The sequence below is a fragment of the Sphingomonas flavalba genome, assembly GCF_047553045.1.
GTDB classification, from domain to species: Bacteria; Pseudomonadota; Alphaproteobacteria; order Sphingomonadales; family Sphingomonadaceae; genus Sphingomonas_L; species Sphingomonas_L flavalba_A.
The window spans coordinates 2,676,318-2,732,256 of sequence record NZ_CP180208.1; the positions used below are offsets into that span (position 1 = coordinate 2,676,318).

At 67.6% G+C, this 55,939-nt stretch carries 52 protein-coding genes, 1 tRNA gene and 2 pseudogenes (2 of these 55 only partly in view); 26 read left to right on the top strand and 29 right to left on the bottom strand.

Translation table 11 applies throughout. The features are described 5' to 3' along the window. Positions 1-868, bottom strand: the 5' portion of a protein-coding gene (locus tag ACMT1E_RS12795; protein ID WP_414900706.1) for a phosphoserine transaminase. The gene continues 314 nt to the left of window position 1, outside the view; the window shows 868 of its 1,182 coding nt (coding positions 1-868); its start codon is at positions 866-868; the stop codon falls past the left edge of the window. Between the two features lie 157 nt (positions 869-1,025). Here ACMT1E_RS12795 and ACMT1E_RS12800 point away from each other — a divergent pair, with 157 nt between their 5' ends. Then, positions 1,026-1,295 carry a DUF1294 domain-containing protein gene (locus ACMT1E_RS12800; protein ID WP_414900707.1) on the top strand — a complete coding sequence of 90 codons (270 nt, stop codon included), beginning with the start codon at positions 1,026-1,028 and terminating at the stop codon, positions 1,293-1,295. On the opposite strand, the gene ACMT1E_RS12805 is transcribed toward ACMT1E_RS12800, so the two are convergent. Further along, on the bottom strand, positions 1,272-2,183 hold the full coding sequence (locus tag ACMT1E_RS12805) for a DMT family transporter (RefSeq protein WP_414900708.1): 912 nt from the start codon (positions 2,181-2,183) through the stop codon (positions 1,272-1,274). The two genes, ACMT1E_RS12800 and ACMT1E_RS12805, sit on opposite strands and share 24 nt — an antisense overlap. 197 nt (positions 2,184-2,380) lie before the next feature. Here ACMT1E_RS12805 and ACMT1E_RS12810 point away from each other — a divergent pair, with 197 nt between their 5' ends. Both ACMT1E_RS12810 and ACMT1E_RS12815 read left to right on the top strand, forming a co-directional pair. Then, on the top strand, positions 2,381-3,028 hold the full coding sequence (locus ACMT1E_RS12810) for an extensin family protein (protein ID WP_414900709.1): 648 nt from the start codon (positions 2,381-2,383) through the stop codon (positions 3,026-3,028). 55 nt (positions 3,029-3,083) lie between these two features. Beyond that, positions 3,084-3,977, top strand: coding sequence for a TIGR00730 family Rossman fold protein (locus ACMT1E_RS12815; protein ID WP_414900710.1), 894 nt, complete (start codon positions 3,084-3,086; stop codon positions 3,975-3,977). Between the two features lie 13 nt (positions 3,978-3,990). Here the strand turns inward: ACMT1E_RS12815 and ACMT1E_RS12820 are convergent, their stop codons facing one another. The 5 genes from ACMT1E_RS12820 to ACMT1E_RS12840 all read right to left on the bottom strand — a co-directional run bounded on the left by ACMT1E_RS12820 (position 3,991) and on the right by ACMT1E_RS12840 (position 10,311). Then, positions 3,991-5,004, bottom strand: a complete 1,014-nt coding sequence (locus ACMT1E_RS12820; protein WP_414900712.1) for an Ldh family oxidoreductase — start codon at positions 5,002-5,004, stop codon at positions 3,991-3,993. Between the two features lie 85 nt (positions 5,005-5,089). Further along, positions 5,090-6,163 (bottom strand): GTP cyclohydrolase II, encoded by a 1,074-nt coding sequence (gene ribA, locus ACMT1E_RS12825; protein WP_414900713.1) that lies wholly within the window; start codon positions 6,161-6,163, stop codon positions 5,090-5,092. Continuing rightward, positions 6,160-6,954, bottom strand: a complete 795-nt coding sequence (locus ACMT1E_RS12830) for an exodeoxyribonuclease III (RefSeq protein ID WP_414900715.1) — start codon at positions 6,952-6,954, stop codon at positions 6,160-6,162. Before ACMT1E_RS12830 ends, ribA begins: the two co-directional genes overlap by 4 nt. A gap of 313 nt (positions 6,955-7,267) precedes the next feature. Next, positions 7,268-7,906, bottom strand: coding sequence for a LolA family protein (locus ACMT1E_RS12835; RefSeq protein ID WP_414900717.1), 639 nt, complete (start codon positions 7,904-7,906; stop codon positions 7,268-7,270). A 77-nt stretch (positions 7,907-7,983) separates the two neighbouring features. Then, positions 7,984-10,311, bottom strand: coding sequence for a DNA translocase FtsK 4TM domain-containing protein (locus ACMT1E_RS12840; RefSeq protein ID WP_414900719.1), 2,328 nt, complete (start codon positions 10,309-10,311; stop codon positions 7,984-7,986). 109 nt (positions 10,312-10,420) lie between these two features. On the opposite strand from ACMT1E_RS12840, the gene ACMT1E_RS12845 reads away from it, so the two are divergent. After that, a complete protein-coding gene (locus tag ACMT1E_RS12845) occupies positions 10,421-11,626 on the top strand; it encodes an FAD-dependent monooxygenase (protein ID WP_414900720.1) in 1,206 nt (401 codons plus the stop codon). A gap of 131 nt (positions 11,627-11,757) precedes the next feature. Here ACMT1E_RS12845 and ACMT1E_RS12850 read toward each other — a convergent pair whose 3' ends face one another. From ACMT1E_RS12850 to ACMT1E_RS12860, 3 genes are read right to left on the bottom strand one after another with little or no spacing between them, the layout of a single operon-like run. Beyond that, on the bottom strand, positions 11,758-11,958 hold the full coding sequence (locus tag ACMT1E_RS12850) for a Trm112 family protein (protein WP_414900721.1): 201 nt from the start codon (positions 11,956-11,958) through the stop codon (positions 11,758-11,760). Further along, positions 11,955-12,578, bottom strand: coding sequence for an LON peptidase substrate-binding domain-containing protein (locus ACMT1E_RS12855; RefSeq protein WP_414903425.1), 624 nt, complete (start codon positions 12,576-12,578; stop codon positions 11,955-11,957). The genes ACMT1E_RS12850 and ACMT1E_RS12855 overlap by 4 nt, the downstream gene beginning before the upstream one ends. Continuing rightward, on the bottom strand, positions 12,578-13,477 hold the full coding sequence (locus tag ACMT1E_RS12860; protein WP_414903427.1) for a tetratricopeptide repeat protein: 900 nt from the start codon (positions 13,475-13,477) through the stop codon (positions 12,578-12,580). The genes ACMT1E_RS12855 and ACMT1E_RS12860 overlap by 1 nt, the downstream gene beginning before the upstream one ends. Positions 13,478-13,663: 186 nt before the next feature. On the opposite strand from ACMT1E_RS12860, the gene ACMT1E_RS12865 reads away from it, so the two are divergent. Then, a tRNA-Gly gene (locus ACMT1E_RS12865) sits at positions 13,664-13,738 on the top strand. A 159-nt stretch (positions 13,739-13,897) separates the two neighbouring features. On the opposite strand, the gene ACMT1E_RS12870 is transcribed toward ACMT1E_RS12865, so the two are convergent. From ACMT1E_RS12870 to hemC, 3 genes are read right to left on the bottom strand one after another with little or no spacing between them, the layout of a single operon-like run. Then, a complete protein-coding gene (locus ACMT1E_RS12870; protein WP_414900722.1) occupies positions 13,898-14,743 on the bottom strand; it encodes a hypothetical protein in 846 nt (281 codons plus the stop codon). Positions 14,744-14,790: 47 nt separating this feature from the next. Next, entirely contained in the window at positions 14,791-15,453 is a 663-nt protein-coding gene (locus ACMT1E_RS12875) for a uroporphyrinogen-III synthase (RefSeq protein ID WP_414900723.1), read from the bottom strand. Further along, on the bottom strand, positions 15,450-16,361 hold the full coding sequence (gene hemC, locus ACMT1E_RS12880; RefSeq protein WP_414900724.1) for a hydroxymethylbilane synthase: 912 nt from the start codon (positions 16,359-16,361) through the stop codon (positions 15,450-15,452). The genes ACMT1E_RS12875 and hemC overlap by 4 nt, the downstream gene beginning before the upstream one ends. A 67-nt stretch (positions 16,362-16,428) precedes the next feature. On the opposite strand from hemC, the gene tsaD reads away from it, so the two are divergent. After that, a complete protein-coding gene (tsaD, locus tag ACMT1E_RS12885) occupies positions 16,429-17,463 on the top strand; it encodes a tRNA (adenosine(37)-N6)-threonylcarbamoyltransferase complex transferase subunit TsaD (RefSeq protein ID WP_414900725.1) in 1,035 nt (344 codons plus the stop codon). Further along, positions 17,460-18,437 carry an NAD(P)H-dependent glycerol-3-phosphate dehydrogenase gene (locus tag ACMT1E_RS12890; RefSeq protein ID WP_414900726.1) on the top strand — a complete coding sequence of 326 codons (978 nt, stop codon included), beginning with the start codon at positions 17,460-17,462 and terminating at the stop codon, positions 18,435-18,437. The genes tsaD and ACMT1E_RS12890 overlap by 4 nt, the downstream gene beginning before the upstream one ends. 6 nt (positions 18,438-18,443) lie before the next feature. On the opposite strand, the gene ACMT1E_RS12895 is transcribed toward ACMT1E_RS12890, so the two are convergent. Both ACMT1E_RS12895 and ACMT1E_RS12900 read right to left on the bottom strand, forming a co-directional pair. Further along, positions 18,444-20,252 carry an AsmA family protein gene (locus tag ACMT1E_RS12895; protein ID WP_414900727.1) on the bottom strand — a complete coding sequence of 603 codons (1,809 nt, stop codon included), beginning with the start codon at positions 20,250-20,252 and terminating at the stop codon, positions 18,444-18,446. Positions 20,253-20,306: 54 nt separating this feature from the next. Further along, positions 20,307-20,465, bottom strand: a complete 159-nt coding sequence (locus tag ACMT1E_RS12900) for a DUF1674 domain-containing protein (protein ID WP_414900728.1) — start codon at positions 20,463-20,465, stop codon at positions 20,307-20,309. A gap of 91 nt (positions 20,466-20,556) precedes the next feature. Between ACMT1E_RS12900 and htpX the strand changes: the two genes are divergently transcribed. Genes htpX through ACMT1E_RS12920 form a run of 4 tightly spaced genes read left to right on the top strand, consistent with a single transcriptional unit; the run spans position 20,557 to position 25,203 of the window. Continuing rightward, positions 20,557-21,498, top strand: a complete 942-nt coding sequence (htpX, locus tag ACMT1E_RS12905) for a zinc metalloprotease HtpX (protein WP_414900730.1) — start codon at positions 20,557-20,559, stop codon at positions 21,496-21,498. Further along, positions 21,495-22,751 carry an RsmB/NOP family class I SAM-dependent RNA methyltransferase gene (locus ACMT1E_RS12910; RefSeq protein ID WP_414900732.1) on the top strand — a complete coding sequence of 419 codons (1,257 nt, stop codon included), beginning with the start codon at positions 21,495-21,497 and terminating at the stop codon, positions 22,749-22,751. Before htpX ends, ACMT1E_RS12910 begins: the two co-directional genes overlap by 4 nt. 56 nt (positions 22,752-22,807) lie before the next feature. Further along, on the top strand, positions 22,808-23,470 hold the full coding sequence (gene rpe, locus ACMT1E_RS12915; protein ID WP_414900733.1) for a ribulose-phosphate 3-epimerase: 663 nt from the start codon (positions 22,808-22,810) through the stop codon (positions 23,468-23,470). Then, positions 23,467-25,203 (top strand): heparinase II/III family protein, encoded by a 1,737-nt coding sequence (locus tag ACMT1E_RS12920; RefSeq protein ID WP_414900734.1) that lies wholly within the window; start codon positions 23,467-23,469, stop codon positions 25,201-25,203. Before rpe ends, ACMT1E_RS12920 begins: the two co-directional genes overlap by 4 nt. 75 nt (positions 25,204-25,278) lie before the next feature. Here ACMT1E_RS12920 and tldD read toward each other — a convergent pair whose 3' ends face one another. Both tldD and ACMT1E_RS12930 read right to left on the bottom strand, forming a co-directional pair. Then, the gene (gene tldD, locus ACMT1E_RS12925; protein ID WP_414900736.1) at positions 25,279-26,703 is read right to left on the bottom strand and encodes a metalloprotease TldD; all 1,425 of its coding nucleotides are present in this window, start codon (positions 26,701-26,703) and stop codon (positions 25,279-25,281) included. An 18-nt stretch (positions 26,704-26,721) separates the two neighbouring features. After that, a complete protein-coding gene (locus tag ACMT1E_RS12930) occupies positions 26,722-26,922 on the bottom strand; it encodes a zinc-finger domain-containing protein (RefSeq protein ID WP_414900738.1) in 201 nt (66 codons plus the stop codon). 89 nt (positions 26,923-27,011) lie between these two features. On the opposite strand from ACMT1E_RS12930, the gene ACMT1E_RS12935 reads away from it, so the two are divergent. Both ACMT1E_RS12935 and nadB read left to right on the top strand, forming a co-directional pair. After that, positions 27,012-27,938 (top strand): ABC transporter ATP-binding protein, encoded by a 927-nt coding sequence (locus ACMT1E_RS12935; RefSeq protein ID WP_414900739.1) that lies wholly within the window; start codon positions 27,012-27,014, stop codon positions 27,936-27,938. A gap of 23 nt (positions 27,939-27,961) precedes the next feature. After that, positions 27,962-29,548, top strand: a complete 1,587-nt coding sequence (nadB, locus tag ACMT1E_RS12940) for an L-aspartate oxidase (RefSeq protein ID WP_414900741.1) — start codon at positions 27,962-27,964, stop codon at positions 29,546-29,548. A 6-nt stretch (positions 29,549-29,554) separates the two neighbouring features. Here the strand turns inward: nadB and ACMT1E_RS12945 are convergent, their stop codons facing one another. Then, positions 29,555-30,376, bottom strand: coding sequence for an alpha/beta fold hydrolase (locus tag ACMT1E_RS12945; protein ID WP_414900742.1), 822 nt, complete (start codon positions 30,374-30,376; stop codon positions 29,555-29,557). Positions 30,377-30,456: 80 nt separating this feature from the next. Between ACMT1E_RS12945 and polA the strand changes: the two genes are divergently transcribed. Beyond that, a complete protein-coding gene (polA, locus tag ACMT1E_RS12950; protein WP_414900744.1) occupies positions 30,457-33,216 on the top strand; it encodes a DNA polymerase I in 2,760 nt (919 codons plus the stop codon). Between the two features lie 54 nt (positions 33,217-33,270). On the opposite strand, the gene ACMT1E_RS12955 is transcribed toward polA, so the two are convergent. Next, positions 33,271-34,059, bottom strand: a complete 789-nt coding sequence (locus ACMT1E_RS12955; protein ID WP_414900746.1) for an energy transducer TonB — start codon at positions 34,057-34,059, stop codon at positions 33,271-33,273. 143 nt (positions 34,060-34,202) lie between these two features. Between ACMT1E_RS12955 and ACMT1E_RS12960 the strand changes: the two genes are divergently transcribed. Continuing rightward, on the top strand, positions 34,203-35,738 hold the full coding sequence (locus ACMT1E_RS12960; RefSeq protein ID WP_414900747.1) for a lipopolysaccharide biosynthesis protein: 1,536 nt from the start codon (positions 34,203-34,205) through the stop codon (positions 35,736-35,738). Here the strand turns inward: ACMT1E_RS12960 and purH are convergent. The 3 genes from purH to ACMT1E_RS12975 all read right to left on the bottom strand — a co-directional run bounded on the left by purH (position 35,710) and on the right by ACMT1E_RS12975 (position 40,109). Continuing rightward, positions 35,710-37,299, bottom strand: coding sequence for a bifunctional phosphoribosylaminoimidazolecarboxamide formyltransferase/IMP cyclohydrolase (gene purH / locus ACMT1E_RS12965; protein WP_414900749.1), 1,590 nt, complete (start codon positions 37,297-37,299; stop codon positions 35,710-35,712). The genes ACMT1E_RS12960 and purH overlap by 29 nt on opposite strands. Before the next feature lie 66 nt (positions 37,300-37,365). Continuing rightward, positions 37,366-39,039 carry a gamma-glutamyltransferase gene (gene ggt, locus ACMT1E_RS12970; protein ID WP_414903429.1) on the bottom strand — a complete coding sequence of 558 codons (1,674 nt, stop codon included), beginning with the start codon at positions 39,037-39,039 and terminating at the stop codon, positions 37,366-37,368. Positions 39,040-39,089: 50 nt separating this feature from the next. Further along, positions 39,090-40,109 carry a quinone-dependent dihydroorotate dehydrogenase gene (locus ACMT1E_RS12975; protein ID WP_414900750.1) on the bottom strand — a complete coding sequence of 340 codons (1,020 nt, stop codon included), beginning with the start codon at positions 40,107-40,109 and terminating at the stop codon, positions 39,090-39,092. Positions 40,110-40,349: 240 nt separating this feature from the next. On the opposite strand from ACMT1E_RS12975, the gene ACMT1E_RS12980 reads away from it, so the two are divergent. The 8 genes from ACMT1E_RS12980 (at position 40,350) to ACMT1E_RS13015 (ending at position 47,295) form a co-directional block, all read left to right on the top strand. Further along, positions 40,350-41,198: a helix-turn-helix domain-containing protein gene (locus tag ACMT1E_RS12980; RefSeq protein ID WP_414900752.1), complete on the top strand. Its 849-nt coding sequence runs from the start codon at positions 40,350-40,352 to the stop codon at positions 41,196-41,198. A gap of 104 nt (positions 41,199-41,302) precedes the next feature. Then, positions 41,303-41,710 carry an RrF2 family transcriptional regulator gene (locus ACMT1E_RS12985; protein WP_414900753.1) on the top strand — a complete coding sequence of 136 codons (408 nt, stop codon included), beginning with the start codon at positions 41,303-41,305 and terminating at the stop codon, positions 41,708-41,710. After that, positions 41,710-43,179, top strand: a complete 1,470-nt coding sequence (gene sufB / locus ACMT1E_RS12990) for a Fe-S cluster assembly protein SufB (protein WP_414900755.1) — start codon at positions 41,710-41,712, stop codon at positions 43,177-43,179. The genes ACMT1E_RS12985 and sufB overlap by 1 nt, the downstream gene beginning before the upstream one ends. A gap of 242 nt (positions 43,180-43,421) precedes the next feature. Continuing rightward, positions 43,422-44,165 (top strand): Fe-S cluster assembly ATPase SufC, encoded by a 744-nt coding sequence (gene sufC, locus ACMT1E_RS12995; protein ID WP_414900756.1) that lies wholly within the window; start codon positions 43,422-43,424, stop codon positions 44,163-44,165. Next, positions 44,162-45,232: a SufB/SufD family protein gene (locus ACMT1E_RS13000; RefSeq protein WP_414900757.1), complete on the top strand. Its 1,071-nt coding sequence runs from the start codon at positions 44,162-44,164 to the stop codon at positions 45,230-45,232. Before sufC ends, ACMT1E_RS13000 begins: the two co-directional genes overlap by 4 nt. Beyond that, the gene (locus ACMT1E_RS13005) at positions 45,232-46,449 is read left to right on the top strand and encodes a cysteine desulfurase (RefSeq protein WP_414900758.1); all 1,218 of its coding nucleotides are present in this window, start codon (positions 45,232-45,234) and stop codon (positions 46,447-46,449) included. The genes ACMT1E_RS13000 and ACMT1E_RS13005 overlap by 1 nt, the downstream gene beginning before the upstream one ends. Continuing rightward, on the top strand, positions 46,446-46,913 hold the full coding sequence (locus ACMT1E_RS13010; protein ID WP_414900760.1) for an SUF system Fe-S cluster assembly protein: 468 nt from the start codon (positions 46,446-46,448) through the stop codon (positions 46,911-46,913). The genes ACMT1E_RS13005 and ACMT1E_RS13010 overlap by 4 nt, the downstream gene beginning before the upstream one ends. A 28-nt stretch (positions 46,914-46,941) precedes the next feature. Further along, a complete protein-coding gene (locus ACMT1E_RS13015) occupies positions 46,942-47,295 on the top strand; it encodes a HesB/IscA family protein (RefSeq protein ID WP_414900761.1) in 354 nt (117 codons plus the stop codon). Between the two features lie 88 nt (positions 47,296-47,383). Here ACMT1E_RS13015 and ACMT1E_RS13020 read toward each other — a convergent pair whose 3' ends face one another. Then, positions 47,384-47,716 carry a GIY-YIG nuclease family protein gene (locus ACMT1E_RS13020; protein WP_414900762.1) on the bottom strand — a complete coding sequence of 111 codons (333 nt, stop codon included), beginning with the start codon at positions 47,714-47,716 and terminating at the stop codon, positions 47,384-47,386. A 2-nt stretch (positions 47,717-47,718) separates the two neighbouring features. After that, positions 47,719-47,943 (bottom strand): hypothetical protein, encoded by a 225-nt coding sequence (locus ACMT1E_RS13025; protein ID WP_414900763.1) that lies wholly within the window; start codon positions 47,941-47,943, stop codon positions 47,719-47,721. 60 nt (positions 47,944-48,003) lie between these two features. On the opposite strand from ACMT1E_RS13025, the gene ACMT1E_RS13030 reads away from it, so the two are divergent. Next, positions 48,004-48,909, top strand: coding sequence for an IS1595 family transposase (locus ACMT1E_RS13030; protein ID WP_414900765.1), 906 nt, complete (start codon positions 48,004-48,006; stop codon positions 48,907-48,909). A gap of 111 nt (positions 48,910-49,020) precedes the next feature. Here ACMT1E_RS13030 and ACMT1E_RS13035 read toward each other — a convergent pair whose 3' ends face one another. Continuing rightward, a complete protein-coding gene (locus ACMT1E_RS13035) occupies positions 49,021-49,785 on the bottom strand; it encodes a hypothetical protein (RefSeq protein ID WP_414900766.1) in 765 nt (254 codons plus the stop codon). Here ACMT1E_RS13035 and ACMT1E_RS13040 point away from each other — a divergent pair. After that, on the top strand, positions 49,763-50,167 hold the full coding sequence (locus ACMT1E_RS13040; protein ID WP_414900767.1) for a hypothetical protein: 405 nt from the start codon (positions 49,763-49,765) through the stop codon (positions 50,165-50,167). The genes ACMT1E_RS13035 and ACMT1E_RS13040 overlap by 23 nt on opposite strands. A gap of 137 nt (positions 50,168-50,304) precedes the next feature. Here ACMT1E_RS13040 and ACMT1E_RS13045 read toward each other — a convergent pair whose 3' ends face one another. From ACMT1E_RS13045 to ACMT1E_RS13055, 3 genes and pseudogenes are all read right to left on the bottom strand, one after another. Next, positions 50,305-50,988, bottom strand: a complete 684-nt coding sequence (locus ACMT1E_RS13045; RefSeq protein WP_414900768.1) for a DGQHR domain-containing protein — start codon at positions 50,986-50,988, stop codon at positions 50,305-50,307. A 1,081-nt stretch (positions 50,989-52,069) separates the two neighbouring features. Then, the gene (locus ACMT1E_RS13050) at positions 52,070-53,503 is read right to left on the bottom strand and encodes a hypothetical protein (RefSeq protein ID WP_414900769.1); all 1,434 of its coding nucleotides are present in this window, start codon (positions 53,501-53,503) and stop codon (positions 52,070-52,072) included. 49 nt (positions 53,504-53,552) lie between these two features. Beyond that, positions 53,553-54,230, bottom strand: a pseudogene (locus tag ACMT1E_RS13055) (IS3-like element ISSpma1 family transposase); the annotation flags it as partial. 55 nt (positions 54,231-54,285) lie between these two features. Here ACMT1E_RS13055 and ACMT1E_RS13060 point away from each other — a divergent pair. After that, a protein-coding gene (locus ACMT1E_RS13060) for an IS3-like element ISSpma1 family transposase (protein ID WP_145923348.1) occupies positions 54,286-55,463 on the top strand; the annotation gives its coding sequence in 2 pieces (ribosomal slippage) (positions 54,286-54,550 and positions 54,550-55,463; 1,179 coding nt in all). Positions 55,464-55,497: 34 nt separating this feature from the next. Here the strand turns inward: ACMT1E_RS13060 and ACMT1E_RS13065 are convergent. Continuing rightward, positions 55,498-55,939: pseudogene (locus ACMT1E_RS13065) on the bottom strand (IS3-like element ISSpma1 family transposase); its annotated part runs 31 nt beyond the window's last position; the annotation flags it as partial.

Below are 55,939 nucleotides of genomic sequence, written 5' to 3' on the forward strand. Positions count from 1 at the left end.
CGGCGGCGTTGGCGTTGCTGCGCGCGACCAGCGCCCCCAGCCCGCCAAGCTGCTTCGCCCATTCGAGCGCGAAGATGTAATCCTCCACCGCCAGCATCGACGGGGTGTTGATCGTTTCGCCGGCGAACAGCCCCTCGATCAGCTTGCCGCCCTTGGTCATGCGGAAGATCTTGGGCAGCGGCCAGGCCGGGGTGTAGCTTTCCAGCCGTTCGACCGCGCGCGGGCCGAGGATGAGCACGCCGTGGCCGCCCTCCCCGCCCAGCACCTTCTGCCAGCTGTAGGTGACGACATCCAGCTTGTCCCACGGCAGGTCCATCGCGAACACCGCGCTGGTCGAATCGGCGAAGGTCAGGCCGCCGCGATCGTCGTTGATCCAGCCGTCGGGGACGCGCACGCCGGAGGTGGTGCCGTTCCAGGTGAACAGCACATCGTGATCCTGATCGATCGCCGCGAGATCCGGCAGTTCGCCATAGGGCGCGCGCAGCACCGTCGGGTCGATCTTCAGCTGCTTGACTGCGTCGGTGACCCAGCCTTCACCGAAGCTTTCCCACGCCGCGACCGTCACCGGCCGCGCGCCGAGCAGCGACCACATCGCCATTTCGACAGCACCGGTATCCGACGCCGGCACGATCGCGATGCGGTGGCCGGCGGGTACGCGCAGGATTTCCCGCGTCAGGTCGATCGCATAGGCGAGGCGGCTTTTGCCCAGCTTCGAGCGGTGGGAGCGGCCGAGCGATCCTGTCGCCAGCCGTTCCGGCGCCCAGCCCGGCGGCTTCGCGCACGGCCCGGACGAGAAATGGGGGCGGACGGGTTTTGTGGTGGGGCGTTCGATACGCGCGGGGATGCCCGCGGCGGGGGTCTTCGTCATGTAGTCTCTCCTTGCAGAGAGCACGCGCCGCGTTGGGACGGCGTGGCCCGCCGCCGGCCCTAGCGGCGACGGCGGCGCTGTCAAGGGACGTTCGCGCCGGGCGACGACGACGCGGCGCGATAACGACCACGCAAGCATTTGAAGATATGCGCGTTTGATGCCGCTACCGACGCTCATCGGCCTTGTCGCCGCGATCAACGCCTGGACGATGCTGCGCTTCTGGCAGGACAAGCGCCGCGCCGAAGCCGGCAACCGTCGCATCCCGGAGTCGGCCCTGCTGACACTGGCCGCGCTGGGCGGCACGCCGGGCGCCTACCTCGCCCGGCGCATGTTCCGCCACAAGACCCGCAAACAGCCATTTTCGGATCGGCTGCACCTGATCGCGGTGGTCCAGGCCGGATTGCTAATCGGCCTGTTTGTTCTCTGAGCGTGCCACCGCGCCGGTGACGATGCCGACGAGGATCAGCACCATGCCGGCGGCGTGGAAAGGGCGCAGCGCTTCATCCAGCAGCGAAGCCGCGATGAAGGCACCGAACAACGGCATCAGACTGATCGCCTGCCCGGCCCGGCCCGCGCCGATCGCCGCGACCGTCGCATTGTAGAGAAAATAGGCGACCAGCGACGGCAGGATCGCGACATAGGTGAAGGCGGCGAGCGTATCCGCGCGCAGCGGCGGGAAGCCGCCGACGCGCCATTCCCCGATCGCCGGCGGCAGCATGGCCAGCGCGCCGATCGCGAAGGTGACGGCGATGAAGCTGGACGGGTGCACCGCCGGGCGGGTGCGCAGCAAGCTGGTGTACAGGCCCCAGACGACCACCGCCGCCAGGATCAGCAAGTCGCCGGTGCCGAAGTCGAGACGCATCAGCACCTGCAGGTCGGCGCGGCAGACGATCAGCACCACCCCGGCGGTCGACAGCGCCACCCCGGCAATCGCCTGCCAGCCGGAGCGGGTGCGGAACAGCAGATAGTCGAACAGCAGAACCAGCCCCGGAATCGCCGCCTGGATCAGCATGGCGTTGGTCGCGGTGGTGAAACGCAGGCCGTAATAGAGCAGCGCGTTGAACGTGGCGATGCCGAGCAGGCCGAGCAGAAGCACCCGCCGCCATGCCCGGCGCAGCACCGCGCGATCGGCAACGACATGGCGCAGGGCGAATGGCGCGACGACGAGCAGTGCCCCGCCCCAGCGGACCAGCGCCAGCGTGAACGGCGGAATATCGTCCCTGACCGCGCGGCCGACGATGGCATTGCCCGCCCAGAACAGCATGACCAGCGCCAGCATGGCGTAGGCGCGCAGATCGGTTCGGGTGATCGTCATGGCGTTTCCTGGGGAAGGGAGCGGGCCGGGGCCGCGTCCAGTCCCTTAGGCGGTCCGCCGGTGAAAGGGAATCGACGCGCCCGACTCCGTTTCGGCACGGTTCGTCGCAAGGCGGCGCACCCGGCCTTCGTTCCGCGTGCGGAAGCGGCGATCATCGGCGGGTGAGCATCGGGCAAAGCGGACGGATCGGGATTGGCGTGGCGGTTGTCGCTGCGCTGACGCTTGCCGCCTGTTCCGGCGACCGGGGCCGCCGATCGTCAGCGCGCAAGCCGACACCCGCCGCGCAGTTGATGCCGGGCATCACATCCGCCCCGATCCGCCAGTGCCTCGGCAGGCTGGCGGAGCAGGGCGTCGATTTCCAGCCGCTGCCCGACCGCGATTTCGGCGGCGGCTGCCTGGCCTATGGATCAGTCAAGCTGCTCGACGTCGGCACGCCGACCACCAATCTGGGCGCGATGACCTGCCCGCTCGCCAGCGCGTTTTCCGGCTGGGTACGGTTCGGCGTCGTGCCGGCGTCCCGCGCCTGGCTGGGCAGCGAGGTGGTCAAGGTGGAAACGTTCGGCACCTATAACTGCCGGACGATCAACGGCATCGGCGCGACCGGCCGCCTGTCCGAACATGCGCGGTCGAACGCCGTCGACGTCGCCGCCTTCATTCTGGCCGACGGGCGGCGGATCAGCGTCAAAACCGACTACCGTTCCGCCGATCCGGGGGTGCGCGGCTTCATCAAGGCGGTGCACCAGTCGGCGTGCAAGCGTTTCGCGACCGTGCTCAGCCCCGATTACAACGCCGCCCATAACGACCATTTCCACCTCGACATGGGGCGCGGGCCGTTTTGCCGCTGAGCGCCGGCGGGGCGCCGTGCTTGAACCGGCACCCAAACGCGCTATCAGCCTAGCAATGACCGATAATAGCGAAACCATCGTCCCGTCGCGGCTGTTCCCGCGCGCGCGCCAGTCGGCGGACAGTACCGCCAAGACCGTCGTCCATACCCCGCAGACCGAACATCCCGCCTATCGGCTGGCGTTTCAGGACACCGAATTCCTGCTGCGCGAGGATTTGCGACCGGTGCGGTTCCAGCTGGAACTGCTGAAGCCCGACCTGCTGCTCGACGAGGCGCGGATCGCCTCCACCCTGGTGATCTACGGTTCCGCCCGCATCCCGGAACCGGCCAAGGCCGATGCGCTGCTCGCCGCCGCGACCGACACACGCGGCCGCGCGATTGCCGAGCGGCTGGTCGCCAAGGCCAAATATTACGATGTCGCGCGCGAGCTGGCGCGGCTGGCCAGCCGCTGCCCGCGCGATGCCGAGGGGCGGCGCCACTTCGTCGTCTGTTCCGGCGGCGGCCCGTCGATCATGGAAGCGGCGAACCGCGGCGCGGTCGACGCCGGCGCCGAGACGATCGGCCTCAACATCGTCCTGCCGCACGAGCAGGCGCCGAACCAGTATGTCACCCCGTCGCTCAGCTTCCAGTTCCACTATTTCGCGCTGCGCAAGATGCATTTCCTGCTGCGCGCGCGGGCGATCGCGGTGTTCCCCGGCGGGTTCGGCACGTTCGACGAGATGTTCGAGGCGCTGACCCTGATCCAGACCGGCAAGATTTCTCGCCTGCCGATTTTGATGTTCGGGCGCGCATTCTGGAACAAGGTCGTCGATTTCGAGGCGCTGGCCGACGAAGGGGTCATTGCCCACAAGGACCTGGCGCTGATGAACTGGGTCGAGACCGCCGACGAGGCGTGGGCGATCATCCGCGAATTCTGGGGCCGGTCGGCCGAAGACTGCCCCTGCGACTGACGCGGCGGCCGGGTCAGCCGGCCAGCGCCGCGATGCGGTCGTGGAGCGCGCGCGGCACGGCGACGCCATCGGCCAGGCTCCGCGCCCGCGCGGCATAGCGGCGCTGGGACGGCAGGCGGGCACCCTGCGCGGCGAAGCCGGCAAACAGCGCCTCCGCCCGCGCAACGCCCGGCGCGGCGTCACCGCCGGCCATGACCGCCGGGTCGAAGGCGAGGATCAGCTCGCCATGACAGGGGGCGAGTTTCAGCCCTTCGTCCCACGCCATCGATTCGACGCTGGTGCGCTCACCGATCAACGCGCCGGCAAGCAGCTCCACCATCGTCGCCAATGCGGAACCCTTGTGGCCGCCGAAGGTGAGCATCGCGCCATCGAGCGCGGCCTGCGCGTCGGTGGTCGGCGCGCCGTTCCGGTCGACGCCCCAGCCTTCCGGGATCGCCCGCCCTTCGTTGCGGTAGTGGGCAAGGTCGCTGCGGGCGACGGCGCTGGTCGCGAAGTCAAAGACATAAGGGTGCCCGTCCGGGCGCGGCCAGCCGAAGGCGATCGGGTTGGTGCCGAGCAGTCCGCGGTTGCCGCCGGCCGGCGCGACCCAGGCATGGCTGGGGGTCAGCGCCAGCCCGGCGAGGCCCTCCGCCGCCAGCGCCTCCACCTCCGGCCACAGCGCCGAGAAGTGGAAGCAGTTGGTGACGACCAGCGCCGCGACGCCGCCGTGCCGCGCCTTGTCGGCCAGCAGTGGCAGGCCGCGTTCGAAGGCGAGCGGCGCATAGCCGTAGCCGGCATCGACCCGGACCAGCGCCGGCGTCTCGTCGCGCACGTCCGGCACCGCCGCCACCGCCAGCCGGCCCGACCGCACCGTCTCTACGCAGCCGGGCAGGCGGTGCAGGCCGTGGTTGGAGCAGCCGTCGCGCTCGGCGGCGGCGATCACCCGCGCCACCGCCTCCGCCTGCGGCGCGGCCAGCCCGGCGGTCTCCAACACCCGGCACGCCAGGGCGAACACCGCATCGACCGACAGAATGACAGGACCGTCCACGACCAACCCCTGATAGTATACGATTTAGCCTTCGTAGCCGCCCGGCGCGGGCGGTCAACGCCCAACATGGTGGAATGGGCGGGCGTTAAAGCTGGTGGCCGGTGCGGTCACGCTTGGTGGCGAGGTAGCGTTCGTTGTGCGGATTGGCCGGCAGCGCGTGGGGCACCCGCTCAACCACCGCGATGCCGTGCGCTTCCAGCCCCACGACCTTAGCCGGGTTGTTGGTCAGCAGCCGGACGGCGGTGACGCCGAGCAGGGCGAGCATCCGCGCGGCGAGCGAGAAGTCGCGCGCATCGACCGCGAAGCCGAGACGGATATTGGCGTCGACCGTGTCAAAGCCCTGATCCTGCAGGCTGTAGGCGCGCAGCTTGTTGATCAGGCCGATGCCGCGCCCTTCCTGCCGCAGGTAAAGCAGCACCCCCCAGCGCGCGTCGGCGATGGCGTTGAGCGCGGCGTGGAGTTGCGGCCCGCAGTCGCATTTGAGCGAGCCGAGCACGTCGCCGGTCAGGCATTCGCTGTGGAGGCGGACCAGCGGTGGGCTGCCGTCCGGCGTGCCGACAACCAGCGCGACATGCTCATCGGCGGTCTCGGCGGTGCGGAAGGCGACGATCTCCGCCGCTTCGGCGGCGGCGACCGGCAGGCGGGCACGCGCCGCGACGACCAATCGATCGGGGGATTCATAGGCGGCGATGTCGGCCGGGCTCAGCGCGGCGGCGTGCCGGTCGATCGTGCGGACGAAGAAAGCGGGGAGCAGCCCGGCGAGGCGGGCGAGATCGAGCGCGGCGGCGGCCGCCGCCGCCGCGCCGGTGGCGACGGCCCGAAACGGCCCCTTCAACGGCGCCGCCAGGTCGAGCGCCGGATCGGCCAGCGCCACCGCCGCCGGCAGGTCGATCCACGGCGCGCGCGCGATGCGGATCGCCCCGCCACCGGCCGCCGCGCGCTGGTTGACCAATTTCAGCGTTTCCGCCCGCGCGGCGGACAGCAGGATATCGGCCCGCCCGTCCGGATCGAAGGCAGCGAGGCGGCCGGTATCGGCGGTCTCGATCGCAAGCAGCACCAGCCCCGCGTCAGTGTCAGTTCCAGTGTCCGCGATCGCCACCTCCCACCCCCGTCGCAAAGCGTCGACGGCGCGGGCGGCGGCGCGCGGCCCGGTGTTCACAAGCGGAATTCCGTGATCAGCGGAATATGGTCGGACGGGCGGCCCCAATCGCGGCATTCCTCGTGCACGCGGTGGCCGATCGCCTGACCGGCGAGCGCCGGACTGGCCCACATATGGTCGAGCCGGCGGCCGCGGTCGGACGCCGCCCAGTCCTTCGCCCGATAGCTCCACCATGTATAGAGCCGCTCCGGCGGCGGCACGAAATGGCGGCCGAGGTCGACCCAGCCATGCGCTGCCTGCAGACGGGCAAGCGCGGCGACCTCCACCGGGGTATGGCTGACCACGTCGAGCAGTTGCCGGTGGCTCCACACGTCCGATTCGAGTGGCGCGATGTTGAAATCGCCGACCAGCAGGGTCGGCACCGCCAGCCCGGCGGACCAGTCGGTCATGCGTTCCAGAAAGTCGAGCTTTTGCCCGAATTTGGGGTTGAGCGCGCGATCCGGAATGTCGCCGCCGGCCGGGATGTAGACGTTTTCCAGCCGCATGCCGTTGGCCAGCCGGACACCGACATGCCGCGCCTCGCCATTCGCCTGCCAGTCCAGCCGGTCGTCCTCGACCAGCGGCACCCGGCTGAGGATGGCGACGCCGTGGTACATGCGCTGGCCGTGCAGCACCTGATGGGTGTAGCCGAGGCGGGCGAAGGCAACGGCGGGAAACACGTCGTTCGCCGCCTTGGTTTCCTGGAGGCACAGGATGTCCGGCGCCTGTTCGGTCAGGAAACGTTCGACGATGTCGAGGCGGGCGCGCACCGAGTTGATGTTCCACGATGCGATGCTGAGGGTATCGGCCATCCGCGCGCTTTAGAGTCTGATTGTCTTATGGGGAAGCGGCGCCGGCCCTCTCCCCCACCCGGCCACCCAACGACAGTATCCTGAAATGGGCGGCCGGGTGGGGGAGAGGGCCGGTGCCGCCTACACGCCCTCATCCAGACACGCAAAGGCCCCCGCTCCGGGGGCTTGGAACGGGGGCCAACCTGCGTTCGTCACGCTGGCGGGACATCGGAATGACGAGGCGGGTAACAGGGGGGAAACCCGGCTCCAGTGCTCCAACGTCCGCTGAGCATGGATACGCGATCCATCCTGTCGCCAATATGAACGGCCGGGTTCAGCGCCCGCGCACGCCCTGACGCGGGTCGCGCCATTTGAACGCCTGGTCGTCGATCGGGCCGTTAAACCGCTGGTTGGACAGGCGGATCTGGGTGCGGTTGTTCTGCGCATCGAGCGCGGTCCAGCCGTTCAGCGTCAGGCCGGCCGGGCCAGTGGTGTCGCGCACGAAGGCCAGGGTGATCGTGCCGAATTCCGGGCGACCGGGATCGCGCGCCTGCACGAGCAGCAGGCGCGGATCGGCCGATTCGACCACCCGCGCCACCTTCGACAGGTCCTTCGCGGGGTCGAGGATGAAGGTCAGCGGCGATTTGCCGATCGGCCAGCGCGACACCTGCTTCACCTGATAGTCGATGAAGGTCAGCGCCTTGCCGTCGCCGACGATCAACAGCGGCACGCCCTTTTCATACTGGAAGCGGACGTGCCCCGGCCGCTTCAGCGTCAGCGTGCCGGTCAGCACCTTGCCGGCACGGTCGGTCTGAGTGAAATCGGCGGTCATCGTCTGGATCGCCGCCATGTGGCGCTGCACCGCCGCCAGATCCGCTTCGGCGGCCGGCGCCTGCGCCTGAACGGCGGGGGCGGATGCCAGCGCGAGCGGCGCGAGGGCCAGGGCGGCGGGGATCAAAGGGCGAAACGACATTCGGGGCACTCCATGCGAACGGTGCGGCTTTTCGGTGATTCGGTTTGAATGCCGACTGAACCCGGATCGGCGGACGATCAGACCGGCTGGCCGTCGCGGTCGATCAGCACATCGCGCCGCCCGACATGATCCGGCGGGCCGACCTTGCCTTCCTGCTCCATCCGCTCGATCAGCCGCGCCGCGCTGTTGTAGCCGACGCGCAACTGACGCTGGACATAGCTGGTCGATGCCTTCTGGCTGGTCGCGACGATCTGGACCGCGCGGCGGTAGAGCTGCTCCTCCGGGCTGTCGTCGCCGTGCGGCGCGCCTTCCAGCTCGAAGCCGCCATCCTCCGGCTCCTCCGTCACGGCCTGGATATAGTCGGGGCGGCCCTGGGTGCGCCAATGGTCGGCGACGGCGCGCACCTCCTCGTCCGACACGAACGGGCCGTGGACGCGGACGATCTGTTTGCCGCCCGGCATGTAGAGCATGTCACCCTTGCCAAGCAGCTGTTCGGCGCCCTGTTCGCCCAGGATGGTGCGCGAATCGATCTTGGAGGTGACCTGAAAACTGATCCGCGTCGGCAGGTTGGCCTTGATGACGCCGGTAATGACGTCGACCGACGGCCGCTGCGTCGCCATGATCAGGTGGATGCCGGCGGCCCGCGCCTTCTGCGCCAGCCGCTGGATCAGAAATTCCACTTCCTTGCCGGCGGTCATCATCAGGTCGGCCAGTTCGTCGACGATGACGACGATCTGCGGCAGCGGATCGAAGGAAAGCTGTTCCTCCTCGTAGATCGGCTGGCCGGTTTCCGCGTCGTAGCCGGTCTGGACGCGGCGGCCGAGCGGCTGGCCCTTCGCCTTGGCGGCGCGGACCTTGTCGTTGAACGAGGCGAGGCTGCGCACGCTGACCGACGCCATCATCCGGTAGCGTTCCTCCATCTGCTCCACCGCCCATTTCAGCGCGCGCACCGCCTTGGGCGGATCGGTGACCACGGGGGCGAGCAGGTGCGGGATGTCGTCGTAGATGCTCAGTTCCAGCATCTTCGGGTCGATCATGATCATCCGGCACTGGTCGGGGCTGAGCCGGTAGAGCAGCGACAGGATCATCGCGTTCAGGCCGACCGACTTGCCGGAACCGGTGGTGCCGGCGACGAGCAGGTGCGGCATCGGCGCCAGATCGGCGATGACCGGATCGCCGGCGATGTTCTTGCCCAGCACCAGCGGCAGCGCACCCGACTGATCCTCGAACACCGGGCTGGAGATCAGTTCGTGGAGGACGACCGATTCGCGCTTCTGGTTCGGCAGTTCGATGCCGATCACGCTGCGGCCGGGGATGGTGGCGACACGCGCGGACAGCGCCGACATGTTGCGGGCGATGTCGTCGGCCAGCTGAATCACCCGGCTCGCCTTGATCCCGGCCGCCGGTTCCAGTTCGTACATGGTGACCACCGGGCCGGGGCGAACCTCGACGATCTGGCCCTTCACATGGAAATCTTCCAGCACCGATTCGAGCAGGCGGGCGTTGCGTTCCAGCCCGGCCTTGTCGATGGGGTTGCCGGATGCCGGCGGCGCCGGGGACAGCAGCGCCAGCTTCGGCAGGGCATAGCGGTCCTTCAGGTCGAACGAGGTCTGGACCGGAGCAGGCTGCTTGCGGCCGCTGGCCACCGGCTTTTCGCCCGGCACGGAAATCACCGGCGGCGGGCGGCGGTCCGGTTCCGCGACCGGCCGCGGTTCCGCAGCGGCGCTGCGTTGCGGACGCACGACGGCAACGGCGTCCTCGACAACGGCGTCGTCATCGTCGCCATCGTCAGCGGCCTCGCGGCGGCGGAACAGCCAACCGCGTTCGACCTCGTCCAGTTCCAGGCTCTTCGCCCACAGGACGATGCCGCCGATCGCGAGCAGCGCGGCGACGCCATAATGGGTCCACACCACCGCCACCGGCGGCAGCAGGGCGATCAGCCGGTCGATCGCCGCCTGGCCGATAATGCCGACCGCCCCGCCCAGCCCGCCGGGCAAGCCGGCGATCGACCCGGCGTTGACCATCGCCAGCGCGATGCCGATCAGCGCGATGCCGATCAGCGCCTGCGGGATCGTGCGTTTCCACCGGCCGGGGTCGCGATCGTGCCACAGACGCAGGCCGATGAAGGCGAGCAGCGGCAACAGCAGCGCCGTCGCCGGCCCCAGCGTCCACAGCATCAGATCAGCCAACCACGCCCCCGGCGCGCCGACCCAGTTCTGCGCCGGGCCGCCGGCGGCGGTGTTCATCGACGGATCGCTCGGGTGGTAGCTTACCAGCGCCAGCGCGGCGAGCAGCGCGGCGAGCAGCACCGCAATGCCGCCGAACAGCGCCCCGCTGCGCGCCACGCCGCGCCGGATTGCCGCCCGCCAGCCCGGATCCTGCGATGCCATCGCACGGCTCCCCATGTAAAACCCTCGTTCGTGCGCGGAATGTTCCGCTGCCCACAATGCCTGTGGCGCCGACTCCGCGTCAAGCGGGCTTCCGCGTCGACAGTCGCCGGGCTAGAGAGCGGGCATGGACAGCGACGTGATCATCCTTGGCGGCGGCCTTGTCGGGCTGACGCTGGCGCTGGCGCTGGACGCGCACGGCCTGACCAGCACCGTCGTCGACCCGGCCCGGCCGGATGCGGTGCTCGCCCCCGGTTTCGACGGCCGCGCCTCCGCCGTCGCCAGTGCGAGCTGGAAGATGCTGCAGGCGATCGGCATCGGCGCGCGGCTGGCCGGCAAAGGCTGCGAAATCCGCACCATCCACGTCAGCGACGGCCTGTCCCCGGGGTTGCTTGCCTTCGAATCCGCGCCGGACGACGGGCCGCTGGGCCTGATGTTCGAGAACCGGCAATTGCGCCAGGCGCTGCACGCCGCGGCGGCGGAGGCGGCCAACATCACCCTGTGCATGCCAGCGCGGGCGGTGACGACGGAGCGCGGCGCCCACGGCGTGACGGCAACGCTGGATGACGGCCGGGTAGCGCGGGCGCCGTTGCTAATCGCGGCGGAGGGGCGCAATTCGCCGACCCGTGCCGCCGCCGGCATCAACGTCGCCCGCTGGTCCTATGACCACACCGCGATCGTCGGCGCGCTGGAGCATGAGCGCGACCATGGCAACATCGCCTATGAAATATTCTACCCGTCCGGGCCGTTCGCGCTGCTGCCGATGCCGGGCGGCCATCGTTCCGCCATCGTCTGGTCGGTGCGCAGCGCCGACGGGCCGGGGATGCTGAAGCTCAGCGACCGCGCCTTCCTCGCCGAAGCGAGCAAGCGGATGGGCGACATGCTCGGCTCGCTGAAGCTGGCGGCGCCGCGCAGCGCGTTTCCTCTTGGTTTCCACCACAGCGCGCGGATCACCGGCGAGCGGCTGGCGCTGGCCGGCGATGCCGCCCACGGCATCCACCCGATCGCCGGGCAGGGTCTGAATCTAGGGTTCCGCGACGTGGCGGCGCTGGCCGAGGTGCTGGTCGACGGCAGCCGGTTGGGACTGGACCTGGGCGACGCGCAACTGCTTGCCCGCTACGAACGCTGGCGCAGCATGGACACGCTGTTGGTCGCGGCGGCGACCGACGGGCTGACCCGGCTGTTCGGCGTGCCGGGGCGGACCGCATCGGCGGCGCGGCGCTTCGGCCTCGGCATCGTCCAGCGCACCCCGCCGCTCAAGCGGATGTTCATGACCGAGGCGCGCGGCGAAAGCGGCGAACTGCCCCGGCTGCTGCGGGGCGAATTGGGGTAGGCCCTGTCCGCTTCCCCCACTGCCACCCCCTTCACCTTCACCCGTCCCGTCCATCCCGAGCGCACCCGGTCACCGTGCGTCCCTCGACTGCGCTCGGGATGGACGGGTTTGAGGTTGGAGCTAAGCGGATGTCAGTTGGAGGGGGAATCCGAGGCGTCCCCGCCATCCAGCACCCGCGCTTCCTCGACCAGCATGACCGGCACGCCGTCCCGCACCGGATAGGCGATGCCGGCGGCGTCAGAGACCAGTTCCTGCGCGACCGGATCGTAACGGAGCGGCGTGCGGGTCAGCGGGCAGACCAGCATTTCGAGAAGATCGGGGGTCAGGGTCATTGCAGGGTCACCGGTTCGCCGGCATCGCCCTGATGGCGGCCGAAAAATTGCATAAGCTGAATAATCAGGTCGCAGCGGTCATCCAGCCCGTCCGCCTCGAGCAGCGCCTGCTTGGCGGCGACGTCGAACGGGGCGATCTGGGCAATGCCGTTGACCAGTGCCTCATCATCGAGCCGGGCAACGGCGCCCCAGTCCACCGCATAGCCCTGCGCGTCGGCGAAGCGGCGCGATTCGCTTTCCAGCGCGGCGCGGCGGACGGGGGCGAGCGGCGGTTCCTCCGGCGCGTCCTCTATCTCAGCTTCGACCTGGCGGAACGGGGTGGTTGCGGCGATTTCCGCCACCATGCGGAAGCGGGCGAGCCCTTCCAGCACGATATTGTAGCGCCCGTCGTCAAGCGCCTCGACATGGGCGATGCGGCCGACACAGCCGATCGCGAACAGGTCCGGTGGCTCGCCCGGCCCCTTGGGCTGGATCATCCCGATCCGCCGGTCGCGCGCCATCGAATCGCTGACGAGCGCGCGGTAGCGCGGCTCGAAGATGTGCAGCGGCAGCTGCATGCGCGGGAACAGCAGCGCCCCGCCGAGCGGAAAGATCGACAAACGCGACGGGCGGGCGCCCATCAGGTGAACAGAATCGCCGACAGGCGGCGGCGGGTGGCGGACACCCACGGGTCCTCCAGCCCGACGACTTCCATCAGCTGCAGCAGCCGCTGGCGGGCGGCGCCTTCGTTCCAGTCGCGATCGGCGGCGATGATCGCCAGCAGCGCATCGGCGGCACCGTCATGATCGCTGGCCCCCATCAGCGCGCCGGCCAGTTCGTATTGCAACGCCAGATCGCCGGGCGCCGCGGCGGCGCGGCGGCGCAGGTCGTCGAGATCGTCCGCCGGCGGCGCTTCCCGCGCCAATGCAACGGCGCTGCGCGCGCGGGCGACCGCCGGGTCCTTCGCCTTATCCTCCGGCAGCGCGTCGAGTGCCGCCTGCGCGTCGTCCAGCCGCCCGGTCCCGACCAGCGAGCGGGCGAGGCCGGAAACCACGGCCGGGTCTTCCGGCGCCATTTCGGCGACCTGGGCGAAGATGCCCGCGGCACGTTCCGCATCACCCCCGGCGAGCACCTCCTCCGCCATCGCGATCAGCGGCGCAATGTCGGGCGCCTGTTCCTCCCCCGGCGGGGTGATCGGCGGCAACTGACGCAGGATCTGGTCGAGCATCTGGGTTAATTGCGATTCGGTCCGCGCCTGGGTCAGATCGGCGACCAGCTGGCCCTGAAAGACAGCATAGACCGTCGGGATCGACTGGACGCGGAATTGCGCCGCGATCGTCCGGCTGGCGTCGACATCGACCTTGCGCAGCAGCACGCCCTTGTCGGCATAGGCAGCGGCGACCTTGTCCAGCACCGGCGCCAGCGCCTTGCACGGCCCGCACCATTCGGCCCAGAAATCGAGGATGACGAGCGCGTTCATCGACGGCTCGATCACGTCGCGCTTGAAACTTTCTATTTCCGCGCGCTCCGCGGCGGTCATCCCCAGCGTGGCCACACCATCCTCCCGGTTGAATTGCCGCCCTTATGTGGGGGGAAGCCCCGCGCTGCCAACCCCCCAGAGTGTTGACCACAAACGGCGACAAGGGGCTTGCGCGGTTCCCGGCCCCGCGCTATCTGCCGCGCCTCACCCGCCCCAATGGCCAATGCGCCGGGGGCCAAACGCCGAGCGGGCGTAGCTCAGGGGTAGAGCACGACCTTGCCAAGGTCGGGGTCGAGGGTTCGAATCCCTTCGCCCGCTCCAGTTTTCAGAAAATCCGAGTTATCGGCACCTGGCCGACACGGCCGAAGGCGGAAACGCCTCCCGCTCGTGACGCTTAGAAGACTGAGCAATCTGTGAATTCGCCCTCGCAAGGCGCCAGTGGCGATTCGTTCGCCCCGATCCCCTCGGGGACCGATGCCCTTATTGTGCCGGTGGGGCGGCAGTGGGTTCGGGCTGGAGAATCGCGCTGGTTTCGATCATGTCGAGCGCCTGGCGCGCGGCGATGTAGCGGCGGGCAAGCGCGATCCAGTTGCCGGCCTTGTCGCGGCCGGGCATGCGCGCCACTTCGGCCAGAGCGGCGTCGACACGGCCGCCTTCCAGCATCCGCCGCGCCCGGCGGGCGCGCTCGGTCGGTTCCGGCGAGGGTGTGCCGGCCTTGCGGACGACGGCGAGACTGCCGAGTTCGCGCTGCACCGCCTGCCACCAGCCACCGTCACTGCCCGACACCAGCGCCGGCGCCAGATCGTCGAGGCCGAGGCGCAGTTCTTCCAGCGTCACCGGGTCGCGCGACGCGGCGATCACCGTTGCCACCGCGGCCGGCTGGCTGGCGCCGAACCGATCGCGCAGCTGCGCCTCGATATAACCGAGGCCCATGCCGCGATCGAGCGCGCGACGGGCAGCGAAAGCGACGAGCAGCCCTTCGGCACGGGCAGCGTTGCCGGATGCGGCGCGGGCGCGCTCGCTGACCCGGTCGATCCGCCCTTCCAGATCGGCAATGCGGACATCGAGCGCGGCCAGCGCGGCCGGGTCGGCAACCGGGCGCGGCGGCATTGCCGGCGGGGCGGGCGTCGGCGCGGCAACCGGGGCCGCCAGCTTTACCGCCGGCGTTTTGACCGGGGCGGGCGCGGTGACGAGCCGGCCCGGCCGGGTCAGCACATAAGCGGTCAGCGTCACCCCGACGACAAACGCCAACAGCACCGATATCACCAGCACGCGGGTGCGGTGCGACGTTGCTGGGGTCGCCATCGGTTCATCAAGGCCGGTCATCGTTTCGCCCCGTCATCGCACGCCCCGGCGCGCCCGCGCAACTAGTGTCACGCCGTCAGGCCGACGGCAACCGCCAGCAGAGAAGCATCGTCGGGCCGCGCCGCGACCGCCGTCGCCGCCCAGCCCGGCCCGGCCGCGGCCAGCGCCGCCGCACTGATCGCCGCGATCCGCGTCGCGGCGCGGTCCGGCACCAGCGCGGCGAAATGCCGGGCGGCGCGCGGCGAATGCAGCAGCACGACATGGTCCGCCGCATCTGCAAGGCCGGGCGGCGGATCGACCGCCCGCGCGTCATAAACCGGCACGGCGGTGACCGACAGCGCGCCCGGATCGGCCCGCCGCCGGTCGACGCCGCACAGGTGCAGAAGGCGGCACGCACCGCCGGCCCGGACCAGCGCGAACAGTGCGACAAGATCGTCGTCGCCGGCGGTGATCGCGGTGAAGCCGGCGGCGCGGGCGGCCGCCGCGGTTGCCGGGCCGACCGCGTAGACCGGCAGCGCCGTATAGCCGGCCAGCGCCGGTCCGGCGGCACGCACCGCATTGGCGCTGGTCAGCATCAGCGCGTCGAACCCGGCGGCGGGCGGCGGCTGCCAGGCGAGCGGCACGATTTCGAACAGCGGGCGGACGGTGACAGCAAGACCGCGCGCGGCGGCGGCGCGGGCCGAGGCGGCGGCGCCCGGTTCCGGCCGCAGGATCAGCAGCGGCCGGGTCATCCCGAAAACTGGGCGCGCAACGCCGCCGGCGCCGCTTCGAACAGGCGCTGGGCCAGGCGCGCCGCCTCGTTCGGCTCGTTGAGCAGCGCCTCACCCTGCGCGTGCAACGCCCCATCCGGACTGAAGATTTCGGCGCGCAGGTGGATGCCGGTCTTGCCCTGCGTCGCGAGTGCCGCAACCGGCGAGCGACAATCGCCGCCAAGCTTGGCGAGCAGCGTCCGTTCGGCCTGAATACAGCGTTCCGTCTCCCTGTCGCCAACGGCGGCGAGCCAGGCGAGCAGATCGGCGTCGCGCGCGCGCGCTTCTATGCCGATCGCTGCCTGCGCTGCCGCCGGCAGCATCGTGCCGATCGGAACCGCGCTGCCGACGCTGTCGCGCCCGAGCCGGTCAAGCCCGGCGGCGGCGAGCAGCGTCGCGTCCGCCTCCCCCCGTTCCAGCCGGGCGAGGCGGGTGTCGACATTGCCGCGGAACGGCACGATCTCCAGATCCGGGCGCAGCCGGCGTAGTTGCGCGGCCCGGCGCGGCGAGCTTGTTCCCACCCGCGCGCCACGCGGCAGATCGTCGATCGCCGCCGCGCCGATCAGCCGGTCGCGCACGTCGGCGCGCGGCAGGATCGCCGCGATGACGATGCTGGCCGGCCGGACGCTTTCGACATCCTTCATCGAATGGACGGCGAAATCGATGTCGCCGGCGAGGAGCGCACGATCCAGTTCCTTGGTCCACACTCCCTTGCCGCCCAGTTCGGCGAGCGGCCGGTCCTGCACCTTGTCGCCACCGGTCCTGATCGGAACGATGGTGATCGCATCGGGCGCAAGGCCATGCGTCTGTTCGAGCACGCGCGCCACCATGCCCGCCTGGGCAAGGGCGAGGGGGGAGCCGCGGGTTCCTAGGCGAAGAGGGGTCTGCATCGCGGCCAGCCCATACCGGCGCGCGCGCGCTTTGTGAAATGGCGATAACGCGCCTATCTGCGAAATGATGGCGGTGATCCTGGGAATCGAATCGAGCTGCGACGAGACGGCGGCGGCGCTGATCGCGACCGACCGGCGGGTGCTCGCCCACCGGCTGGCGGGGCAGGAGGCGGAACACCGACCCTATGGCGGGGTAGTGCCGGAAATCGCCGCCCGCGCCCATGTCGAGGCGGTGACGCCGCTGGTCGAGGCGGCGCTGGCCGACGCCGGCATCGGCCTTGGCGATGTCGACGCGATCGCCGCGACCGCCGGGCCGGGGCTGATCGGCGGGGTGATGGTCGGGCTGGTTACCGCCAAGGCGCTGGCGCTGGCGGCGGGCAAGCCGCTGGTCGCGGTCAACCATCTGGAAGGCCATGCGCTGTCGCCCCGGCTCGCCGATCCGGCGCTTGCCTATCCCTATCTGTTGCTGCTGGTTTCCGGCGGCCATTGCCAGTTGCTGCTGGTCGGCGGGGTCGGCCGCTACCGCCGGCTGGCGACGACGATCGACGACGCGGCGGGCGAGGCGTTCGACAAGACCGCCAAGCTGCTCGGCCTCGGCTTTCCCGGCGGCCCGGCCGTCGAGAAGGCGGCGGCGCTGGGCGACCCGAAGGCGGTGCCGCTGCCCCGCCCGCTGGTCGGCCGGGCGGAACCACATTTCTCGTTCGCCGGGCTGAAGAGCGCGGTGCTGCGCGCCCGCGATGCCGGCACCTATTCGGCGCAAGACATCGCCGCGTCGTTCCAGGCGGCGGTGATCGATTGCCTGATCGACCGGACGAAACGGGCGATTGCCGGCGCGCCGGGCGCGACCGCGCTGGTGGTCGCCGGCGGCGTCGCGGCGAACGGCGCAATTCGCGGCGCGCTGCAAACGCTTGCCCATGCCCGCGACCTGCCGTTTGTCGCGCCGCCGCTGTGGCTGTGCACCGACAATGCGGCGATGATCGGCTGGGCCGGGGCGGAACGATTCATGGCGGGGCTGACCGATCCGCTCGACGTGGCGGCGCGGGCACGCTGGCCGCTCGACCCGGACGCGGAAGCGGCGCGAGGCGCGGGAGTGAAAGCATGACGATCGGCGTGGTGGGAGCGGGCGCGTGGGGTACCGCCCTGGCGCAGGCGATTGCGGGAGACGGCAGCGCCGTCACCCTGTGGGCACGCGAAGCGGAGGTAGTCGAGACGGTCAACCGCGACCATGTCAACACGCTGTTCCTGCCCGGCCTGCCGCTGGCGCCGACGATCACCGCGACCGGCGCGCTCGACGCGATGGCCGGGCACGAGGCGCTGCTGATCGTCTCACCCGCCCAGCACCTGCGCGCGATGCTGTCGCGCATTCCGGTCGGCACGACGCCGCTGGTGCTGTGTTCGAAGGGGCTTGAGGCCGGCACGATGAAGCTGCTGTCGGAAGTGGCGGAAGAGGAGTATCCGGCGGCGCCGATCGCGGTACTGTCCGGCCCGACCTTCGCCCATGAGGTGGCGGCCGGGCTGCCGGCGGCGGTGACGCTGGCCTGCGCCGATGCGGCGCTGGGCGGCGCACTGGCCGCGCGCTTCGCCCGCCCCGCCTTCCGCCCCTATCTGTCGACCGACGTCGTCGGCGCCGAGATCGGCGGCGCGGTCAAGAATGTGCTGGCAATCGCCTGCGGCGTCGTCGAGGGACGCGGCCTTGGCCAGAACGCGCGCGCCGCGCTGATCAGCCGTGGCTTCGCCGAAATGACCCGATTCGGGCTGGCACGCGGAGCACGGGCGGAAACGCTGGGCGGGCTGGCCGGCCTTGGCGACCTGGTGCTGACCTGTTCGTCGACCAGTTCGCGGAATTTCTCGCTCGGCAAGGGGCTGGGCGAAGGGAAAAGCGCCGCCGAACTGATGGCCGATCGCCACACCGTCGCGGAAGGGGCATTCACCGCGCCGGTGCTGCGCGCCGCCGCCCGCGCCGTCGGCGTCGACATGCCGGTGGTCGACGCGGTCTGCGCGCTGCTCGACGGATCGGCGACGATCGAGGTGGTGGTCGAATCACTTATGACCCGGCCCCTGCGCAGCGAGGACTGATCGGCGCTACCCGGCCAGGGCGCGCGCGATCAGAGCATTGCAGTCCGCGTCTTCGGCACGCGGCGCATGGTTTTTGCCGGAGATCGCCCGGCCCAGCATCTTGAGCAACTGACGCGGGCGTTCCGCCTTGGACGGCAGGGTAAGTTCGGGCGCCTTGATCGTGCCGCCGACCGGCAACGGCGCGTCGTAGCGCAGCAATGTCTTGCCCTTGGGCGCACCGGTCAACCGGGCGTTCAGCCGCTCGCTGGCCAGGTTGATCGTGCCGGTCGCCCGCGCCTGCGACCGGGTGGTGTCGACGATCAGCGGATCGATGCGGCCGACGCCGTCGCGCACCGCCAGCCGCATCGCCAGGCAGCGCAGACCGGCGGTTTTGTCTTTTTTGGCGAGCAGGCCATGGCCGACATCGAAGCCGATGAACGCCGCCAGCCGGGCCGGCAGCACCCCGTCACGCGCGGCGAGGCCGACCGTCCCGGTCGCGCGGCCGAGCGCCTCGCGCACTGTCACGCCGCGCCCGGCCAGCTTCGCTCGTGCGTCGAACCGACCGGACAGGTCGCTGTCGCCGGAAAAGCTGGCCAGCGCCGCGCCACTGAGGGTCAGGTCGAGGGTGAGCAGCGGCACGGCGGCGCCGTTACGCTGATCGACGGTCGCCCGGCCGCGCAAGGTGCCGCGCGGCAACGCCAGTTCGAGCGGATCGACGGTCAGCAGGCCGTGGTCGAGGCGGAGGGTGCCGCGCATCGCGGTGAACGGCGTCGGCGTCCGCCACAACAGCCGGCGCGCGGTGAAGCGGATTTCACCATCGGTCTTATGCATCCGTTTCAGGTCGATCGCGGTGTCGGGGATCAGGCGCGGGCCGCTCGTGCGCAATTTAGCGCGGGCGATCGCGCGACCCTGCGCGTTCGATAAATCGTCGAAGTCCAGGCGCGCGGCATCGAGCGCGCCGGTGATGATGCTGCGCCCGTCGCGCTTGGCAACGGTGACGGCACCGGTGAAGGCGGACCGCCCCATCGTCCCGCTCAGCTTGCGGACGGTCCAGTCGGGCGCGTCGTGGCGGACATCGGCGACCAGCGTGACCGGCTGGGTGCCGGGCAGGCCGGCCTCGATGATCGCGTCGAGCAGTTTCAGGTCGTCGCCGCGCGCGGTGACGCGGGCGGTGAAATGGTCGACGGCGAACGGGCGATCCATCGCCCCTTCCGCCCGCATCGCCAGCGCCTTGCCGTCGATCACCGCGACGAACGGCCAGCGGCCGGGCTTCGCCCCCGCTGCGATCGCCGCCCCGGTCGCCGACAGAGTCACCGGCTGGCCAAGCACCGTGCCGGTACCCGCGAGGCGGAAGCCGGCGGGATCGAAAGTGGCCGTGGCGTCAAACCGGCGGTCGCGCTTCGCATCAGCATAGGAAATGCGGGCGTTGCGGATGGTGATCGCGCTCAACGCGATCGGCGGCGCGGCGCGATCCGGCTTTTTCTCCCGCCGCCAGTTTTCCCGCCCCGATGCATCGCGGACCAGCGCCAGCGCGGCACCGTCGACCGCGATCTCGCGCGGGGCGACCCGGCCGGATAGCAGCGGCCACAACGGCAGGCGAACGACCAGCGAATCAATTCGCGCCAGATCGCCTTTGCCCGCCCAGTCCGGCTGGGCGATCACCAGCCCGCGCAGCGCGATTCGCGGCGACAACGAAAAATGGTCGAGGCGGCGCAGGCTTCCGATGTGAACCGGCGCGCCGATCGCAGCGGCCAGACGCTGCTCCACGGTCGGCCGCAGCCAGCCGATCGGCGCCAGCGCGGCGGCCAGCACCGCGCCTGCCACGATCGCCGTCAAGCCGGCTGCTATCAAGGCGATCGTCCGTCCGGTCATAACCCCCCTGTCAGAGCATCAGAAATCCACGGCGATGCCCTTCAGTTCCCAGTCGCCGTAACGGGTCGGGTCGCGTTCCAGCGGGTCGGTGGTCGCCCTGGCCGGCGCCGGCTGCGGGATCGGCGGGCTTTTCGACAGATAGGCGGGTGGCTTCACATGCGCTGGACGGCGGCTCATTCGACTGATCTTTCCCGGTTGCGGGTGGGTGTGGCGCCCCTACATTGGGCGGCAGAAGAGACGGACGCAAGGCGGGAGACCGGGACGCAAGATGAACGGGTTCAAGACGACGATGCTGCTGGCCGCGCTGACCGCGCTGTTCATGGCGCTCGGCTATACGCTGGGCGGCGGCGGCGGCGCGATGATCGCGCTGCTGATTGCCGCCGGCATGAACCTTTTCACATTCTGGAACGCCGACAAGATCGTCCTCAGGATGCACAACGCGCGTGAGGTCGATGCGACGAGCGCGCCGGATTATTACGCGATCGTCCGCGATCTGGCGGCACGCGGCGGCCTGCCGATGCCGAAGGTCTATGTGATCGACGATCCCCACCCCAACGCGTTCGCCACCGGCCGCAACCCGGAAAACGCGGCGGTGGCGGCGACCACCGGCCTGCTGGGCATGCTATCACGCGACGAGGTTGCCGGGGTGATGGCCCATGAGCTGGCGCATGTCCGCAACCGCGACACGCTGATCATGACCATGGTCGCGACGATTGCCGGTGCGATCTCGATGCTTGCCAATTTCGGGCTGTTCATGCGCGGTAACGACGGCAATCGCGCCAATATGCTGGCGACGCTGCTGGCGGTGTTCGTCGCCCCCTTCGCGGCGATGATCGTCCAGATGGCGATCAGCCGCCAGCGCGAATACGGCGCCGACCGTGGCGGGGCGGAGATTTCCGGCAACCCCCGCGCACTCGCCTCCGCCCTCGCCAAGATCGCCGGTGGCGCCGCCCGCATCCCCAATGCGGTGGCACAGCGCAATCCGGCGGCGGCCTCGCTCTATATCGTCCCGGCGCTGCGCGGCGGGGGCGGCGACAGCTGGTTCTCCACCCACCCGGACACCGGCAATCGCATCGCCGCGCTTGAGGAGATGGCCGGCGAATTCGGCCAGCCTTTGCCGCGTGCCGCCGCCGCGCCCCGCGCCTCCGCGCTTGGCCCGCTGCCCGCCCGCCGGCGGGGCAGCGCACTTGACCCGCTGCGCCGCGATTGACCCAGCCTGTCCCAGACGGCGCCGGCGTTCCCGCCCGGCGCGCCGCGTTGCGCCTGCTCGACGCCGTGCTGCGTCAGGGCCGCGCGCTCGACCATGCGCTGCCGGCCGCGACCAAGGGCATTGCCCGCGCCGATGACCGGGCGCTGGCCCACGCGATTGCGGCGGAGGCGCTGCGCCGCCTGCCTGACCTCGACGCGCTGATCGACAGCGCCACCCGCAAGCGCCTGCCCGACGACGCCAAGGCGCGCTTTGCCCTGCGCATCGCGCTGGTTCAGGCGCTGGCGCTGCACACGCCGGGCCATGCCGCGATCGCCACCGTATTGCCGCTGGTCGACGGCGGCCCGCGCAAGCTGGTCCACGGCGTGTTCGGCACGCTGATGCGCCGGGGCGCGGTGCTGCCGGCGCCGCCGTCGCTGCCGCGCAACGTCGCGCTGCGCTGGGCCGAGGCGTGGGGCCGGGCGATGGTCGACGGGGCAGGCGCGGCGATCGCGGCGCCGCCGCCGCTCGACCTGACCGTCAAGCCCGGCGCGATAGCGCCGGAGGGCGCCGTGCTCGCCCCCGGCCATGTCCGCGTCGCCGCCGCCGACGTCACCGCTCTGCCCGGCTTCGCCGAGGGCGGCTGGTGGGTGCAGGATCTGGCGGCGTCCCTTCCGGCGCGGCTGCTCGGCCCCGGCGATGGGCGGCAGGTGATCGACCTGTGCGCGGCGCCGGGCGGCAAGACGATGCAGCTCTGCGCCACCGGCTGGCAGGTGACGGCACTGGAGCAGGTGCCGGCGCGGCTGGAGCGGCTGCGCGACAATCTTGAGCGCACGCAGCTTTCCGCCGAGCTGGTCGCCGCCGACGTGATGCAATGGGCGCCCGCCGCCCCGGCCGACGCGGTGCTGCTCGACGCGCCGTGCAGCGCAACCGGCATTTTCCGCCGCCACCCGGACGTGCTCCACCGGGTGCGGGCGAAGGACATCGCCGCGCTAGCCGAGGTGCAGGCGGCGATGCTGGCCCGCGCCGCCGACTGGGTCCGGCCCGGCGGCACGCTGGTCTACGCGACCTGTTCGCTGGAACCGGCGGAAGGCGAGGCGCAAATTTCCGCCTTTCTTGCTGCGCGCGGCGACTATCGACCGGCGCCGGTTGCGGCGACGGAACTGCCAGCCGGCATCATTCCGGCGGACGGTTTCGTTCGCACCCTGCCGGGGATGCTGGCCGATGCCGGCGGGCTTGACGGCTTCTTCGTCGCGCGGATGATTCGTCAGGACTGAATTCAGCGTCCACCTTGCTTGCAGGGCCGCGCCGGCCCGCGTAAGGCATGGCACTCATGACGTCAGCAGTTCGCATCGCGCCATCCATCCTCTCCGCCGATTTCGCGCGACTGGGCGAGGAGGTGCGTGCCGTCGACGCCGCGGGGGCCGACTGGATCCATGTCGACGTGATGGACGGGCATTTCGTGCCCAACCTGACGATTGGTCCGGCGGTGGTGAAGGCGCTGCGCCCGCACAGCGCCAAGCCGTTCGACGTCCATCTGATGATCGCCCCGGTCGACCCGTTCCTCGACGCCTTCGCCGAGGCCGGCGCCGACATCATCACCGTCCATGCCGAGGCCGGGCCGCACACCCACCGCACCGTCCAGCGGATCAAGGCGCTCGGCAAGCAGGCGGGCATCTCGCTCAATCCGGCGACACCGGCTAAGATGCTCGACTATCTGCTGGAGGAGATCGACCTGGTGCTGGTGATGAGCGTCAACCCCGGTTTCGGCGGGCAGAGCTTCATCGAGAGCCAGCTGCGCAAGATCGAGGCGTTGCGCAAGCAGATCGACCGGCTGGGCAAGGACATCAGGCTGGAGGTGGACGGCGGCATCGACCGCACCACCGCGCCGCGGGTGATCGCCGCCGGCGCCGACGTTCTGGTCGCCGGCACCGCCACCTTCCGGGGCGGGCCGGACGCCTATGCCGCCAACATCCAGGCGTTGAGAGCGGTGTGAGCAAGGCGGTCCCGATCGACCCGGCCGCCGACGGGATCGAAGAGGGCAAGCGGCTCATCCGGCTCGACGGCGAGAAGGGCCTGTCGCTGGCCGAGCGCATCGCCAACAGTTTCAACCGCCTGACCTGGCGTACGCCGCTGCACAGTTTCCGCCTGCGCGGCCGATTCCCGCTGAAACTGCTGGCGGTGCCGAGCGACCCGATCATCGGCGACCAGCGCGCCGGGCAGGCGCTGCTCGACCGGCGCATCCTGTTCGGCGGCGAGGCGATTCCGGTGCCGGCGCTGAATTTCGCGACGCTGGCCGCCGCCCCCGGCCTTGTCACCCACCTGCACAGCTTCGCCTGGCTGCGCGACCTGTCGACCGTCGCGACGCGCCAGCAGGGCGCGCCGATCGCCGAGGCGATCATGCGCAAATGGCTGGCAGCCCACGCCGACAATGTCGGCGGCATCGCCTGGCGATACGACATCGTCGGCCGGCGCATCCTGTTCTGGGCGGCCCACGCGCCGCTGATCCTGTCGTCGAACGACATCGTCTACCGATCGACCGTGCTGAACGCGCTCGCCCGTTTCGCCCGCCATGTCGAACGCGGGGCCGACCGGGCGCCGCCCGGCCTGGCCCGAGTCGCCGCCTGGGCCGGCGTCGTCGCCGCCGGCCTGCTGATCCCCGGCGGATCGCTGCGCCGCCAGTTCGGCGAGGAAGGGCTGACCCGCGCACTCGGCGCCGCCTTCTACGACGACGGCGGCACCATCGACCGGTCGCCGTCGGCGCTGCTCGACGGCATCGCGCTGCTCGCGCTGCTGCGCGCGGTCTACGAGGCGCGGCGCGAGCAGGCGCCGCTGGCGATCCACACCGTGCTGTCGCGGGCGGTGCCGGCGCTGCTCGGCGTCACCCACGGCGACGGCGGCCTCGCCAGTTGGCAGGGCGGCCTGCCGGTCGACGCGCAGCGCGTCGCGGCGATCATCGAGGCGAGCGGGGTCCGCGCCCGACCGCTGCGCCAGGCGCGCGACTGGGGCTATCAGCGGCTGGCCGGCGGGGCGACTGTAATCAGCGTCGACGCGGCGCCGCCGCCGGTCAGCCGGCTGGCCGAGGGCGGCTGCGCCTCCACCCTGGCGTTCGAACTATCGGACGGGCCGCACCGGGTGATCGTCAACTGCGGCGGCGCGCGCCACCCCGGCCTGACCATTCCACCGGCGCTCGCCGACGGCCTGCGGACCAGCGCGGCGCATTCGACGCTGGTCCTGGGCGACACCAATTCCACTGCCGTCCATACCGACGGCAGTCTTGGTCGCGGCGTCGCCGAGGTCGAGATCGACCGGCAGGAAACCGAAGCGGGCAGCCGTCTGGAGGCAAGCCACGACGGCTATCTGCGCAAATTCGGCCTGCTCCACCGCCGGCTGATCATGCTGTCCGCCGATGGCCGCGAGGTGCGCGGCGAGGACATATTGCTGCCCGGCGGGCGGCGGCGTTCATCCCGCGCGGCGCGCTTCGCCGTCCGCTTCCACCTGGCGCCGGGAATAGAGGTGACGCCGACCGCCGACGGCCTGGGCGCGCTGCTGCGCATCCCCGACGGGGCGTTGTGGCAGTTCCGGGCCAAAGGCGCGCAACTGGCGAGCGAGGAAAGCCTGTGGGTCGATCCGCGCGGCCGGCCGGTAGAGACCGTGCAGCTGGTGATGTCCGGCGAATCGCCGGCCGGCGGCACTAGCGTCAGCTGGATCCTGCGCCGGGCCGGCTGAGGATCGATCGGCCGCAGCAGCCGTGGATTGCTTCGCTGCGCTCGCAATGACGATAGGGTAAGACCACGGCCCGGTTCAGCCGGTGCCGCCGACCGTCAATCCGCCGATCAGCAGGGTCGGCTGGCCAACGCCGGCGGGGACCGACTGGCCGGCTTTGCCGCAGACGCCGACGCCTTCGTCCAGCGCCATGTCGTTGCCGATGCCGATCACCCGGGTCAGCACCGACGGGCCGTCGCCGATCAGCGTCGCGCCCTTGATCGGCGCGCCGAGCCGGCCGTTCTCGACCTTGTAGGCCTCGGTGCAGGAAAAGACGAACTTGCCGGACACGATGTCGACCTGCCCGCCGCCGAAGCTCTTGGCGTAGATGCCGTTCCTCATCCCGGCGAGCAGTTCGGCCGGGTCGTCCGTGCCGCCGCGCATGAAGGTATTGGTCATCCGCGGCATCGGCGCGTGGGCATAGGATTCGCGGCGGCCGTTGCCGGTCGGCTCCACCCCCATCAGCCGGGCGTTCAGCCGGTCGTGGATATAGCCTTTCAATATGCCGTCCTCGATCAGCACATTCTCGCGCGTCGGCGTGCCTTCGTCGTCGATGGTCAGCGAGCCGCGCCGGTCGGGGATCGACCCGTCGTCGACCACGGTGACGCCGGGCGCGGCGATGCGTTCGCCGATCCGGCCGGAAAAGGCGCTGGTGCCCTTGCGATTGAAGTCGCCTTCCAGCCCGTGGCCGATCGCCTCGTGCAGCAGCACGCCGGGCCAGCCGGGACCGAGCAACACCGTCTGCTCGCCGGCCGGGGCGGCAACCGAATCGAGGTTGATCAGCGCCTGTTCCAGCGCCGAGTCGATCGCCCGGTTCCACGTCGCCTCGGCGAACAGCCGGTCGTAGAGGTAGCGGCCGCCGATGCCGAAAAAGCCGGTTTCGCGCCGGCCATTCTGTTCGGCGACGATCGAGACGTTGAGGCGGACAAGCGGCCGGATGTCCTGTGCGACATGACCGTCGGCGCGGACGATCTCGATTACGCTCCAGCTGGCCGACAGGCCGACGGACACCTGCGACACGCGCGGATCGCGGGCACGGGCGGCAGCGTCGACCGCCTCGCACAGCGCCACCTTTTTGGCGAACGGCACCAGCGCCAGCGGGTCTTCGGCGGTGTAGAGGTGGCGGTTGGTCCGCGCCGGCGGCGGCGCCGGGGCACCCTTTGCCGGGTCGAGCAGCCGCATTGTCTCCGCCGCGCGGCGGATGGCGGCGGCGCTCAGTTCGTTGGCGTGGGCGAAGGCGGTGGTTTCGCCGGAAACCCCGCGCAGGCCGAAACCGGCATCGGTCGAATAATCGGCGGTCTTCAGCCGGCCATCGTCGAAGCCGAAGCTCTCGCTGGCGCGATATTGCAGGTACAGCTCGCCATCGTCGCAGCCGCCGAGGGCATCGGCGGTCAGGCGCAGGGCGGTGTCGGGGTCTAGCGCATCGCGGTAAAGCCAGGCGCGCGGATCGGCGGCGGTCGTCATCCTGCCGATATAGGAGGTTCAGGCGGTCTGGACACCCTGTTCATCGGCCGCGCCGCCGATCAGCACATAGCGGCGGTCACAATAGCCGCAGTCGGCATAGCCGCGCTCGTCGATCTGCAGCCAGACGCGCGGATGGCCGAGCGCGGGGGCGATGTCGCCCGCGCCGTCGCAGGCGACACGCGGATGTTCGACGCGAAAGGTTTCGGGCGGCGGAATCATGGGGCGCGATTAGCAAGGCGGGACCGGTCGCGCAATCATCCGCCGCCTTCGCTGTTGGCGCTCCCCGCCGGGCGCGCTATCTGCGCGGGATGACCGATGCCGCGATCCGCATCCAATCGCTTTCAAAGACCTACGCCGACGGCAAGCAGGCGCTGAAGGCGGTCGACCTCGATGTGCCGCGCGGGCAGATATTCGGTCTGCTCGGCCCGAACGGCGCCGGCAAGTCGACGCTCATAAACATCCTCGCCGGGCTGGTCACCAAGACGGCGGGCAGCGTCTCCATTTGGGGATTCGACATCGACGCGCATCCGCGCAACGCCAAGGCGTCTATCGGCATCGTCCCGCAGGAGATCGTGTTCGACCCGTTCTTCACCCCGTTCGAGACGCTGGAGCTGTTCGCCGGCCTCTACGGCGTGCCGAAGACGAAGCGCCGGTCGATGGAGTTGCTGCGCGCCGTCCATCTTGCCGACAAGGCCGACGCCTATGCGCGCACCCTGTCCGGCGGGATGAAGCGGCGGCTGCTCGTCGCCAAGGCGATGGTCCACGCGCCGCCGATCCTGGTCCTCGACGAGCCGACGGCGGGCGTCGACATCGAGCTGCGCCAGCAGCTCTGGGCCTATGTCCGCCAGTTGAATGCCGAAGGCGTCACCATCGTCCTCACCACCCATTATCTGGAGGAGGCGGAGGAACTGTGCGACCGCATCGCGATCATCAACCACGGGCGGGTGATTGCCAATGAAGCGACGCGCACGCTGGTCGACATGGCGCGCGAGAAGGTGATCGAGCTGACGCTGGACCGCCCGATCGCGGCGCCGCCGGCCTCGCCGCTGTTCGACCGGGCCAGCGTCACCGGCGAGCGGGTACTGCGCGTGACCTATATCAAGAACAAGGCCAGTGCCGCCGACGTGCTCGCCGCCGTGACCGGGGCAGGATACGGCATCGTCGACCTGTCGACCCGCGACGGCGACCTGGAGGATGTGTTCCTGAACCTGACCCGGACGGCCGACGCCGCCTGAAACCCTATGAAAGGAGTGGGGCGTTGGCCGATACCCATAATTTCGATGTCGTCGTCATCGGGTCCGGCGCAGCCGGGCTGACGACCGCGATCAGCCTGGCGGAACGGTTTCGCGTCGCCGTCATCGCCAAAGGCGGACTGTCCGAAGGATCGACCGCCTGGGCACAGGGCGGCATTGCCGCGGTACTGGAGGCCGGCGACACCTTCGAAAGCCATATCGAAGATACGATGATCGCCGGTGCCGGGCTGAACGACCGCAAGGCGGTGGAATTCGTCGTCGAGAATGCACCGCACGCGATTGCGCGGCTGGCCGAACTGGGCGTGCCGTTCAACGCCGAATCGGGCGAATTCCACCTGACGCGGGAGGGCGGGCACAGCCACCGCCGCATCGTCCATGTCGATGACGCGACCGGCGCCGCCGTCCAGCGCGCGCTGGAAAGTGCCGCCGCCAAACACCCGAACATTACCCTGATTCCCGACCGTGTCGCCATCGACCTGGCGACCGGCCGCCACGAGATGCGCTATTCCGGCGCCGGGCGGGTTTGGGGCGTCTATGCGGTCAACCGCGCGACCGGCCATGTCGAGCTGTTCACCGGGCGCGCCACCGTGCTCGCGACCGGCGGGGCGGGCCGCGCCTATCTGTTCTCCACCGCGCCGCGCGGTGCGACCGGCGACGGCATCGCGATGGCATGGCGCGCCGGCGCCCGGGTGTCGAACATGGAATTCATGCAGTTCCACCCGACCTGCCTCTACAATGTCGAGGTCAAGAACTTCCTGATCACCGAGGCCGTGCGCGGCGAGGGCGGCCATCTACTGCTACCCGGCAGCGGCCACCGCTTCATGCCGGAATTCGACCCGCGCGCCGAACTGGCGCCGCGCGATATTGTCGCCCGTGCGATCGATCATGAGATCAAGCGCCTCGGCCTCGACCATGTCGACCTGGACATCAGCCACCGCCCGCCCGAATTCGTGCGGGAGCATTTCCCGAACATCTACGACAAGCTTCTTGGCCTTGGCATCGACATGACCAGGCAGCCGATCCCGGTCGTCCCGGCCCAGCATTACACCTGCGGCGGCGTCGTCACCGACCTGGACGGGCGCACCGACCTGCCCGGCCTCTACGCTGCCGGAGAGGTCAGCCAGTCCGGCCTGCACGGCGCCAACCGGCTGGCGTCCAACTCGCTGCTCGAATGTCTGGTGTTCGGCGAAGCGGCGGCGCGCGACATCGGCGCCCATTGGGATGAACTGCCGCCGCCACCGCCGATCCGCCCGTGGGACGAAAGCCGGGTCACCGATTCCGACGAGGAAGTCGTCATCAAGCAGAACTGGACGGAAATCCGCCGGTTCATGTGGAACTATGTCGGCATCGTCCGCACCACGAAGCGGCTGGAGCGCGCCGCCCACCGGATCAAGCTGCTCTCCGAAGAGATCGACGATTATTACGGCCATTTCCGGGTGACGCCGGACCTGATCGAGTTGCGCAACCTGCTGCAGACCGCCGACCTGATCGTCCGATCGGCGCTGAGCCGCAAGGAAAGCCGCGGACTGCACTATATTCTCGACTATCCCGACACGTTGCCGGAAGCCGTCGACACCATATTGGTGCCGTAATCGATATCAACCGGACAGGAATGTTTTTGTAATATTTGCGAACCGGACCGGTTCATCAAGCATGATCATATGGCCAGCACCGGCGACGCCGACCAGGGTAGCGCGCGGGTAGGCGGCGCGGTAGCCGGACACCACCCGGCGCGGATCGGCGATGTCGGGCGGCGGCTCGGCATAGACGACGGTCAACGGCGCGGCGAGCCGAGTGATTGCCGGGCCAAGATCGGTCTCCGCCAGTTCGCGCAGCGCCGTTGCCGAGACCCGGCTGTCACTGGCGGTATCGCCGCCGAACAGGCCCATCAACGCCGCCATGCCGCGCTGACCGCCGAATGCCGCCTGCAACCCGTCGAACAGCTCGCGCATCGACGGGTCCAGCCCGAAGCCGCGCGCCGGCGCCGGCAGAATGTCGACGACCATCAGCCGCCCCGACACCGCCGGAAAGCGCAGGCCGAGCATCAGCGCGATAATCCCGCCCATCGAATGACCGATCACCGCCGGGCGGCGCAGCCCGGCCTCGGCGCAGTAGCGGGCGATCTCCGCCGTCACCGGACCGAGCACCGCGCCATTTGCATTCGCGCCGGCGGCGAGCCCGCCAAAACCGGCGATCTGGACCAGATGCCAGCGGACGCCGGGCAGCGCCGCGACCAGCCCGTTCCACACCGCCCGCGACGAATTGAGCCCGTGGACCAGCACCACGTCCGGCCCGGCGCCCCGCACGGTGACGGTCAGCCGCGCCGACGTGAAGGTCGCGCGCGCCGGCGCCGCCGCCAGCAACGGCATGGCGGCGAACCCGGCGAGCAGCCGGCGGCGGTCTATCCTTGCGTCCCTCATCGCCCGGTCCCTGCCAGCGCCCGCCTTAACCGGCGCTTGCGCGGTGGCACCGGGCGCCGGCATCCGCTATCCCCGCTGCCATGGCATCCAACCACCTCTATCTCGTCGACGGGTCGAGCTACATCTTCCGCGCCTATCACCGGCTGCCGCCGCTGACCAACATCCACGGCCAGCCGGTCGGCGCGGTCTATGGCTATACGACGATGCTGTGGAAGCTGGCCGACGGGCTGCGCAAGGCGGACGGGCCGACCCATATGGCCGTGATCCTCGATCATTCGGCGAAGAGTTTCCGCAACGACCTGTTCGACCAGTACAAGGCGCACCGACCGCCGCCGCCCGAAGACCTTGTCCCGCAATTCCCGATGATCCGCGACGCGACCCGCGCCTTTTCGCTGCCGTGCATCGAGGAGGAGGGGTTCGAGGCCGACGACATCATCGCCAGCTATGCCAAGGCGGCGCTGCGTGCGGGGTGGAGCGTGACCATCGTTTCATCCGACAAGGACCTGATGCAGCTGATCGAGCCGGGCCTCGACCTGCTCGACACGATGAACAACCGCCGGATCGACGCCGACTATGTCGTCGAGAAATTCGGTGTCGGACCGGATCGGCTGGGCGACGTGCTCGGCCTGATGGGGGATTCGGTTGACAATATTCCCGGCGTCCCCGGCGTCGGCCCGAAGACGGCGGCCAAGCTGATCCTGGAGCATGGCGATGTCGAGGCGGTGCTGGCCGCCGCCCCGGCGATGAAGCCCGGCAAGCTACGCGAGAATTTGATCGAGCATGCCGACATGGCGCGGCTGTCGCGCATCCTCGTCACATTGAAGGACGACGTACCGCTGCCCGACCCGCTCGACGCGCTGGCGCTGGGCGACATACCGGAACCGCCCCTGCGCGCGTTTCTCGAACATCACGGCTTCCGCTCGCTGGTTGCCAAGCTCGGCGCGGTCGCCGAGGCGCCGGTGACGGCGGCCACCGCCGCCCCCGCCCCGCCGACCGTCGGCCCGGAGGCGCCGTGCGACCACGACGCCTATGAAGCCGTCACAACCCTCGACGCGCTCGACCGCTGGGTGGCGGAAGCGACGGCGCAGGGGATCGTCGCGGTCGACACCGAGACCGATTCGCTCGACCCGATGCGCGCCAATCTGGTCGGGGTCAGCCTGGCGCTGGCGCCGAACAAGGCCTGCTACATCCCGATCGGCCATGTCGGCGGCGACCTGCTGTCCGACGCGCCGGTGCAGATCGACCGCGCCGCCGCGATCGCCCGGCTGAAGCCGCTGCTCGCCGACCCGGCGGTGCTGAAGATCGGCCACAACATCAAATACGACATCATCGTCCTCGCCCGCGCCGGGGCGGAGGTGACGCCGTTCGACGACACGATCCTGATGAGCTTCGCGCTCGACGCCGGGCTGCACGGGCACGGCATGGACGAACTGGCGACCATCCACCTGTCGCACAGCTGCATCGCCTACAAGGATGTCGTCGGCAGCGGGCGCAACCAGCTCGGCTTCCATCAAGTCGACCTGAAACGGGCGACCCACTACGCCGCCGAGGACGCCGACGTCACCTGGCGCTTCCACCGCCGCTTCCGCCCGCGCCTGTCCGCCGAGCAGGTGACGCGTATCTATGAACGGGTCGACCGGCCGCTGGTGCCGGTGCTGGCGCGGATGGAGCGGCGCGGCATCAAGGTCGACCGCGCCCAGCTTGCCCGCCTGTCCGCCGATTTCGCCCAGCAGATCGCCGGGCTGGAGGCGGAGATCCACGCGCTTGCCGGCACCCCGTTCACCATCGGCAGCCCCAAGCAGCTTGGCGACATATTGTTCGAGCAGATGGGACTGAAGGGCGGGCGCAAGGGCAAGAGCGGCGTCTATTCAACCGACGTCAACGAGCTTGAACGGCTGGCCGCCGACGGGGTGGACGTGGCGCGCAAGGTGCTCGACTGGCGCCAGCTGGCCAAGCTGAAGTCGACCTATACCGACGCGCTGCAGCAGCAGATCAATCCGGAAACCGGGCGCGTCCACACCAGCTACGGCCTGACCGGCGCGCAGACCGGCCGGCTGTCGTCGAACGACCCGAACCTGCAGAACATCCCGGTCCGTACCGAAACCGGCCGCCAGATCCGCGACGCGTTCATCGCCGAGCCGGGCAACGTCATCCTCTCCGCCGACTACAGCCAGATCGAGCTGCGCCTTGCCGCCCACATGGCCGACGTACCGGCGCTGAAAGAGGCATTCGCGCGCGGCGAGGACATCCACAACCTGACCGCGCTCGAACTGTTCGGAGAGGTCAACCGCGACACCCGCGCCCGCGCCAAGACGATCAACTTCGCCATCCTCTACGGCATTTCGCGCTGGGGGCTGGCCGGGCGGCTGGAGGTGACGCCGGACGAGGCGCAGGCGATGATCGACCGCTATTTCGAGCGTTTCCCCGGCATCAACCGCTATATCGCCGAAACCCTGACCCACGCCCGCGAAGTCGGCTACACCACCACCCTGTTCGGCCGCAAAACCCATTTTCCGCGGATTAACGCCCGCGTCCAGCACGAGCGCCAGGGCGCCGAGCGGGCGGCGATCAACGCGCCGATCCAGGGAACCAGCGCCGACATCATCAAGCGGGCGATGGCGCAGATGGAACCGGCCCTTGCCGCCGCCGGGCTGCCGAACGTGCGGATGCTGCTCCAGGTCCACGACGAACTGGTGTTCGAGCTGCCCGAAACCGACGTCGACGCGGCAAGCCCGGTGATCCGCGCGGTGATGGCCGCCGCCGCCGAACCGGCGGTCAAGTTGAGCGTGCCGCTGGGCGTGGAGATCGGCACCGGCCCAAGCTGGGGCGCGGCGCACTGACCGGGCCGCGCCTGCCAGCGCAGGCGCACCGTATTTCCGTCGTGCGAACCGGCGTCAACGCCCGGGCAGCATCCAGCGCATGACCCGCCGCGCCCAGGACGGGACCGGCTTGCCGTCGCGATCGAGCGCCGGCGTCGCCCATCGACCACGCTCGACCATCGTCACACAGGATGTCGCGTCGAGCGACGGCGAACCAGTGGTCTGGATCATCCGGCAGTCATGCGCCCGCCCGTCGATGCCGATCTGCCATAGCATAATGCCGGTGCCCTGCTCGCCCGCCGCCACAGCCTCTTTCGGATAGTCGGCATTGGTGATGAAATAGCCCGGCGCGCCAACAGCGCGGGTCGCGACCGCCGCGACCGCCGCCGGATCGATCGCCCACGCCGACAGCATGTCCGCGCCGCACGCATCGAACAGCGCCGCTACCCCGGCACCGCCGTCATTGGACAGCTCCATCGGCTTGCGTGTGACGCCGGAGACCGTCCAACTGGTGGCGGCAACCGCTCGGCCCAGCTCGGCCGACGTCAGCGGCAGACCGATGACCGGCTGGCCGCTGTCCGCGTCGACTCTGGCCTGAAAGGGGACCGCGACGTCTGCCTCGCCACCGCCAAACCCAAGTCTGGCCTTGCCGTTCGGCCGCGGATGTTCGGATGCCGGCACGAACAGCTCAACGACACCGTCGCCGCTTTCCGGCATTCGGCTGAGGCGCACCGTTAGCGCCCGGCCGTCCGCCTCGAAACTGCGCCGCACGCTGCACTGGGTCGGCCGCTCCACCCGAACCCACGCATCGGTGGTAGCGAAAGTGGTGGAGGCAGTGGCCATCGCAACGAGGTTGATCAACATTGACGGATTCCGGGAGAGAGATGAATCGCAACATATTGTATATGAATCACTATATTGATCCACACAACCTGCCCGCCAGTCCGCCGCCATCGTCCGTCGCGCCGGATATGGAGCTTTCGGGCCGCCGCCGCTAAGAGGGGGGGATGGGGGCAGAGGCCACATCCGCCGACGGGGGCGACATCGCCGCCCTGGCCAAGGGCGGGCGGACCAACTTCTTCGGGTTCGTGCTGCGCCTGATCGCGCGGATCCCGTTCCTGTTCATCGCTGGCCGCCTGTACGGGCCGGACGCGCTCGGCCGGTTCGCGCTGGCCATTCTGGTCATCGAATTCACCGCGCAGATCGCCACGCTGGGGCTGAAGCGCGGGCTGGCGCAGCAGCTGTCCGAGAACCGCCAGCCGCATGTCCACATCGTCTGGAACGCCCTGCTCGTCGCCGGAATCGCCTCCGCCGTCGGCGCGGCGGTGCTGGCCGCCGTGCCGGAGATCATGTTTCCGAACAGCGGCATCAACGGGCTGGAGCAGCTGTTGCCGCTGACCATCTTCGCCTTCGCCTGGTCGGACGTGTCGCTGGCGGCGCTCGCCTACCGGCTGAACGTGGCGGCGACGGTCAGGGCGCGGGCGGTGGTGGAGCCGTGGACGATCAGCATCGCCGCCGGCGCGCTCTATTTCTACTCGCAGCGCGACGGGCTGATCATCGCCTATGCGCTGTCGATGATCGCGGCGCTGCTGGCGTCGATGATCCCGTTCATCCGCGAATATGGCCTGCCGCGTGGCTGGCGCCCCGCGCCGGCAGAGCTGTTCCGGCTGACCCGGCGCAACATCCCGCTCGCCGCCGCCGATGCGATCGAGTGGGGCACCCGCAATGTCGACCGCTTCATCCTCGGCCTGTTCTTCAGCCCGGCGGTGGTCGGCATCTATTGGGTCGCGCAGCAGATCGTCACCCTGCCGCAGAAGCTGAAGACCAGTTTCGACCCGATCCTCGGCCCGGTCATCACCCAGAATCTGGAAGCGGGGAACAAGGCGGCTGTCGCCCGGCAGGTACGCCAGGTTGGTTTCTGGATCATCGCGGCGCAGGCCGGCATCGCGCTGGCGCTGGCGATTCCGGGCGAAGCGGTGATGGGCCTTGCCGGACGCGAATTCGTCAGCGGCACCGGCGCCCTCGCCTTCCTGCTCGCCGCGGAGGTGGTGGCGGCGACGGCGGTCGTGTCCGAATCGGCGCTGATCTACATCGCCCGCCACCGCAACCTGATGCTGTCGGTGGCGACGATCACCATCCAGATCCTGCTCAGTTTCGCCTTCATCCTCGGCGCGCGGGCGCTGGGCCTGCCGATGGCGGTGCAGGCGATCGGCCCGGCGGCGGCGCTGCCGATCGCCCTCGGTTTCGCATCCGTCGCCAAGGCGCGGCTGCTGTCGCGGCTGCTCGACGCGCCGGTGTCGCCGTGGCGCTGGGCACTGGTCTGGGCGACAGCGGCGGCAGTCGCCGTCGGCTATGGCGTGACCGCATTGCCACGGTCGCTCGAATGGCTGGAACTGATCCTCGGCCTGCCGCTGATCCTCGTCACCTACGGCGCCGTCATCTGGTACAAGGGCTTCACCCATGAAGACCGCGTGCTATTCCGCCGCGCGCCGGCCGCCGCCGGCACCACGCCGGTCAGTGGCGGAAGTGGCGCATCCCGGTAAACACCATCGCCAGACCGGCCGCGTCGGCGGCGGCGATCACCTCCGCATCGCGGATCGATCCGCCGGGCTGGATCACCGCCGTCGCGCCCGCCTCGACCGCGACAAGCAGGCCGTCGGCGAACGGGAAGAAAGCGTCCGACGCCACCGCAGATCCGATCGTGCGTGGCTGGTCCCAGCCGGCCTTGTCGGCTGCGTCCTTGGCCTTCCAGGCCGCGATCCGCGCCGATTCCAACCGGTTCATCTGCCCGGCGCCGATGCCGGCGGTTGATCCGCCCTTGGCATAGACGATCGCGTTCGACTTGACGTGTTTCGCCACCGTCCAGGCGAACAGGCAGTCGGTCAGTTCCGCCGCGGTCGGCGTGCGTTTCGTCGCGACGGTCAGTTCCGCCTCGGTGACCCGACCATTGTCGCGCGACTGGACCAGATAGCCGCCGGCGATCGTCTTGACCTTCAACCCCGGCCGGGCCGGATCGGCCAGCGGTCCGGTCAGCAGCAGGCGCAGATTCTTCTTGGCGGCGAACACGGCGCGCGCTTCCTCGTCCGCATCGGGCGCCGCGACGACTTCGGTGAAAATCTCTACCATCGCCCGCGCCGTCGCCCCGTCGAGCGGCCGGTTGACCGCGACGATACCGCCAAATGCCGACACGCTGTCGCAGGCCAGCGCGGCGCGATAGGCGTCGAGCAGCGTATCGGCGCTGGCGACGCCGCACGGGTTGGCATGCTTGACGATGACGACCGTCGGCGGCCCATCGCGAAACTCGCCGACCAGTTCCAGCGCCGCGTCGGCATCGTTGTAGTTGTTGTAGCTGAGCGCCTTGCCCTGCAACTGTTCGGCTTGGGCAATGCCGTTGGCATGCGGGCCGACCGGCAGGTACAGCGCCGCGTGCTGATGCGGGTTTTCGCCATAACGCAGCTCATCCGCCCGCGTCGCCGTCAGCGCCAGCGTATCGGGGAAGGTCTGCTGCTGGTCGGCGAAGGCGAACCATTGCGAGATCATCGCGTCATAGGCGGCGGTGGCGGCGAAGGCCTTGGCTGCCAGCCGCTTGCGGAAGGCGAGCGTCGTCGCGCCGCCATGCGCGTCCAATTCCCCGATCAGTTCGGCATAGTCGGCCGGGTCGGTGACGATACCGACAAAGGCATGGTTCTTCGCGGCCGAACGCACCATCGACGGGCCGCCAATGTCGATATTCTCGATGATTTCATCGCGCGCGGCGCCGCGCGCCACGGTCTGCGCGAACGGGTAAAGGTTGACGACGACCAGATCGATCGCGCCGATGTCGTGCGCCGCCATCGCCGCGACATGCTCGGCATCGTCGCGCACCGCGAGCAGGCCCCCATGCACCTTGGGGTGCAACGTCTTGACCCGGCCATCCATCATCTCGGGAAAGCCGGTCAGGTCGGAAATGTCGCGTACCGCAAGGCCAGCATCGCGCAGCGCGGTCGCGGTGCCGCCGGTCGAAACCAGTTCCACGCCATGGCGCGCCAGCGCCTGGCCAAGGGGAATGAGGCCGCTCTTGTCAGAGACGGAGAGCAGCGCGCGGTTTATCCTGATCGTGTCCATGCCGCGCCATAGGATCGCCGCAGGGGCACCGCAACCCGTTGACCGCCGTCACGAAGGCCAATCCGCCTATGGATTCAGCGCGACACCCTCGCTGCGCGGATCGGCGCCGCCGGCCCAGCCCGCCGCCGTCCAGCCGGCGGCGTTCGCCTTGCCCCACGCCGGGCGGGTGATGACGGCATGGCCGAGCGCCTTCAGCGCCGGGGTCATCGCCTCGACCGGAGAACCGGCTTCCACCACCAGCGCGGTACCGCTGAAATAGAGGTTGGGCAGCGCCACCGCCTGTTGCGCGTCGAGGCCCCAGTCGATCCGCGCGACCAGCCCTTTCAGCACCTGCATGATGATCGTCTTGCCCCCGGCTGCGCCGATCGCGAACACCGGCCTGCCCGCCGGATCGTAGACGATCGTCGGCGCCATCGACGACAATGGCCGCTTGCCCGCTTCCACCCGGTTGGCGACCGGCGCGCCGTCCTTTTCCGGCGCGAAGGTGAAATCGGTCAGTTCGTTGTTCAGCACCATGCCGTTCGCGACGAGCTGGCTGCCGAACGCGCCTTCGACCGTCGACGTCATCGTCGCGACATTCCCGGCCGCGTCGACCGCGACGAAATGGGTGGTGCCGCCGTCCTCGCCGGGCGTCGCCGGGGTCCGTGGCTGGGCGCCGGGCGGCGTCCCCGCTTCGTAGCGGCCAAGGCTGCGGTCCGTCGCGATCAGTGCCGAGCGCGTCTTCACATAAGCCGGGTCGAGCAGCCCGGCGACCGGCACGGCGACGAAGTCGCTGTCCCCAAGATAGGCATCGCGGTCGGCATAGGCGAGCAGCATCGCCTCGCCGATCAGGTGCCAGGCGTCCGGGTTGTCCTTGCCCAGCGCCGCCATGTCGAAACGCTCGATCATGCCGAGGATCTGGAACACGGTTGTCGCCCCGGAAGAAGGCGGCCCCATGCCGCAGATCCGGTAGAGCCGATAGGTCGTGCACACCGGCGGCCGCTCAACCGCGCGGTAGGCGGCAAGGTCGTCGAGCGTCAGCGCCGACGGGTGGCGCGGGGCGTTGGCGACCGCGTCAGCCAGCGCCCGGGCATTGGCACCGGTATAGAATGCGTCGGCCCCGCCGGTCGCAACCGCGCGCAGCAGCGTGCCGAGCGCCGGGTTGCGCAGGGTGGCGCCGACCGCCGGCGCAGTGCCGCCGGGCATGTAGAGCGCGGCGATCTCCGGGAAATCCTTCCACAACCCGGCCATCGCGGCGATGCGGCCGTTCAGCGTCCGGTTGACCACGAACCCGTCCTCCGCCAGGCGGATCGCCGGGTCGAACAGTTTCGCCCAGGGCAGCTTGCCCCATTTGGCGTGAACCGCCTCCATCAGCCGGATGTTGCCGGGCACGCCGACCGAAAGCCCCCCCGCCACCGCGTCCCGAAAGCCCATCGGCGCGCCATCGGGGGTGAGGAAGCGTTCGGGCGTCGCGGCGGCGGGCGCTTTTTCCCGCCCGTCCACCGTCGCCACCGCGCCGGTCGCGGCATCGTGATAGACGAAGAAGCCGCCGCCGCCGATGCCGCTCGACTGCGGTTCTACCACGGTCAGCGCCAGCATCATCGCCATCGCCGCGTCGGCGGCATTGCCGCCCGCGCGCAAAATCTGCTGCCCGGCCGCCGCGGCGCGTGGGTCGGCGGCGGAAACGACCGCCTCCGCCGCAACGGCGGGGGCGGGCAGAACCAGGAACAGGGCGAGGAGCAGGGACAGGCAGCGGCGCATGCCCCGACAATAGAGGCCTGAACCGCCGGGGGAAAGATGCCTGCCGCCACTCACGCGCCGACCGCCTGCTCGATGCTGGTAAAGCCGTCGCGGGCGATCAGATCCTTCAGCCCGGCAACGATGCGCTTCGCCAGCCCCGGCCCTTCATAGACCAGCGCGGTATAGAGCTGGACCAGGCTGGCCCCGGTGCGGATGCTGGCATAGGCGTGTTCGGCCGACGCAATGCCGCCGGCGGCGATCAGCGGTAGCGCACCGCCGGTCGCGGCGCGAAAATCGGCGAGGCGCTGCAATGCCAGCGGGCGCAACGGCGCGCCGGACAGGCCGCCCGCCTCGCCGGCATGGCGCGAAGCGAGGCCCGGCCGGCCGATCGTCGTGTTCGACACGATCAGCGCATCGACATGCCGGTCGATCGCCAGCCGGGCGATCGCGTCGATATCCGCCGGCTCCAGATCCGGCGCCACCTTCAGAAACAGCGGCGGCCCGGCACCGCGCGCTTCCATCACCACGTCGAGCAGCGCGGTCAGCGCCGCCGGGTCCTGCAACGCGCGCAGCCCCGGCGTGTTGGGCGAACTGATGTTGACGGTCAGATAGTCGGCGACCGCCAGCATCGTCGTCACGCCCAGCGCGTAGTCGGCGACGCGGTCAGCCGAATCCTTGTTGGCGCCGATATTGACGCCGACGATGCCGCTACGCCGCCCGCGCAGCCGGGCGAGCGCCGCCGGCTGGCCGCCATTGTTGAACCCCATCCGGTTGATCACCGCCTGGTCCTCCCCCAGCCGGAACAGGCGCGGGCGCGGGTTGCCCGGCTGCGGGCGCGGGGTCAGCGTGCCGACCTCGACGAAGCCGAAGCCGAAGCCGAGCATCGCCGCGGGCACCTCCGCATCCTTGTCGAACCCCGCAGCCAGCCCGACCGGGTTGGGAAAGGTGAGCCCGGCGACGCGAATCGCCAGCGCCGGATCGGGCCGGGGCGGCGGCAGCGCCGGCAGGCGCTTCAGCGTGGCGACGGTAAGTCGATGCGACCGCTCCGCATCAATCGAATGGATGAGGGGACGAACAAGAGGAAAAAGCATGCCGCTGCTTACCAAAAACCAGCGCCTGCACCATCTTTTTGATGGGGGGCGGCGAACGGAAATGTCGAATCTATCCAATACATCTAACTCGAATCATTCTAGGACGGCCCCGCGACCCGAAGGGCTCCTGACGTATTGGGGGTTCTTTTACTTGGCCTGGCCGGTTTTCCGGCCAGGCCGCTTTTCATAATAGCACCAGCTCGCTAGACTTGTTCGCCAGAACGGGTCGGATAAGCATGTATGTCTGCGTTGTCGCTTGAGTATGCAGCGCCTGAGCGCGACCTGCGTGACTTCGTTTCCGTCTTCTATGATTTCCGCGCTGACGTTCCTTTGCTGGAAGATTCCGAGCGGGCCGATCTGGCGCAGCTCCGTTTCAAGTTGAGCCACGGCCCCGGCACCTATCGCTTCGCCGACGGTACCGAGCAGGCCGCGCCGGAAACCCAGGTCGTTGGCCCGACAACCGGGATGACCGTGGTACGCGCCACCGGCCCGGTCGAGGTGTTCGGTGTCGGTCTGCTCCCGGCCGGCTGGGCCGCGCTGATGGGCATCGACGCATCGACGATGATCAACCGGGTGGTCGACGCGCAAGCGCTGTTCGGGCGGCGCATGGGCGAGACGGCGGCGCGACTGCGGGCAGAACCGACGCTCGACGCCCGCGTCGCGATCGGCAATGCGCTGATCCGTGCGCTGGTCGCGGAAGCGAAGGACATGCCGGTCAGCTTCACCCGGATCGTCGACCACTGGCTCGAACGCGCCGATTCGCCCGATGTCGAGGCGCTGGTCGCCGAAGTCGGCCTGTCCCGCCGCCAGGTCGAGCGGCTGTGCAAGCGCTTCTATGGCGCCCCGCCCAAGATGCTGGCGCGAAAATATCGCGCGCTGCGGGCGGCGGTGGCATTGGCGCGCGGCGACACCGACATGGCTTCCGTCATCGCCCGCGGATTTTATGACCAGTCGCATTTCATCCGAGAGATCAAGCGCTTCACCGGCATAACCCCCAGCCGCTTCACCGACGACCTGCCGACGCTGGCCCGCCTGACCCTGAAACGCGGCGCGGTGAAGACGCTGCGACCGCTGATCACCGACACCTGATCCCCCGGCGGAGAATCCTGTGGGCGGCGGCGGCAGCGCTTGACGCGGGCCGCGTGCACGCCCACATGGCAATCGGATCGAATCAATCCTAATTCGGATATGTCATGCGCCTGTCGAGTTTTACCGACTATTCCGTCGTCATCATGGCGGCAGCGGCGCGGGCGCCGCTCGGCACCCGCCTGTCGGCGACGATGCTGGCCGCCGATACCGGCATCCCGCTGCCGACAACGCAGAAGCTGATGGGACGCCTGGCCGCCGCCGGGCTGTTCACCTCGGCACGGGGCGCCGGGGGCGGCTTCGCGCTGGCGCGACCGGCACAGGCGATCAGCCTTGCCGATATCATCGAGGCGGTCGAAGGGCCGATCGCGCTGACCACCTGCCTCGACAGCGAAGGCCATGACTGCGCGCTGGAACAGGGGTGTCGGGTGCGGCCGGTGATCGGTTCGGTCAACGGCGCGGTGAAGGGTGCGTTGTCCGTCGTGACGCTGGCGACGCTGGCGGGAGCGGCCTGATGGCGACGCGCAACCAGGAAGCACTGGCCGCCGCCGAGAAGGCGTCGACCTACGAATGGGGCTTCACCACCGACATCGAGCAGGACTTCGCCCCCAAGGGGCTGAGCGAGGACACCGTCCGCTTCATCTCGGCCAAGAAGAACGAGCCGGAATGGATGCTGGAATGGCGGCTGAAGGCCTATCGCCACTGGCTGACCATGGAACAGCCGGACTGGGCGAAGCTCAACATCCCGCCGATCGACTATCAGGACGCCTATTACTACGCCGCGCCCAAGGCCAAGCCGACGGTCGGTAGCCTTGATGAGGTCGATCCCGAAATCCTGAAGGTCTACGACAAGCTCGGTATCCCGCTCGCCGAGCAGAAAGTGCTGGCCGGGGTGGAAGGCGCGCCCAGGGTCGCCGTCGACGCGGTGTTCGATTCGGTCAGCGTCGCCACCACCTTTCGCAAGGAGCTGGAAGCGGCGGGCGTGATCTTCCGCTCGATCAGCGAGGCGATCCGCGAATTTCCCGACCTCGTCCGCCCCTGGCTGGGCAAGGTCGTGCCGATGCGCGACAATTATTTCGCGACGCTCAACTGCGCGGTCTTTTCCGACGGCACCTTCGTCTATGTGCCCAAGGGCGTCCGCTGCCCGATGGAGCTGAGCACCTATTTCCGCATCAACGCGGAAAATACCGGCCAGTTCGAACGCACGCTGATCGTCGCCGACGCCGGCGCCTATGTCAGCTACCTCGAAGGCTGCACCGCGCCGATGCGCGACGAGAACCAGCTCCACGCCGCCGTCGTCGAGCTGGTCGCATTGGACGATGCCGAGATCAAATATTCGACGGTGCAGAACTGGTACCCCGGCGACGCCGAGGGCAAGGGCGGCATCTATAACTTCGTCACCAAGCGGGCGCTGTGCCAGGGCCGCAACAGCAAGGTCAGCTGGACCCAGGTCGAAACCGGCAGCGCCGTCACCTGGAAATACCCGTCCTGCGTGCTGGCCGGGGAGAACAGCGTCGGCGAATTCTATTCGGTCGCCGTCACCAACAATTTCCAGCAGGCCGACACCGGCACCAAGATGATCCATCTCGGCAAGAACAGCCGCTCGACCATCGTATCGAAGGGGATCAGCGCGGGGAAGTCGAACAACACCTATCGCGGCCTGGTCCGCGTCGGCCCGACGGCGGACAATGTCCGCAACTTCACCCAGTGCGACAGCCTGCTGCTCGGCGACCAGTGCGGCGCCCACACCGTCCCCTATATCGAGGCGAAGAACCCCAGCGCCCAGATCGAGCATGAGGCGACGACCAGCAAGATCAGCGACGACCAGCTGTTCTACGCCATGCAGCGCGGGCTGGATCAGGAACAGGCCGTCGCGCTGATCGTCAACGGCTTCGCCAAGGATGTGCTCCAGCAACTGCCGATGGAATTCGCGGTGGAAGCGCAAAAGCTGCTCGGCGTCAGCCTCGAGGGGAGCGTGGGATAATGAGTGCAAACCAACTAATCGAGATTCGTGTTCAACGCCGCATTCCGGGGAAGACTTTTCCCGAGGCGGTCGGCGAGTTCGAGTTTAGAATAGTACCCCGCATTGGTGAGTTCATCCACTTGCTAACCGATAATGGTGACGAACTGCTGTTGCGAGTTCAGGATGTGGACCATTTCGCCGAAGCGAAACCTCCTTTCGTTAGCGGCGCGGACATCTTGCTTACGTGCGACTCTGAGGATTAAATGCTCGAAATTAACAACCTCCACGCCACGGTCGCCGACAAGCCGATCCTGAAAGGGCTGACGCTCGCCATCAACCCCGGCGAGATTCACGCGATCATGGGGCCGAACGGCGCCGGCAAGTCGACGCTGTCCTATGTGCTGGGCGGCCGCCCCGGTTACGAGGTGACGGGCGGCACCGCGACGCTCGACGGGCAGGACCTGCTCGCCCTCGCCCCGCATGATCGCGCGGCCGCCGGGCTGTTTCTCGGCTTCCAGTACCCGGTCGAGATTCCGGGCGTCTCCAACGTCCAGTTCCTGCGCGAGGCGCTGAACGCGCAGCGCAAGGCGCGCGGCGAAGACCCGCTGTCGGCCGGCGATTTCCTGCGTGTCGCCCGCGCGCAGGCGACCGCGCTCGGCCTTGACCTCGACATGCTGAAGCGGCCGGTCAATGTCGGCTTTTCCGGCGGCGAGAAGAAGCGCAACGAGATGGTCCAGATGGGGATCATCGACCCGAAGCTGGCGATCCTCGACGAAACCGACAGCGGCCTCGACATCGACGCGCTGCGCGTCGTCGGCGACGGCATCAACCGGATCATGCGCAAGCCGGACAAGGCGGTGCTGCTGATCACCCATTACCAGCGGCTGCTCGACTATGTGAAACCGGATTTCGTCCACGTCCTGGCGGACGGGCGGATCGTCCGTTCCGGCGGCGCCGAACTGGCTCTGGAGCTGGAGCGCGAAGGCTATGGGGCGCTGGCCGCATGAGCGCGCTCGCCCTGCCGTCCCCGCGCGATGAAGCGTGGCGCTGGTCGGCGCTGGCCACGCTGCCGGCGCTGGCCGAGGCGTCACCGCGCGCCGACGCGCCGCCGGTCGCCCCCGCGTTCGGCGGCCCGCACCTGACCTTCGTTGATGGCGTCTATCGGCCGGAACGCAGCAACCCCGGCCCGGTCGCGGTCGGCGCGGTCGACGCGGCAAGCGACCATCCGCTCGCCCGCCTCGCCGCCGGCCCGGGCTGGACGCTGGCGTTGGGCGACAATCACGCCGCCGGCCCGGTCGAGATCATCCACCTGTCGACCGGTGGCGCCAACCATGTCCCGGCCCGCATCGCCCTTGCCGCCGGGGCGCAGGCGAGCGTCGTCGAGACCTTCGTCGGCGACGGCTGGGCCAACCGGCTGACCGCGATCGCGCTTGGAAAGGGCGCGCGGCTGATGCGGGCGCTGCGCCTGACCCAGACAAGCGGTTTCACCTCGCTGCGTGACGAAGCGGAAATCGGCGAAGGCGCCAGCCTTGTCACCGTCGCGCTTGGCGCCGGCGGCGCGGGCAGCCGGATCGACGCGGCGCTGACCCTGACCGGCACCGCCGCCTATGCCGAAATGGGCGGCGCGCTGCTCGCCCGCGGCGACCAGCGACAGGAAGCGGCGGTCGTCGTCCGCCACGCCGCCGAACAGGGGGTCAGCCGCCAGATCTGGCGCGCCGTCGCCGACGACAGCGCCAGCGCCAGCCTTGCCGCCCGCGTCGAGGTGGCCAAGGGCGCGCAGAAGACCGACGGCGAACAGTCGTTGCGCGGCCTGCTGCTCAAGCGCGCGGCGACAATCAATCTGAAGCCAGAGCTGGAAATCTTCGCCGACGACGTGAAATGCGCCCACGGCGCCACCGTCGGCGAACTGGACGCCCAGGCCTTGTTCTACCTCGCCAGCCGGGGCGTCCCCCCGGCCGAAGCGCGCGCGCTCCTGACGCACGCTTTTGTGGTCGACGCGCTCGGCCGCATCGATGACGAGGCTCTGCGGGACGCATTCATCGCCGACGCCGACGCATGGCTGGCGGCGCGCTGATGGCAACCCTGCTTTCCCCGACCAACGCATTCGACCACCGCGCCGATTTTCCGGCGTTGCCGGCCGACTGGCATTATCTCGACAGCGCCGCGACCGCACAGAAACCGCAGCTTGTGACCGACGCGATCGCCCGCGCCTACGATCGCGATTATGCGACCGTCCATCGCGGCGTCTACAAGCGGTCGGCCGACATGACGCTGGCCTATGAAGCGGCGCGGCGGCGGATCGCCCGCTTCATCGGCGCCGCATCCGCCGACGAGCTGGTGTTCGTCCGCGGCGCGACCGAGGCGATCAACCTTGTCGCCCAGACGTGGGGCCAGACCCAGTTGAAGGCCGGCGACCGCATCCTGCTGTCGGTTCTGGAGCATCACAGCAACATCGTGCCCTGGCAGTTGCTGCGCGACCGCATCGGCATCGCAATCGACGTCTGCCCGCTGACCGCCGATGGCCGCATCGACCTCGACGCGGCGGAGGCGCTGCTGACCCCGGCGCATAAGCTGGTCGCCCTCGCCCATGTCTCGAACGTCCTCGGCTCGGTGCTCGACGCCCGGCGCGCGGCGGAACTGGCGCATGGCGTCGGCGCGAAGCTGCTGCTCGACGGGTGCCAGGCGGTGCCGCGCCTGCCGGTCGACGTCGCCGCGCTCGACTGCGATTTCTACGCCTTTTCGGGGCACAAGCTCTACGGCCCGACCGGCATCGGCGCGCTGTGGGCGCGGGCCGAGATCCTCGACGCGATGCCGCCCTGGCAGGGCGGCGGCTCGATGATCGACAAGGTCAGCTTCGAACGCACCACCTACGCCCCCGCCCCCGCCCGGTTCGAAGCGGGGACGCCGCACATCGTCGGCGGCGTCGGGCTGGCCGCGGCGGTCGATTATGTCGAGGGCATCGGCCTCGCCGCGATCCACGCGCATGAAGCGGCGCTGGTCGCCGAGGCGCGCGAGCGGCTGGCGCGGATCAACAGCGTCCGCCTGTTCGGGCCGGCGGACAGCGCCGGCATCCTCAGCTTCGCGGTCGACGGCGTCCACCCGCACGACGTCGCCACCATCCTTGATGAGGAGGGCGTGGCGATCCGCGCCGGCCATCACTGCGCCCAGCCGCTGATGGCCGAAATGGGCGTCACGGCGACGGCGCGGGCAAGCTTCGGCATCTACAACGACGCCGCCGATGTCGAGGCACTGGCGCGCGGCGTCGAACGGGTAACGAGAATTTTCGGATGAGCGACGAACAGAGCATCAAGGTCGAAGAAGTGGACGCGGTGGACAAGCCGCCCCGCGCGCGAGTGGACGACGCCCCGCGCGAGACGTTCGAGCGCAAGCGCGACTATCTCGAAGGCTTTCTGAGCCAGAAACCGGCGACGGTGGCGGAAGGCGAGCCGGGCGGCGCGCTCTACGAAGCGGTCATCGACGCGCTGCGCGAGATCTACGACCCCGAAATCCCGGTCAATATCTACGATCTCGGGCTGATCTACGGCGTCGAGGTTGCCGCCGAGGGCCATGTCGCAGTGACGATGACGCTGACCACGCCGCATTGCCCGGTGGCCGAATCGATGCCGGGCGAGGTGGAGATGCGGGTCGGCGCCGTCCCCGGCGTCGGCAGCGCCGAGGTCGAACTGGTTTGGGACCCACCGTGGGACCCGCAGAAAATGTCGGATGAAGCCAAACTGGAACTTGGCATGTTATAAGGGGGGTTAAGGAAGGAACGAAGCACCGATGACGACCACCACCCGGACAAGGCCGGCGGCGCTGACCCTGACCCCGGCGGCGGAAGCCCGCATCGCGGCGCTGATGGCCGGCGCCCCGGACGGCGCGATCGGCGTCAAGCTGTCGACCCCGCGGCGCGGCTGTTCCGGCCTCGCTTATTCGGTCGACTATGTGACCAAGGCGGATTCCTTCGACGAACGGATCGAAACGCCCGGCGGCAGCTTCTTCGTCGACGGCGGGTCGATCCTCTACCTGATCGGCAGCCGGATGGACTGGGTGGAGGACGACTTCACCGCCGGCTTCGTGTTCCAGAACCCCAACGCCAAGGGCAGCTGCGGCTGCGGCGAAAGCTTCACGGTCTAGGCCCGAACCGTCATCCCGGCGTGCGCTGGGGGGTATAGTGATAGCTGGTGGAAATTGTATTTGTGACCACAGCTCACTCGGGTGAGCCCTATGTCGAGGTAGGGGAGTAGCGGCTATTCAAAATCGGCAGGGAACCCTCGGCCGAAAGATGTATATTCAACCACGTCCGTTCGACCTTGTTTGTTTCTGGAGTTTCGAACCAGTATATCCAAGTCGCTCTTCCTAGAGGCGTCGATGCCACTTTTTTTGGGGTGTCTAAATGCTGAATCATGCGGCGACGAATGCCTGCTGTTAGCCCGATATACAAGATGGTCCCATCAAACGTGGTGAGAACGTAACAGCCCGAACTATCGGGCAAAAAACGCTCCCGGCTGCGCCGAAAACTGTCCCTCTTTACAGGTTTGGGAAAGAGCTCACTCACATTCAAAATTCGATCGCCGTGGCCATGGATGCCTTATGAAGCGCTCGGGTCATCTCTTGACTGACAACGTTAATTGCTCCGGCATTCAAGAAGCTCGCTTTCCCTCCCTTTGCCCACCAGTCGGAGTGGCCAACCCCTGCATACTCTCCCTCGGCGCTGTCAAAACAAGCTTGGAGCAAATGCTGCATGGTGGAAACGGTAAAGCTACCTTTATCTTGAAGCTTCATAAAAAATGGAACCCATTTATCCCCTTGACCCACGTTCGCTAATCTGCGATATAATGGGGCATGACGAAGAAAAGCCCCTCTGCCAGCCCTGAGTTCTCGGTTCGGGAGTTCTTTGCCCGCTTCCCCGACGAGCAGGCTTGCCTTGAGCACATCATGTCGGTTCGCTTCGGCGGCACCATGATGGATTGCCCGGCTTGCGGCGCGGAAGGCCAGTTCCACAAGCTGCGCGAGCGCCGGGTCTATGCCTGCCCGAACTGCCTTCACCAGATCGCGCCGACTGCCAACACGATCCTGCACGACACGCGCACCCCGCTCGTTTCGTGGTTCTATGCCATGTATCTGTTCTGCACGACGCGCCACGGCGTGAGTGGCAAGGAACTTCAGCGCCAGCTTGGCGTGACCTACAAGACCGCATGGCGCATGGGGCAGCAAATCCGCGATCTCACGACCAAGGCGCAGGGCTTCGACGCTCTGCTGGCCGGTCACGTCGAACTGGACGAAGCCTATGTTGGCGGTCGCCGTTCGGGCGGTAAGCGTGGTCGTGGCGCACCGGGCAAGACGATCGTCATGGGCCTTGCCGAGCGCGATGGTCGCATGAAGGCGGTTGTCATCCCGGACGTGAAGAAGGACACGCTGCGCGACGTGGTTCTGGACAATGTGGAGCCCGGCTCGGTCGTCTCGACCGACGAGCTGGTGAGCTACAACTTACTGGCGGGCGACGGCTTCGAGCATGGCGTGGTGAAGCACGGCAAGAAGGAATACGCCCACTACGATTACCGTTCGGGCAACACCTTCCACGTCAACACCGTTGAAGGCTTCTGGCGGCTGTTCAAGGCTTCGGTTCGCTCGACCCATGTCCAGATCAGCGGCAAGCATATGCAGCGCTATCTCGACGAGTTCACTTTCCGCGCTTCGAACCGTGGGCGCGTGAATGGGATGTTTGATCTTCTGGTAGGGGCGCTGTGATGCGCCCCACCATGGCTTCGAACTGAGCACGATCGGCAGGGCCTGTGCCCTCCGCTTCGGCTTGGTTGATGAAGTCCGACAATCGGCCCTCTGCGAGCGCCTGAGATAGGCTCAAGCGCCCAACCACGATGCTGCCCTTTCGTAAACGCCATCCTCTTGGCGCCCTTCAATCACATGGCCCGATTGCGAGAGGATGTTGAAAAAGGGCCCCATCGCTACCTTGTCCTTGACCACCGCCACGCGGGCCGGGGGCGCATCGGCTAGAGAAAAATCATGGAACATCGCTGCTGCCGGATAAACCGACATGTGGTGGTTGGCGACAGCCTGAAAAATCGCCTGCTGGCCATCGAGGTGGACAACAGCGTCCACTTCCCATTGCTTAGTGGAGGGACCTGTAAGCGTCTGCTCACGCTCTACTCGCGCCTCCCCGAACACGGCGCGCAATCGTTGAAACAAATAGTCTGCGATTTCCGCCTGACCCTTTTTGCTGGCCTTGTGGAAGACCTTCCACGCCAGTCGTGAGGATGCAGCGGCAACGTCCGCCATGGCCGCTGCTAGCGCCTCTGGCGCGGCTTCAGACTGGAGCGAGCGGGTATCACTCCAAACCGCCATTCCTTCCGTGACGCTGGCGACATTCTTTGAAAAATACGTGCTCGCGCCGATTAGATCGGTTTCGCGGTAGGCCAGTGCGTTGTCTGAGATTGCGTATCCAAACCGCGTCTGAGTTATTGCGAGGCAGACCGCGCTGCCGCCAGGATAAAAAAGCGGGAGCGTGACATTAACAGCTTCTCCCCACCGGTTCACATGAACCAGTTGACCGATGGCTTCTGCCACGGCCCGATCAAGATCGGAGGTGAAGGGCACGATATTTGTCATTCAATTACACCAGCTTAAGCTGCCATTGCGGCAACTCGATGCGGTTTATACCATTGATTCTAAACTGAATCCTTACCAAGTCAAGAAGCTCGTCGAAGGAGACGGGGTCTGGATCGAGCGCTATTGCGAATGGAAGATTGCCCTCTCGCATCCGCCCTTGGTCCTCAAGCCAGTTGCCCTCATGCGTGTGATGATGAGACCCGACGATGAGTGGCGAAGGCTTTCCGTCCACCGCCGGGTTCTTGTGGATCGGGGACAAAGGTCGCCATTCGATCCGAGCCAGCGGCAGTCGAGTGCGACTGCCGGGGATGCCGATTTCAAGTTGGAAAAGAACGTCCGCGTCCACGCGATTGGTGTTGCAGGTAGCGCGCAAAGCAAATGAGCCAACCGTGACCCCGGCGACCTCTAGCGGCGCGAAGATTTCAATCTTCCCCGAGGCGTCTGGCTCTGTCCATTTAGTTCCCGGCGGCAGGTCTTTCCACGACCCCACCAAGGTAAGGTATGGGTTCGGCATCGCCTTTACGTATCGCCGACCTCGGCGTTTGGCGAGTCACCCAGCCACCCACAAGCGTGGGTCAAGGGGATAGACGGGTACTTGATTGCCTTATCAACTTCTCCTTTTTCAACAGTGTTAAGTATCCATTTGGGAAGGCTCGGCATATCCTCCACATCCAAAGCATCGCTTAGTCGAGCTATAATTCTTTGCTCAACAGATTTGTCTACGCTCTTTTGCGTGGTATTCACTATTAAGAAGTGACACATTTGTGCTATTTTAGGTAAATTAACCGCGATATTTACCGGAATTTCAAATTCTAGAACGCGCTCGTCTTTCCCTGCTGCCATTTTAAGGCCTTCGAGACGATGCTGCCCATCAACCACACTAAACGGCCCAATTAGCAAGCTATCTATTTCAAGCGTGTTGGTCGCCTCGTTGAAATTCAGAGATTTGTCGGTCGCCAAAAAGACCGACGTGGGGAGAAACGCATCCTTGCTGTCCTGCCCTTTCACGACATAGTCCGCGAACTTTTTTGCCCGCGCTGTGTTCAGCAGCCGCTGATAACCCTTGTCGTTGCCATCGATCGGGTCGAGTGTCTCGACATTGTAAAAGTTCGCGCTGACAAGGTCACGAACTTTGAGCGATGTAGCATACAGGGTGAGCGCACCTTGACGAACTGGCGCCGCCGGAGCCGAAATTTTGGTCAATTACATGTCCCTCTAAATTGGTGGATAAAGTGCGCTAACGTCGCCGTCCAATTGATCTCGGACTATCGAAATCGCTTGAGCTAACCGTTGCGAGGTAGCGCACCTGCGGCTCGTGGGCCTTTGACGGGCCCCGCTCCCCGCTCTTCAAAACCCAATTCAATGGTAATTTCTCGGGATGCTAGCCGCTCGGCCAACTCTCCGTCAACCTGTGCCCACCTTGCCAAAGCCCAGAATGCCATCAATCGGGCGACAATCCGTAACAATTAATTATGAACTGATGCGCTATGCCGCCCTAAACTCTTCTTTAGGAAGGAAGGGTAGAAGCGGCAGCAATGGATATTATAAATCTGGCCATATACATTATATTAATATCTATTTTTCTTGGCCCTGGAGTATATTTTTTCTTCCGATGGAACAATGAGGACACGAAAACTCCAGACCATAAACGGATCGAGGTAGGCAGCATAATGCTGGCTCTATGCTGGTCAACCGGATGGCTCGCCTATTCTATGTATGATCGACGCGAGGATTGGAAGCGTACGCAAATCGTATGCAAGGCCTTCGAAACCGAGTTCCGTATAAAGCAGCCAACCGATGACGACTGGAACAAACTGTACGATGAGGAATGGTGGCAAATCTGTAATCCAGAGTATGCGCCAGACCCACCGTACGATTGAATCCATCTGGAAACCATGGTACCAAATATCTAGTTACGAACCCCGTTTACGAGGGTTTACGTGATATTTATCACGACGAATTCACCTACACTTCGGACAGGCTCCAGTCTATTTTGGTCGCATCTGTGGCGCACTGCGGTAGTACAGCCGAGGTACTGTTTGCGCTCAACTTTACTCCGATCGGCAACCAAGGGTGGTTTGTAACAATCGGACATGCTCCGCAGATAGCCTACAAATCAGAATATTTCCGATGATTGTTCGCGTTGCGCTTGAAACCGATAACGGATAGAAACGGGTCTGAGCCGTATCGATGCAGTTGACGTTTGAGTTGCCTGGAGTAGTGGCTGCTCTGAGGATCGAGCCCGGCTAAGCTGAACGGCTGGAATGAAGCGCGAAGCGATCAATCATCCTGAGCGGATTTTACGCCGTAGGTTCGAGGGATCGATTCCCGACCGCCGGGCGGTTTCGCGGAGGCCATCACGGTTCGTCATCTCTCGTAACCGCTGTAATGCGACATATCGTTCCCGGTCGAGTTTTGTGCATTGCTGCCTCGCCCCTGTTAGTCGCGCTGCCACTACGCTAGCCCATCTTTCGTTGCCCGAAATCGGTTTATCCGATGCAAGCGCGGTCAATCGCTTCACCGATATGTTGAGTGCCTTTGCCGCTGGTCGCTCCCCGAACTCCGCGATGAAAGCACGAAGCTTTTCGGCAAGATCGCCCGTCGAAACACCGTATTCTACCTCGCTATCAAGGTTCGGCCCGAGGATCGCTTGGCGTTCCCAATCGTGCGATTCCTTGCCGATATGACGGGTCGAAGTCATGCGGACGTGACGGCGACGTGTTGTGCCCCGATCCATATAATCGGCGTTCAGAAATTTGGACTCGGGCGAGAGGTGATATTGCGCCAGCGCCTCGGCATAGGATTTGAGCTGTGACTCTGGAACAGGCTCCCCGGTATCGCGATCAAAGGCCGATGCTGCCGCCGCCGCCAAATCCTTGTCGAACGTCGCGACAGGTTTGACAGGTTTACGCTTCTTGGGGCGGCCCCGGCTTCCGGCCTGGACGATCCGTTCTCCGCCAAAATCAAGCCGCACCTGCATGGCGAGCAGGAACCCGAACGGCTTGACCTGATCGCGATAAGGGCGGCCCGCCTGATTATAGGGCTTGAACCATAGCAACAAATCCGGGGAGGTTGCGCCATAGCGGCTGACCGCCGGCCTCGCGAGAGCGGGATGATAATCTCGCGATACCTGGTCGGGATGCTTAGCAAACGCCGCGCTGACGATTTTCCACCAGAGGTCGGCGTGCCAGCGCATGATGCCCTTGCCCAGAACCGATGGGTGGTGCGTTGGGATGGTGGTAGCCGGATGGTCGTCGCCATACGGCGGCAGGAGATGGCCAAGGCCATGCGCTGATGCCTTGCGCATGATCGGCGTCCCGTCGGCGGCAAGGTTGAACAGCGCATAACGTTTGGCCGATATCGCCCAGCAATAAAGCGGTTCAGGCAGTCCGGTCTCAAGCGAATTATTCTCATCCTCGATTTTCAGGATCGATCCATCAAAATCATAGGGATTGAGCGCGGCGAACCAATCGACAATGCCGTGAACGCGCTGATAGAAATCGCTGATCGCCATCGCATCCGGTTTGGCGATGGCCATGCTGTCAGTGTCGCAAAACGCCCATTCCAAGCCGCTATCCGCGACCTGCCTTTCGGTGATGGCGAGCATCAACCGGGCCGCGCCGGTGATCAGCGTTGCCAGCAATGGATGAAAATATGGTCCCGGTTCTTCGACCTTATCAGTCGCAAAACTGAACGGATCGCCGGTCGAACTATGCACAGTGGTGGCGCAGCGTGGTCTGCCCCCACCGAGTGGACCGATTGGTTTGTTAGTGCATTAAGCTCATCGCCGCCATATCCGGACGGAGGTGGAGCGAAGCGGAACCGGAGGCCGGATATGGCGGTGTCGCCGTTTCCGGTGCCGGTGGCCGGTAGCCCAGGCTGCTATGCGGGCGGACGGTGTTGTAATGCCGCCGCCATGCCTCGATCAGCACCCTGGCCTCGGCGAGGCTGTAGAAGATCTCGCCATTGAGCAGTTCGTCGCGAAGCGACCCGTTGAAGCTTTCGTTATAGCCATTTTCCCATGGTGATCCCGGCGCGATGTAGAGGGTCTTTACGCCGATCTGCCCCAGCCATTTCTGGACGGCGGTCGCGATAAACTCGCTACCATTATCGGATCGTATATGCGCTGGCGGCCCACGCGAGATGAACAGGTCGGCCAGGGCCGCCAGAACATCCTCATGCTTGAGCTGCCGTGCAACGATGAGCGCCAGGCATTCCCTGCTGGCCTCGTCGATGATCGTGAGGATGCGGAACTTGCGACCGTCATGCGTCCGCCCCTCGACGAAATCGTAGGCCCAGACATGCCCCGGATATTCGGGGCGTAGCCGGATGCACGATCCGTCATTGAGCCATAGACGCCCGCGCTTTGGCTGGCGCTGCGGGACTTTCAGTCCTTCACGCCGCCATATCCGCTCGACACGTTTATGGTTCACCGTCTGATCTGCCCCCCGCTGAGTGGCCCAGAGACTATGATAGTCTGGACCATGAAAGGGACATTGAATGCCGAGCAAGAAGCACAAGCCGGAAGAGATCATCGGCAAGCTGCGTGAAGTTGAGATTGTGCTGGCGCAGGGAGCGAGCACGGCTGAAGCCTGCCGCCGGATCGCGGTCAGCGAGCAGACCTATTATCGGTGGCGCAAGGAGTATGGCGGCCTGAAGACCGACCAGGCGCGGCGGATGAAGGATCTGGAGAAGGAGAACCAGCGGCTGCGCCGGGCGATCTCGGACCTGACCCTGGACAAGCTGATCTTGCAGGAGGCTGCACGGGGAAACTTCTGAGCCCCGCGCGGCGGCGGCGCTGCATCGATCAGGTACGACGGGATCTGCCAGTGCGGGTATCCGAGCGACGGATATGCCGGGTGCTGGGTCAGCATCGATCGACGCAGCGCAAGATGCCGCGCGGGGCGGATGACGAACAGGCACTGACCGAGGACATCATTGCATTGGCGAAGCAATATGGTCGTTACGGCTACCGCCGGGTCACGGCGTTGCTGTGCCATGCGGGATGGACGGTGAACCATAAACGTGTCGAGCGGATATGGCGGCGTGAAGGACTGAAAGTCCCGCAGCGCCAGCCAAAGCGCGGGCGTCTATGGCTCAATGACGGATCGTGCATCCGGCTACGCCCCGAATATCCGGGGCATGTCTGGGCCTACGATTTCGTCGAGGGGCGGACGCATGACGGTCGCAAGTTCCGCATCCTCACGATCATCGACGAGGCCAGCAGGGAATGCCTGGCGCTCATCGTTGCACGGCAGCTCAAGCATGAGGATGTTCTGGCGGCCCTGGCCGACCTGTTCATCTCGCGTGGGCCGCCAGCGCATATACGATCCGATAATGGTAGCGAGTTTATCGCGACCGCCGTCCAGAAATGGCTGGGGCAGATCGGCGTAAAGACCCTCTACATCGCGCCGGGATCACCATGGGAAAATGGCTATAACGAAAGCTTCAACGGGTCGCTTCGCGACGAACTGCTCAATGGCGAGATCTTCTACAGCCTCGCCGAGGCCAGGGTGCTGATCGAGGCATGGCGGCGGCATTACAACACCGTCCGCCCGCATAGCAGCCTGGGCTACCGGCCACCGGCACCGGAAACGGCGACACCGCCATATCCGGCCTCCGGTTCCGCTTCGCTCCACCTCCGTCCGGATATGGCGGCGATGAGCTTAATGCACTAACAAACCAATCGGTCCACTCGGTGGGGGCAGACCAGTAGCCGTAACGACCATATTGCTTCGCCAATGCAATGATGTCCTCGGTCAGTGCCTGTTCGTCATCCGCCCCGCGCGGCATCTTGCGCTGCGTCGATCGATGCTGACCCAGCACCCGGCATATCCGTCGCTCGGATACCCGCACTGGCAGATCCCGTCGTACCTGATCGATGCAGCGCCGCCGCCGCGCGGGGCTCAGAAGTTTCCCCGTGCAGCCTCCTGCAAGATCAGCTTGTCCAGGGTCAGGTCCGAGATCGCCCGGCGCAGCCGCTGGTTCTCCTTCTCCAGATCCTTCATCCGCCGCGCCTGGTCGGTCTTCAGGCCGCCATACTCCTTGCGCCACCGATAATAGGTCTGCTCGCTGACCGCGATCCGGCGGCAGGCTTCAGCCGTGCTCGCTCCCTGCGCCAGCACAATCTCAACTTCACGCAGCTTGCCGATGA

Coding starts and splice junctions, on each gene's coding strand:
- sufB (WP_414900755.1), top strand. CDS start 41,710: ATGGCGACGCGCAACCAGGAAGCACTGGCCGCCGCCGAGAAGGCGTCG.
- ACMT1E_RS12855 (WP_414903425.1), bottom strand. CDS start 12,578: ATGGGCGCCCGCCCGTCGCGTTTGTCGATCTTTCCGCTCGGCGGGGCG.
- ACMT1E_RS12835 (WP_414900717.1), bottom strand. CDS start 7,906: ATGTCGTTTCGCCCTTTGATCCCCGCCGCCCTGGCCCTCGCGCCGCTC.
- tldD (WP_414900736.1), bottom strand. CDS start 26,703: ATGACGACCGCCGCCGATCCGCGCGCCTGGCTTTACCGCGATGCGCTA.
- ACMT1E_RS12875 (WP_414900723.1), bottom strand. CDS start 15,453: ATGACCCGGCCGCTGCTGATCCTGCGGCCGGAACCGGGCGCCGCCGCC.
- ACMT1E_RS13030 (WP_414900765.1), top strand. CDS start 48,004: ATGACGAAGAAAAGCCCCTCTGCCAGCCCTGAGTTCTCGGTTCGGGAG.
- ACMT1E_RS12890 (WP_414900726.1), top strand. CDS start 17,460: ATGACGATCGGCGTGGTGGGAGCGGGCGCGTGGGGTACCGCCCTGGCG.
- purH (WP_414900749.1), bottom strand. CDS start 37,299: ATGGACACGATCAGGATAAACCGCGCGCTGCTCTCCGTCTCTGACAAG.
- ACMT1E_RS12935 (WP_414900739.1), top strand. CDS start 27,012: ATGACCGATGCCGCGATCCGCATCCAATCGCTTTCAAAGACCTACGCC.
- ACMT1E_RS12900 (WP_414900728.1), bottom strand. CDS start 20,465: ATGAGCCGCCGTCCAGCGCATGTGAAGCCACCCGCCTATCTGTCGAAA.
- ACMT1E_RS13035 (WP_414900766.1), bottom strand. CDS start 49,785: ATGACAAATATCGTGCCCTTCACCTCCGATCTTGATCGGGCCGTGGCA.
- ACMT1E_RS12945 (WP_414900742.1), bottom strand. CDS start 30,376: ATGAGGGACGCAAGGATAGACCGCCGCCGGCTGCTCGCCGGGTTCGCC.
- hemC (WP_414900724.1), bottom strand. CDS start 16,361: ATGCAGACCCCTCTTCGCCTAGGAACCCGCGGCTCCCCCCTCGCCCTT.
- ACMT1E_RS12960 (WP_414900747.1), top strand. CDS start 34,203: ATGGGGGCAGAGGCCACATCCGCCGACGGGGGCGACATCGCCGCCCTG.
- ACMT1E_RS12845 (WP_414900720.1), top strand. CDS start 10,421: ATGGACAGCGACGTGATCATCCTTGGCGGCGGCCTTGTCGGGCTGACG.
- ACMT1E_RS12870 (WP_414900722.1), bottom strand. CDS start 14,743: ATGACCGGCCTTGATGAACCGATGGCGACCCCAGCAACGTCGCACCGC.
- ACMT1E_RS12975 (WP_414900750.1), bottom strand. CDS start 40,109: ATGCTTTTTCCTCTTGTTCGTCCCCTCATCCATTCGATTGATGCGGAG.
- ACMT1E_RS12800 (WP_414900707.1), top strand. CDS start 1,026: ATGCCGCTACCGACGCTCATCGGCCTTGTCGCCGCGATCAACGCCTGG.
- ACMT1E_RS12980 (WP_414900752.1), top strand. CDS start 40,350: ATGTCTGCGTTGTCGCTTGAGTATGCAGCGCCTGAGCGCGACCTGCGT.
- ACMT1E_RS13010 (WP_414900760.1), top strand. CDS start 46,446: ATGAGCGACGAACAGAGCATCAAGGTCGAAGAAGTGGACGCGGTGGAC.
- ACMT1E_RS12815 (WP_414900710.1), top strand. CDS start 3,084: ATGACCGATAATAGCGAAACCATCGTCCCGTCGCGGCTGTTCCCGCGC.
- sufC (WP_414900756.1), top strand. CDS start 43,422: ATGCTCGAAATTAACAACCTCCACGCCACGGTCGCCGACAAGCCGATC.
- ACMT1E_RS12830 (WP_414900715.1), bottom strand. CDS start 6,954: ATGGCCGATACCCTCAGCATCGCATCGTGGAACATCAACTCGGTGCGC.
- ACMT1E_RS12860 (WP_414903427.1), bottom strand. CDS start 13,477: ATGACCGCCGCGGAGCGCGCGGAAATAGAAAGTTTCAAGCGCGACGTG.
- htpX (WP_414900730.1), top strand. CDS start 20,557: ATGAACGGGTTCAAGACGACGATGCTGCTGGCCGCGCTGACCGCGCTG.
- rpe (WP_414900733.1), top strand. CDS start 22,808: ATGACGTCAGCAGTTCGCATCGCGCCATCCATCCTCTCCGCCGATTTC.
- ACMT1E_RS13005 (WP_414900758.1), top strand. CDS start 45,232: ATGGCAACCCTGCTTTCCCCGACCAACGCATTCGACCACCGCGCCGAT.
- ACMT1E_RS12930 (WP_414900738.1), bottom strand. CDS start 26,922: ATGATTCCGCCGCCCGAAACCTTTCGCGTCGAACATCCGCGTGTCGCC.
- ACMT1E_RS12955 (WP_414900746.1), bottom strand. CDS start 34,059: ATGTTGATCAACCTCGTTGCGATGGCCACTGCCTCCACCACTTTCGCT.
- polA (WP_414900744.1), top strand. CDS start 30,457: ATGGCATCCAACCACCTCTATCTCGTCGACGGGTCGAGCTACATCTTC.
- ggt (WP_414903429.1), bottom strand. CDS start 39,039: ATGCGCCGCTGCCTGTCCCTGCTCCTCGCCCTGTTCCTGGTTCTGCCC.
- ACMT1E_RS12805 (WP_414900708.1), bottom strand. CDS start 2,183: ATGACGATCACCCGAACCGATCTGCGCGCCTACGCCATGCTGGCGCTG.
- ACMT1E_RS12840 (WP_414900719.1), bottom strand. CDS start 10,311: ATGGGGAGCCGTGCGATGGCATCGCAGGATCCGGGCTGGCGGGCGGCA.
- ACMT1E_RS13025 (WP_414900763.1), bottom strand. CDS start 47,943: ATGAAGCTTCAAGATAAAGGTAGCTTTACCGTTTCCACCATGCAGCAT.
- ACMT1E_RS12850 (WP_414900721.1), bottom strand. CDS start 11,958: ATGACCCTGACCCCCGATCTTCTCGAAATGCTGGTCTGCCCGCTGACC.
- tsaD (WP_414900725.1), top strand. CDS start 16,429: ATGGCGGTGATCCTGGGAATCGAATCGAGCTGCGACGAGACGGCGGCG.
- ACMT1E_RS13000 (WP_414900757.1), top strand. CDS start 44,162: ATGAGCGCGCTCGCCCTGCCGTCCCCGCGCGATGAAGCGTGGCGCTGG.
- ACMT1E_RS12985 (WP_414900753.1), top strand. CDS start 41,303: ATGCGCCTGTCGAGTTTTACCGACTATTCCGTCGTCATCATGGCGGCA.
- ACMT1E_RS13015 (WP_414900761.1), top strand. CDS start 46,942: ATGACGACCACCACCCGGACAAGGCCGGCGGCGCTGACCCTGACCCCG.